Raw genomic sequence first — 57089 nt, forward strand, 5'->3', positions numbered from 1 at the left:
AGGGATGACCGCATCACCCGCGCCAGAATCGCCGCTTGCGGCAAGGCCAGCGCGATGGCGGGCAGGGTCAGGGAATGCAGGCCGGTCCAAAACCCGGTGTCCCACCCTGCGAACCCTCCGGCATTGAACCAGCGCAGGTTGATGGCGAAGATCAGCACCAGCATCATCGCAAACCAGAAATTGGGAACCGCGATGCCCAGTTGCGTGGCGCCCATCACGGTCAAATCCCCCGGTTTACCCCGTCGCGCGGCGGCATAGATACCAGCTGGAAAGGCGATCAGGGTCGACAGGGTCAGCGCGTATAACGCCAATGGCAGCGACACCCACAACCGGTCGGCGATCATCTGCGAAACTGGCGTTCGATATGTGTAGGAGGTTCCGAAATCCCCCATCAGCATCCCGCTAACCCAGTTAAAGTAACGCTGAATCTTCGAGCCATCCAATCCAAGCTCTGCACGCAGCGCGGCCAACGTGTCCTCTTGCGCGTTGACGCCCAGCATAAAGGATGCAGGGTCGCCGGGCGCAACCTCGATCACGGCAAAAATAACCGCCGAGGCCACGGCCAGGCTGATCATCAGAGATATCAGACGTTTAAGTGCATAACGGAGCATTGGTGCCACGTTAGGATCACATATCGTCCGGGTCCAGCACCTAAGGGATCAGAAGATAGGCAAAAACCGCGTAACCCACGATAGCGGCATAGCCCAAAGGATAGATCCACTTGATCGCATAGTTGTCCAGCTTGCGCGCAGCCTCTTCTCGGCCCGACACTTTGAGCTTGCGCAAGGCCACATTGAACACGATCAAAGCCCCGGTCATCAGGAACATGCACTGCAGAACAAAATCCAGAAACGTCAGGTAACCCAGCTTGGGCAGATCAGCCGAGATTGCCCAGTTGAAGGCCACAAACACCAAAAGGTTACCTCCGGCGATTTCAATCCGCCTGCGGTATTCGTCCAGAAAGAACAGCGCCCAGCCGACGGTGATCAACACCAGCATCGGCAGGAAAACACGGATCACATAGTAGGTCAGGTGACGACTGCCTTCAAAGACCAGCGCGATCTGATCACTGTCCTGCCCCGACAGGCCCGGAACCGTCGATGCTTCGACGCGGGCGTTTCCAAGAACCCACTCTTCCTCACCCAGCATGTCGCCCAGGCCAGAGTGGTCCTCGAGCGGATAGTAGGACACGTATTCCGATGGAAAGATTGAGACGACTTCAAAGAAGAAATCCTGCGTGTCGAACGGGTATTTGCGAAAATCGAAATGCGGGGCCTGCAACGTCAGATTGGATTTCTCGACATAGACCACACGACCATCATACCGCAGCGAGGCAGCAGACTCGTGTATCCACTTGTTGGATTGTTGGTTGTGAATGACGAAAGCGGGCAGCACGGCCCCGATACTTGCCGCGTGATCGGCCAGTGCAGGTGGATTGAAAACCCGAATATCCCGACCCAATGCCTGTTGGTCGAAGGCCAGCGCGGGATCGGTCCATTCCACCCGCAGTACAACAACCGCGCCGTAATTCTCGGCCTTTTGGTCAACGCTGGTGATCTGGTCAATTCTGATGCCGATACCAACCTGCAAGGGGTTTTCCGGCGTGCCTGCCAGCGCATCCAGCCGCCCGCCAAGCGCGTTCTGCGCCTGCGCCTGCGCACCCATGACCAACACGAGGCAGGTTAGGGAAACAAGCAAACAAAGGGCGCGATACACAATCATAGTCATCAGGATTCTTCTGAAAAACAGGGGCCACTCATGGAGGCCCCTGAATAGTTATTCAGACCAACTGATTTCCGTCAGGTCGATGGCGGCCGTCGGCGCGTTTGTCCACAGGCCCTGCACACCCGCCCGTGCAACACCCAACTTGGCAAGCTGGAACAGGTATCCATTGACATAGTCGTTCGAGATCAGCCTTTGGGCTTCTCCCAGCAGCTTTTTACGCTCGTCCGGGTCTGTGGTTTCGTTCAGCGTATCCATCAAAGTTTGAAAATCGACGCTGTCATACTGGAAATAGTAATCCGGACGGGCATAGATCCCGATATCCATGGGTTCCGTATGGCTAACAATCGTCAGGCCAAAATCCTTGCCCTTGAACACGGATTCCAACCACTGCGCCCATTCCACGTTGATGATTTCCGCCTGAATTCCAACCTCGGCCAATTGCGCTGCAACGATCTCGCCGCCGCGCCGGGCATATGATGGGGGCGGCAGGTGCAGCGTGGTTTCGAACCCTTTTTCATACCCCGCATCTGCCAGCAACTGGGCGGCTTTCTTGGGGTCATAGGCCGATTTCCCGGTCAGATCGACATAGGCCGGGTTGTGCGGGGCAAAGTGGGTTCCAATCGGTGTGCCATAGCCGAACATGGCCCCGTCGATTATGGCCTGACGGTCAATGGCATGCGCCACGGCCTGCCGCACCCGAATATCATCAAACGGTGGCTGCTTGTTGTTGGTGGACAGGATGGTTTCACCTTCGGTTGATCCGACAAGCACCTGAAACCGCGGATCAGCCTCGAACTGAGGCAGGTTTTCAGGCGCCGGGAAGTTGTCGAATACGTCCACATCCTCGGCCATCATCGCGGCAAAGGCGGCGGTGGGATCCGAGATGAACTTGAACGTGGCGGTCTCAAGCGCTGGTTGCTCACCCCAGTAATCCGGGTTTCGGTTCAGCGTGATGCTGTCGCCCTGAACCCATTCGCCAAAAGTAAATGCGCCGGTTCCGACAGGGTTGGTCTTTATGTTCTCGATACTCTCGGGGGCCACGATCACCGCGTCACCCCAAGCTAAATTGAACAGAAAATTCCCGTTCGGGGCCGAGAGTGTGACCTTGACGGTCAGGGGGTCCACGACCTCGACGCTTTCGATACCGGCGAACAGGGCTTTTTGCGCATTGGCACTGTCTTCGGCGGTGGCGCGATCAAGGCTGAACTTGACGTCTTCGGCATCCATCGTTGTGCCATCATGGAACGTAACCCCGTCGTGCAGCTTGAAGGTATAGACCGTGCCGTCCTCGGAAATCTCCCAGCTTTCCGCCAGGCCGGGCACGACCGACCCGTCACCCATGAACCGCGTCAGACCTTCGAAGATATTCGTGTACACAACCGAATCGATGGCCTGCGCCGCGGCGCTGGTCGGGTCCAGATGCGGTGGTTCCAGTTGCATTGCGATGGTTATGTCGGACTTGGCCAAAGCCTGCGTTGCAAACAGGCTGGCACCCACCGCAAGGGCCGAGGCAAAGGACCGAAACATCTGCTTTGTCATAGAAATAACTCCCCACTGAATATCCGCGACCCCTTGGTTTTCGGGCCTTTCAAAGACCACTGTCACTTTAAACCTTAGGTCAATCAAGGGATTGTTGGCGCAACCGGGGTTTCTTAGCCCGTGTCCGATCTGCTATGCCGCGCTGCAACATGAATCCCGGAGGAGCGATCATGAGCGCCACCGCCCGCAAAAAGGCCCCGAATGCCGAGGATATCCGCGCCCGTAAAGGGGGCGAACCTCTGGTCAGCCTGACCGCCTATACCACGCCCATGGCACGGCTGATGGATGACCATTGCGACTTTGTTCTGGTGGGCGACAGCGTCGGCATGGTGCTGCATGGTCTGGAATCGACCCTTGGGGTGACGATGGAGATGATGATCCTGCATGGTCAGGCCGTCGCGCGCGGTTTGAACAATGCGATGATGGTCATTGATATGCCTTTCGCCAGTTACGAGCATTCACCAAACGAGGCTTTCCGCAACGCCGCCCGCCTAATGGCTGAAACGGGCGCAGGCGCGGTCAAGCTGGAGGGCGGAGTCGAGATGGCCGACACCATCCGCTTTCTGGTCAAACGCGGCATCCCCGTAATGGCGCATATCGGCCTGACGCCGCAATCCATCAACACGCTGGGCGGCTACAAGGTGCAAGGCCGGGACGACCAGGCCGAGGCTGTTCTGGCCGATGCCCAGGCCGTTGCCGAAGCGGGCGCGTTTTCCGTTGTGCTTGAGAAGGTCCCGCAACGGCTGGCCGATCGGATTACGGCTGACATCGCAATCCCCACGATTGGCATCGGTGCCTCTGCCGGGTGCGACGGTCAGGTTCTGGTGGTGGATGACATGGTCGGCTTTTTCACCGCCTTCAAACCGAAATTCGTCAAACGCTATGCCGAGCTTGGCCCGCTGGCGGAATCGGCGATCGTCGAATACGCCGCCGAAGTCCGCGCACGGACTTTTCCTGCCGAGGAACACGTGTTCTCTGATCAGGCTCCGGCCAAAGGACCCGCTAAATGACTGCACCAATCCTGCGCCGCCTGACGGATCTGCGCGCGTTGACGACTCAGTGGCATAACAATGGTGAAAAGATCGGCGTCGTACCCACGATGGGCGCGCTTCATCAGGGGCATCTATCGCTGGTCGAAGCGGCCAAGGCGGGCTCGGACCGGGTGATCGTGACCATTTTTGTAAACCCCAAGCAATTCAACAACCCCGAGGATCTGGCCAAATATCCGCGCACCGAAAACGAGGACGCGCAGAAACTGGTCCCTTACGGCGTCGACGCGATCTATGTGCCCGACCCCGAAGAAATCTATCCGCAGGGGTTCGCCACCACCGTTTCCGTCGCGGGCCTGACCAATGTGATGGAAGGCGAATTCCGCCCCGGCCATTTTGATGGCGTGGCGACTGTGGTTGCCAAGCTGTTTCTGCAAACGCAGGCGGATCGCGCCTATTTCGGGGAAAAGGACTATCAACAACTGATGGTCGTGCGCCGCATGGCACTTGATCTGGACATTCCGGTCGAGGTGATCGGCTGCCCCACGGTTCGCGAACCCTCGGGGCTGGCGATGTCGTCGCGCAATTTGCGCCTATCGCCGGAAGGGTTGGACATTGCCGCCAACAAACACCGGATCATGCGCGACCTTGCCAAGGAATTGGCCGATGGGGCGCAGTTCGACACTTTGGCTGCGCGGGCTGAAACGGAATTGCTGGCCGCAGGGTTTACGCAGGTCGAGTATATTCAGCTACGCTGCGCCGATACGCTTGAGCCGTTGACCCATGCATCACGCCCTGCGCGCCTGTTTGCGGTGGCCTGGGCGGATGGCGTCCGGTTGATCGACAATATTCCGGTCTGAACGCACTGGCACCCGCGTCCTTGTTTGCGCTAAAGTCCCGCAAAACGAAACGGGAGGGGCGCAGGCGTGACCTTTATTCTTGCCATTGATCAGGGCACTACATCTTCGCGGGCCATTTTGTTTGACGCGGATATGCAACGCGTGGATACCGCACAGCATGAGTTCACCCAGCACTTTCCGCAGGAAGGCTGGGTCGAGCATGACCCTGAGGAAATCTGGGACAGCGTTCTTCGGGTTTGCCGCGAAGTGATGGACAGTGCCGGTGCGACGCCGGATCAGATCGCCGGGATCGGGATCACCAATCAGCGCGAAACAACCGTTGTCTGGGATCGCGCCACAGGCAAGCCGATCTACAATGCCATCGTCTGGCAGGACCGCCGCACCGCCGAAATCTGCGCCCGTTACAAACAAGCGGGCTGCGAAGACGACGTCACCGCCCAGACCGGGCTGCTGCTGGACCCGTATTTCTCGGGTACCAAGGTGAAATGGCTGCTGGATACCGTACCGGGCGCGCGGGACAAGGCCGAGGCCGGAGAATTGATGTTCGGCACCATCGACTGTTTCCTGATCTGGCGCTTGACCGAGGGACGCAGCCATGCCACCGACGCCACCAACGCCGCCCGCACCCTGCTGTTCGACATCCATAACGGAGAATGGAGCGCCGAGATCTGTGATCTTCTGGATGTTCCGATGAATATGCTGCCCAAGGTGCACGACTGTGCCTCGGACTTTGGAACGACAACCCTGTTGGGCGGCGAGATTCCGATTTTGGGCGTCGCAGGCGATCAACAGGCCGCGACGATCGGGCAGGCGTGTTTCAAACCGGGCATGATGAAATCCACCTATGGCACCGGGTGCTTTGCGCTTTTGAATACCGGCTCAAAGCCCGTGGAATCCAAGAATCGCCTGCTGACAACTATCGCCTACCAACTCAATGGTCAGCGCACCTACGCTTTGGAAGGGTCAATATTTGTCGCCGGGGCCGCTGTGCAGTGGTTGCGCGATGCGCTGCAGATCATCGAGTCTGCGGCCGAAAGCGGCGAGCTTGCGCAACAGGCCGACCCAAACCAGAACGTCGTTCTGGTTCCTGCCTTCACCGGTCTGGGCGCGCCTTATTGGAAACCGGATTGCCGGGGTGCTGTTTTTGGCCTGACCCGCAACTCAGGACGCGCCGAATTTGCCCGTGCGACGCTGGAAAGCATCGCCTACCAGACGCGCGACCTTTGGCATGCCATGCAGGGGGATTGGGGCCAAGACACCAAGGTGACCTTGCGTGTGGATGGCGGGGCCAGCGCATCGGACTGGGCCATGCAGGGTCTGGCGGATTACTTGGGGGCTGCCGTAGACCGCCCCGTCATGCAGGAAACGACGGCACTAGGCGCAGCTTGGCTGGCTGGAATGCGCGCGGGGCTTTACCCCAAGCAACATGAATTCTCGGAAACATGGGCGCTGGACCGCAGATTCGAACCCGAGTTGTCAGAAGAAGACCGAGATGCCGCCTACGCACGCTGGCAACGGGCAGTGTCAGCAGCGATGGCATTCTGAAAAGGCTGAAGGGTCAGCTATGATCCTTCATCAACCGCTGTTTCTGACGTGACCAATCCCGTTTGGCCTGGGTTTCGCGCTTGTCATGGGTCTTTTTACCCTTGGCGATCCCGATCTTCACCTTGGCCCGACCCTTGTGATTGAAATACAAAACCAGCGGCACCAGCGTCATGCCCTTGCGCTGGGTCGCATTCCACAGGTTCGACAATTCCTTGCGTGATACCAACAGCTTGCGGCGGCGACGTTCTTCATGCTTGAAGACCTTCGCCTGCTCGTAGGGGGCGATATAGCTGTTGACCAGCCACAACTCTCCATCATCGACCGAGGCATAACTGTCCGCAATGTTCGATCCCCCGGCCCGCAGGGACTTGACCTCGGACCCTTCCAACACGATGCCGCACTCGATATCGTCCTCGATCGCGTAATCGAAACGTGCCCGCCGGTTTTCGGCGATGACTTTGTAATTCGGGTCTGTCTTCTGCTTGGCCATGACGCGTTGATTTAGGCGGCTTAAGGCGGCCTTGCAAGCCCTCAGGTCTTAGCCGAGATGATCAGGTCGGGGCCAAAAATTGTGTCGGCATGGTTATGCAGGTAGATCTTGAGCCATGGCGTGAACCGCGCCGGGTGGCGCTGCACCTCGGCCAGAAGGTCGTGATAGTCGATCCAACGAATATCCATCACTTCGTCAGGGTTCGGCTCGATGGTCAGGGGGCCGCGCACATGGGCAAGAAAAACGTCAACCACCTCATGTTCGATCATCGAGTTGCCGACATCGGCGTGATACTCCAGCCGGTGGCGGTATTCGGGGTATAGGCCAGTGATCCCCAGTTCTTCGCGCAGGCGACGCACGGCGCATTCCGAGGGTGTCTCGCCCCAATCGGGATGGGTGCAGCACGTATTCGCCCAGAGGCCCGGCGTGTGGTACTTACCCATCGCCCGACGCTGCAGCAGAATTTCGGTGCCACGCACGACAAAGACCGACACCGCCTTGTGCCGGAGACCCTTTTCATGCGCCTCCAGTTTGTCCACGGGGGTCAACTCGCCATCAACCCAGGCCGGGATCATAATTCCCATTTGATGTCTCCTGCTACCGATCCTAATGAACGGCCGGATAAAATCTTCTGGCTGTCGCCGGACCGGCTTGGCTGTGCAGTTGCATCCCACCGGTGCATTTGAATCCACATAATTCCAAGGTGGCGCTGATCGACTTAGTTATCAACCGCACGAAAGGCCGCAGGTAGCTGCGGCCTTCGCTCAACTTCCCAAGCTTGTGGATGCAGACGTTATTCGCCCGAAACACTAACAATATAAGCGTACACATCCTCGGCACCCGACTTCAGCCGGAATGTCATTTTGGACTTGGCCGCCGTGTCATCCAGATAGGTTTTTAAGAAAGCCTTGGGGTCCTGAGCGTATTCAACAAATGTTGTCTCGTCCCAGACCAGACCGTTTTCACCTGCGGCGGCAAGGCTGTCACCATATTTGAACCCCTCAACCGTTCCGGCCGTGCGTCCGGCAATACCATAAAGGTTCGGGCCGGTCTTACCGCCCTTGACGATTACTTCTCCGGCGGGGTCGGCGATCAGGTGGCAGGACTTGCACTTGTTAAAAGCTTTCTTGCCAGCGTCTGCGTCGCCTTCAGCAAATGCAGGAACGGCCAAAAGGCCCATGAGTGCGGTTGCGAGGATGCGATTCATAGCTTTGCTCCGATACAAATTGGCTGACATGAATGGAAACCTGCAAGAGAGCAGAGTCAACGCGCAGATTGCCGCGTACGAAAGTCGGAAATCACACCGATCCCAAGTCGGCAGCAGCCGCACCATCCTGTTGGGACCAGCAAGGCAAAAGGTCGCCCTCTGCTGGCGTAGCAAGATAGACAGCGCGCGCAATTGCACGGGCGAGGCAGATCGAAGCCGCATGGCCAATCATGCCCAATTCGGGTCCGGTGCTACGGATCTCGCGCGCACCGGTGCTGACCCCGAACACCAAATCCCCGTCACCCGGCGTATGGGCCGGAACAATGGCCCGTGAGATCCCGTCGTGGGCGGCAACGGCCACGCGCTGACACTGTGACTTGGTCAATGCCGCGTCTGTTGCAACGATTGCAATCGTTGTGTTTGTCTTGTCTGGTTCGGCAGGATGCATGACCTGCTCTTTACGGCTGATCACCTGCCGCCCCAGACCAGTTGCAGGGTCGGTGCCCCGTCCGCCGAATTCCCGGTCGATTTCGAAAGGCGCGGCCCAAAAATGCCTGTCGCCCGGGGTGGTGACGCTGCCCAGTGGATTCGCGGCGACAAGAGCGCCGACCGTTACCCCGTTGTCCAGAACCAATGAGGCCGACCCCAGCCCTCCCTTGTGCATCGCCGTAAGTGCGCCGGTCCCCGCCCCGCTGCTTCCAAGGTCGAACTGATCCGACGCGGATTCAAAGGCGCGTCGTCCGAGGGCGCGATAGGGGTTATCGTCCCAATCTTTAGCTCCTCCGTTCAACAGATCGAACAGGATCGCGCCCGGTACGATGGGAACAATCGCGCGGCCCACCTGAAACCCTCGTCTGCGTGCGTATAAAGAGTCAGAAACACCGGCGCATGCATCCAACCCAAAGGCTGATCCACCCGAAAGGACAAGTGCATCCACCCTGTCTACGGACTTGTCCGCAGCCAGCAGATCAGTCTCGCGCGTGCCCGGTGCGCCCCCCATGACATGCACTGACGCCATAAAGGGACTGTCCGACGTCAGCACTGTTGCGCCAGACTTCAAAGCATCGTCCTGCGCATTTCCGACCAAAAGGCCGGGAACATCGGTGATCAGGTTCTTTGGTCCGGGGGTCATTTGTTTCTTTGAATTTCGGGCCGAAAAGCGCGCAGGCGCGCTGCCTCCGGCGGGGATATTTTTAGCCAGATGAAGAGCGGATCAGATGCAACGGCCACCGTCGACCTCCAAAGCTGTGCCGGTGATCATGCTGGCCTCGTCCGAACACAGGAAACACGCTGCGTTGGCCATGTCTTGAGGTGTTGAAAAACGGCCCAAAGGGATGGTGGACAGGAATTTGGCCCGGACCTCGGGCGTGTCCTCTCCCATGAACGATTTCAGCAGGGGGGTTTCGCCCGCGACCGGACAGATCGCATTGACACGCACGCCCGAGGGGGCCAGTTCCACCGCCATTGTTTTCGTTGCTGTGATCATCCAGCCCTTAGACGCGTTATACCAGTTTAGGTTCGGACGCGGTGACAGCCCGGCGGTCGAGGCCACGTTCAGAATTGCCCCTGCTCCACGCGTCTTCATCTGCGGAACAAAGGCGCGCGCCGTGAGGTAGACGGATTTCATGTTCACCGCGAAGACCCTGTCGAAATCTTTTTCGGTTACCGCCTCCAACGGGGTCGGCAAGTGGGTGACACCGGCATTGTTCACCAAAATGTCCAGTGGCCCGAGCCTGTCCGCAGCGACCGCTGCCATGTCCTGAACCGAAGGGCCGTCGGCGACATCTACCTGTTGCGCCAGGGCTTGCGCCCCAAGCGAGGTCGCCGTGTCATGAGCCGCGTCGCCGTTGATATCGGCGATCATCACACGCGCTCCTTCGGACAAGAACTTTCGGACGATACCCGCCCCAAACCCTGAGGCGCCACCTGTCACGATTGCGGTTTTTCCTTCCAGCCTCATATCCTTGCCTCCCGGTCGTCTTTGCAGGGCAGAGTAGCAAGGCACCGTAAACTTACCAGATTAATCTTCCGACACCCGACCCCGGAGCGCCTTGACGTCCGAGCGGGCCTTTTTCGCCGCCAAGCGTCGTTTTACCGAGCCGTAGGTGGGTTTTGTCGCGATACGCCGTTTGGGTTTAACCAATGCACGAGCAATCAGGTCTGCCAACCGGTCGCGCGCAATCTCGCGATTGCGGGCTTGGCTGCGGGTTTCTTCACACTGGATGACGATCGCGCCATCCTTGGTCCACCGACGCCCGGCCAGCCGTTTCAGCCGGCTTTTGACTGGATCGGGCAACGAGGGCGAGCGCGCGGCTTCGAACCGCAGCTCAACGGCGGTTGAAACCTTGTTCACGTTCTGCCCGCCCGGACCGGACGACCGCACGAAACTTTCGGTCAATTCCCAATCCTGCAGGACGATATCTTCGGTGATGCGCAACATGAGTTGGACCTTACTCGGCCAGCGCGAAAACAGAAAGGGCCGCCCCGATGGGACGGCCCTTCGAAAGTACAGGAGGTCGGGTCGGTTAGATCAATCGACCAGCCGGAGCGAGCGCTCCGCCAAGGGCTGCCTTAACAGGCGATCCCCCCGGTTGTTCCGACACCTCTCTCCAATCTCTTTCTCGACACTGGATCACCTCCTTTTCTATCTGTTGCGGTTGATAGGGATGGTGACACAAGATGCGCCATTCTCAAAGCACTTTTTTACGCAGGTTGGGCGGACAGCCGCGCAACGATCACCTTGAAGGGGATCAGCGCGATCAACGCCAACGAGAGTTTTACCAACCAGTCAGCAAAGGCGAGCGTGACCCACAGCGGCGCCATCGGGCCTGACAGCATGAAAGGCACAGGCTCCCACGCCCAGTTGATCGCGGCATCGGCATTGGCACCGAAGAATGTGACCGAAGCTGAGAAGGCCAGAGTGAAGAAAATCGCGGTATCCAGAGCCGATCCAACCAGCGTCGAGACCAGCGGCGCGCGCCACCAGCGGCCACCGCGCAGCGAGTTGAACACGGTGACGTCGGTCAGCTGTGCGATCAGGAAGGCCGTGCCTGAGGCCACGGCGATCCGTAACGGCACGGCGGCGTAGGTGAAGCCGTCACCTTGCAGCATGATCTGACTGCCGATCAGCGAACAGATGATGCCGGTGACAAACCCTGCGAATACGACCTTGCGGGCCGGGCCCACCCCGTAGACGCGGTTCATGATGTCAGTGACCAGAAAGGCCAGAGGATAGGTAAAAGCACCCCAAGTCAGCAATCCGTCAAGGATCAGGAACTGGACCAGGATGTTCGAGGCCACAACGATAGTGGCCATGGCAAGAATGCCGGGTATATAGCTGCGTTGCATTTTCAGATGCCCGTTTTGACAAGGTAGCGGCGACTTGGCCAAGGGACCGTCCCAAGGCAAGCCGCGCTTCTAGACGCTTGATCAGAGACTGTCAATCGGGCAGCAGATATTCCACCAGTTCGGTGCGCTGCAGCGCAAGGAAATTGTCATCGGACACCATTGTGGCGCGCATGCGACCGCGGTCATCACGCCAGATCGACACGCCTTCGAGGTTGTCGTGCCCCCCCATTCCGGTGGTGAACAGAACTTCTTCGCCGGTGGGCGTGTCATCCTGAAGCCGCCACCGTCGAAGGCGCGACCGGAAACCTGTCAGCGACACCGAGCGTTCCAGAACGTAAAGCCTGCCGTCAGGTCCGAAATCGGCTGCTACGGGTAAAAACCGCCCGCGCTGAGGCAAAACGAATGGTGTCGACCAGACCTGCCCGCTCCAGCGGTAAACTGGAATGTCGCCATTCTCGGTTCGGCCTTTCTCGGTAAGGGTATAGAGCCGCTGTTTGCCGTCGATCGCCAGCGCCTCGAACGAGCCGTTATTTGGTAACTGGTCAAACGCTTTGGGGCGCGGCAGGACGCGCGCCTTGGATCCCGGCGCTGAATAGTGGGCGACGCGATGAACACGTTCGAACGAAACAAAAAAGCTGCCATCCGGCGCCACGGCCAGCCCTTCGGAGTCACCGGAAGACCCGATTAATGGCTGGCCTGTGCTGGACAGAACCGGCCATTTCCCTGTGACCTCGACACCGGTAATTGCATCGCCTTCGCGTAGAATTCTGGCGCGTACCAGAGTGGCCCGGTCACTCAGAACCATCAAATTTTGGCCGTCCGCAGAAACATGCAGCGCGGAAAACCCTCCGAACCAGCCAGCCGGGTCGCTCCAGGCAAAGCTGCCTAACTCAACGGCAGTCTTTGTTTCGACGGCCCAGGCCGGTCCTGCCAGACAAAACGCGGACATCAGTTGGATTGCAGAACGGCGGCGCATTGCTGGGGCAGATCGGCCAAACGATATTCTCGGCGTTTTTTCGGTGGCGGCGCATTTGGGTCTGGCGGTGGCGGGTTCAGTATATTGTTCACCCATTGCTGCGCTTCGGCGCAGCCGTCACCCTTGGGCGGCGGGTCCTGATTAACGCAGCCTCTGGACCCGCGCGGGCAGGCAAGCCGCACGTGGAAATGATAGTGATGCCCCCACCAGGGCCGAATTTTGCGCAGGTAGGCGCGGTTACCTTTTTCCTCTTTGCACATCTGCACTTTCGCGCCGGGAAAGACGAATATTCGGGCGACGCGTTTGTCCTTGGCTGCCTCACGCAGTACGGCGTGATGCTGCTTGGTCCAGTTGCCGTTGACGAACGCCCCATTGGCACGACGCAGGGAAACAGACGAGATATTCTCGCGCGCCTTGCGGCTAAGCCGCATGTCGTTACCCGGAAGCATCCAGATATCAATATCCAGACCCAACTGGTGCGACCGGTGCCCTGATGTCATCGGCCCGCCCCGAGGCTGGCTGATATCCCCGATATAAAGACCATTCCAACCCGGTTGCCTGGCCGCGAATTGGCTGAGGTCCTGCACATAATCTATCGCCACCGGGTGTCCCCAGTTGCGGTTGCGCGACAGGCGCATGGCCTGCCATGTCGGGCCTGTTTCGGGCAGTTGCACCGACCCGGCGGCACATCCGCGCGAATAACTGCCGAAAGCGGCGGGTTTTTGTTGTGAACTTTGCTTTTGTGCTCCGAATAATTGCTTGGCCAGGGGTTGCGCCCCTGCGGAGCCTGCCAGTGTGATTAAGGCCAATATTGCCAAAAAACGCTGTATTATCATCTGCTCTGATCCCCTTCCGGTTTAACCCAGCGCATCAGGAATAGACCCAGAATAAACAACAGAATGATCGGTGACACCCCCAGACGCGCGCTGCCGGTTGCGGTTGTGGCAATCCCGATCAACAGAGGCGCGGCAAAGGCCGTGGCGCGACCCGACAAACCATACAGGCCAAAGCTTTCCACCGGGGCCTTGGGATCGGTGTGACGCACCATCATGGATCGGCTAGCCGATTGCAAAATGCCGCCCATACCACCAATCAGAATGCCGCAGGCAAAGAACACAAGATCCGGCAGGCCCGATCCATCGGGCAAAGCGATGCCGAAAACCTGCGTCCGGTCCATGGATACGATCGTGACGCAAACAAGGATCAGAACCCAGATGCTGACCAAAATGACCGGTTTAGGGCCGTTTTTCTTGTCCAGCTTGCCACCGACCCACGAAAAAGCAGCGGCGGCCAGAACGCTGACGATCCCGAAGACACCGATCTTGATGAGGTCCCATTCCAGCACCAGCCGGGCGTATACGCCGCCAAAGCTGTAAAGCCCGTTCAGCGCATCACGGTAAAACATCGAAGATCCCAGATAGCTGGCTAGGCTAAGCCGGTGCCGCAGGTTGGAAATCGAATGCGCCAGCAAGCCCAGCGCGTCGCGCACCGAGCCGCGTTTCTTGGACGATGAATCGGCCCGCACCCAAAGGAAATACGGCACCATGAACAGGATGAACCACCCTGCCGTGAACGGGCCGACGAACCGGGTGCCCTGCTGCTGCGCCGCGTCCAGCCCAAAGGCCGGGTCCAGTCCGACCAGCGTCTTGCCGTTGTCCTGCTCGACAAACAAAAGCAGCATGATCGCCAATGAAATCAGCCCGCCGAAATAGCCGAAGGCAAAGCCTGAGCCGGAAATCTCACCCACTTCCTTGTCGTCGCCCAGATCGGGCAACTGCGAGTTGATGAAGATCAACGCATATTCCGCGCCGACAAATCCAAGGCCAAAGGCCGACAGCATCAGCCACATATTTGACCCATCCGGCAGCGTGTACCACAGCGCCGCGGACCCCACGACATACATGACGGAAAACCCAAAGATCCAAGGGATGCGCCGCCCTGACACATCTGCCATCGCGCCCAAAAGCGGTGCGCCAAAGGCGATGATCAGCCCGGTAATGGTCAGGCAATTCGCCCAGACCGTCTGCGCCCGTGCAGCCGCCGCCTGAGAGTCCAGCCCGGTTCCTGCGAAATATCCCGCCGCAACCCCGGCGAAATAGGGTCCAAAGACGAACGTGACCAGAAGGCTGTGATATGGCTGCGTCGCCCAGTCGAAAAACCACCAGCCCCAGATGCGCTTACGCTTAGAAATCTCTGCCATGACTGCCCCTGTTCTTGTTGTTTTTAATAAGACGGGGCTTTGGACCGTTTCGCAAGCGTTCTATTGACCCAGACTTGCTCTTTCGGGCGCGGGCGCTTACGTCTCGTCTGACGCAAATACCGGAGGCCCCATGCTGTCACTGATCCAAATCCTGTTGCTGATCCTGGACATTGTCTGGTTCATCATTCTGGCCCATGTGATCATGAGCTGGCTGATCAACTTTCAGGTTCTCAACCTGCATCAGCAGTTGGTCGCGCAAATCTGGTACGGTCTGAACCGGATACTTGAACCCATCTACGGCCCGATCCGCCGGGTTCTGCCGAATATGGGCGGTCTGGACCTGACGCCTCTGGTCGTTCTCGTCGGCGTCTATGCGCTGCGGATCATCCTGATCAACAATATGGTCTATTTCGTCTGACCTCTTGTTCACCGAATCTTAGTATGTGATTGTCCTGTCATAAGAGCAGATAAACCTAAAAACAGGGCAATCCCCACATGTTCGACGCCGCGCCCCTGCTGCGAGATGTCTTTGGATTCGACGACTTCCGACCGGGTCAGGAAGAGATCGTCGATGCCGTGACGGCGGGCGAAAACGTGCTGGCCATCATGCCGACGGGTGGCGGGAAATCCCTGTGTTTCCAACTGCCTGCCCTACTTCGCGACGGGGTAACGGTGGTCATCTCGCCTCTGATCGCCCTGATGCGCGACCAAGTACGGGGCTTGCAAGAGGCCGGGGTTGAGGCCGGCGCGCTGACCTCGGGAAACACCCCCGAGGAAACCGATGCCGTGTGGGAGGCGTTGGAGGCTGGGCGGCTTAAACTACTTTACATGGCGCCCGAACGTCTGGCCGCCGGGTCGGCACTGGGGATGTTGCGGCGTATCAATGTCAGCCTGATCGCCGTGGATGAGGCGCATTGCGTCAGCCAATGGGGCCATGATTTCCGCCCGGATTATCTAAGGATCGGAGAGTTGCGGCGCGCGTTGAAGGTGCCCTTGGCGGCCTTTACCGCCACGGCGGATGCCGAAACACAGGACGAGATTGTCGAGAAGCTGTTCGACGGCACCGCGCCCCGCAAATTCCTGCGCGGATTTGACCGACCCAACATCCATCTTGCCTTTGCCGCCAAGGACGGGCCACGCAAACAGGTGCTGGATTTTGCTGCTGCGCGAAAAGGGCAATCCGGCATCGTCTATTGCGGCACCCGAAACAAGACCGAAGTGCTGGCCCAAGCCCTGCGCGCCGAGGGGCACTCCGCCTGCCACTATCACGGTGGCATGGACCCCGAGGATCGCCGCAATGTCGAAACCCGTTTCGCGCGCGAAGACGGTCTGATCGTCGTCGCCACCGTGGCCTTTGGCATGGGCATCGACAAACCCGATATCCGCTGGGTCGCCCATGCGGACCTGCCCAAATCCATCGAGGCCTTTTATCAGGAAATCGGACGCGCAGGCCGCGATGGTGGCCAGGCTGAAACGCTGACCCTGTTCGGCCCCGATGACATCCGCCTACGCCGCTCGCAAATCGACGAAGGGTTGGCCCCGGCTGAGCGCCGCATGGCCGACCATGCCCGGCTGAACGCTCTGCTTGGACTGGCCGAGGCGCTGGTTTGCCGCCGTCAGACCCTGCTGGGGTATTTCGGCGAACAGGCTGCGCCCTGCGGCAAATGCGATCTGTGCGACACCCCGCCCGAGGTGTTCGACGGTACCACTCCTGTGCGCATGGCCCTATCCGCCATCCTGCGCACCGAGGAATGGTTCGGTTCGGGTCATTTGATCGACATCCTTCTGGCCAATGAAACTGAAAAGGTCCGGGCGCGGCGACACGACGACCTGTCCACATGGGGCATCGGCAAGGACTGGTCCCGCCCGCAATGGCAGGCAATTTTCCGGCAGATGATGGGGCATGATCTGGTCCGTCCCGATCCTGACCGCCACGGCGCGTTGCGCATGACCGAGGCCGCCAAACCGATCCTGAAGGGCGAGGCGCAGATTAACTTGCGCAAGGACACAATCCGCAAAGCCACCCGCCGCCCGGCCGTCAAAGCGATGGTTGCCGATGAAGACGCACCGCTGCTGTCGGCGCTTAAGGCCAAACGCCGCGCGCTGGCGGAATCACAGCGGGTGCCCGCCTATGTGATCTTCCCTGACCGCACCCTGATCGAGATGGCCGAGACCCGACCCATGACGTTGGACGACTTGGCCCGGATCGGCGGCGTGGGCGCGAAGAAACTGGAACGCTACGGCGATACCTTCCTTGAGGTGATCGCGGGCGAAGCCGCCGCGCTGCACCCCGCCCGCCGCAAACTGGCCGGGCGCGATCAGGGTGAGATTTTCGATCAGCTTCTGGCGGTTCAGAACGATCTGGCGCGCGGTCCAGAAGGGATCGACAAACCGCTGACCTGCTCGGCCTCACAACTGGCCAAGGTGGCGCAACTGCGGCCCGGCGATCAGCGCGGGCTGGAACAAGTGCTGGGCGACCGTCGTCACGAAAGGTTTGGCGCGGCCTTTCTGGACGTGTTGGAACAGGCGGGCTAGATACGCCGTATCAGGCAAGAAAAGAGGGCGGATATGCTGGTAGTGATTTCCCCGGCCAAGCGGCTGGACTGGGCCGAGCGCGATGTGACAGTCACCCAACCCGATTTCCAGGACGACGCGATCCGGCTGTCGAAAACCGCCCGCAACCTGACGCTGGGCGATCTCAAAAAGCTGATGGACCTCAGCGATGATCTGGCGCGTTTGAACCGCGACCGGTATCGCGCCTTTTCCGATGCCCCCGAGGCCGACCTAACCCGCCCTGCCGCGCTGGCCTTTGCCGGGGACACCTATCAGGGGCTTGAGGCTGCATCGCTGGATGCCGATGAAATGGCCTGGGCGCAGGATCACCTGCGAATTCTGTCGGGGCTTTACGGCGTGCTGCGCCCTCTGGACGCCATTCAGGCCTACCGGCTTGAGATGGGCAGCAAGCTGAAGACCCGACGCGGCAAGAACCTGTATGAGTACTGGCGCGACCAGCTCAGCAAGGCGCTGAACGCACAAGGCGCGCAGATCGGGTCAGACATTCTGGTGAATTGCGCCAGTCAGGAATACTTTGGCGCTGTCGATCCCAAGGCGCTAAAGCTGCGTGTGATCACACCTGTGTTCATGGAGGACAAGGCGGGCACGCCCAAGATCGTCAGCTTCTTTGCCAAGAAAGCGCGCGGCGCGATGGCGCGATACATCGTGCAGCACCGCCTGACCGATCCTGCGGGGCTGTTGGACTTTGACACCGGCGGCTATGCACACCGGCCCGAGTTGTCGACCGAGGACAAACCCGTCTTCGTGCGTCCGTATCAGGCCTGAGCCAGCATTGACCGGTCGTAAGCGACCAGTTCAACCGTATTGCCCTCGGGGTCTTCGGTGAAAATCCCGCGCCAGCCAATCCAGTCGAATTGCTCAACCCGGTTGGGCTGACCAATTTGTTCATACCAACGCGTGACAGCGTCTTGTTCTTCGAAAGGCAGCGACAGGGCGATGTGATGCAAAGCCGACGCGCCGCCGGTCACCGGGTATTGATCACCTGTGGGATGCAAGCTGGGGCGCGGGGCGGCTGTTTGGTGGAACAGGGCCAAAACCTGAGTATGCCCGCCGAAACCCTGCGCGATCTCGAAGAAAACGATCGCGCTGTCATGGTCGCCGCTCAGACGCTGCAATCCGATCACTGTTTCATAAAATTCGACCATCGCCGACATATCGGCGCATCGAATGGCTATCTCGCCCAGCGCGCGAGGCTGAAAACCACGTTCATTTAACATGAGTTCAGCCTAATTTGGTTATGGCTGTCCGGCAACGACTGCCTGAGTGCCCTCCGGTTGATGCGTCAGGATCGCTTGTTGGATTTTCTGTTTTTGCAGAGGTTTGGTTAGGTAGTGGTCCAAACCTGCCGACAAGATCCCCTGATCATCTCCTGACATCGCATGCGCGGTCAGCGCGACAATCGGAACATGGCGGCCTGTCTCAATCTCGCGCCTCCGGATTTCACCGGTGGCCTGCTTTCCGTCCATTTTCGGCATGGAAATATCCATAAAGATCAGGTCCGGATCGAATTCACGATGGACATCCACGGCTTCAAGTCCATTTCCGGCGAACCGCAGTTCGATGTTCAGATCCTTGACCATTTTCTTCAGGATCAGTTGATTGGTCCGGTTATCTTCGGCCGCCAGAACACGCATCAAACGCCCGGCCGAAGGCACGTTCGCGTAATCGGGTTCGACGGTTTCTGGTACAGCTATTTCTGCGGGTTCGGCCCGTGTGTCCTGACCAAGAGCGGTCAGGTGCGTATACAGTTCAGCCCGGGGAATGGGTTTTTGCAGAACGCCTTCGATCAGATGTCGGGCCGGGTTTGCGTGGATGACGGCGGGATTGGCTGACATCACCACAACCGGCAATTCGCCCCACCCGCGATCTTTCAGGATGGTCGCCAATTCCAGCCCATCCATATCCGGCAAATCGTGATCACACAAAAGCAGGTCAACAGTATCGTCGACTGCGGCCAAAGCCTCTCCACCAGACGAACACACCGTGACGCGCGATCCCATCCGGCCGAGCTGCTTCGACAGGATGGCCCGGTTGACCGCCAAATCTTCAACAACCATCACGTGGTGCAGACCCCCACCCAGATCCGGAGGGGCAGGCTGAACGCCTTCGACGGTCGGCATCGACACGCGGAATCCAAAACACGACCCACGCCCCGGTTCACTTTCTACCCAGATCGTACCGCCCATCAGCGTGATCAGACGTTTTGTGATGGCCAGCCCCAGCCCGGTTCCTTCGAACTGGCGGTTGCGTTCATCTTCGACCTGATTGAACTCACCAAATATGTGGTCGATCTTTTCCGGTTCGATCCCGATCCCAGTGTCTTCGATCGCCACGTGTATGTCGCAGGTCTTGGTATCGGTATTGGGCACTCCAGTAACGCGGATCAGAACATGGCCGTTGGTGGTGAATTTCACCGCATTGCCCACCAGATTCGTCAGAACCTGACGAACACGACCCGGATCACCAACAAATAGCGTTGGAAGGAACAGGTCAGAGTCGACCAGCAGCGTCAGACCCTTGTCACGAACACTTGGCTGCAAAAGCATCGCAACCTCAAGAATACAGCGTTCAAAGTCAAACTGCTCGGGGTGCAGGATCAGCTTGTCCGCCTCGATCTTGGAATAGTCGAGAACGTCATTGATGATGACCAGCAACGCCTCACCCGAGTTGCGGATCGTGTTAAGATAGAGCCTTTGTTCCTCGTCCAGAGGGGTTTCAGTCAGCAGGTCAGTCATCCCGACAATGCCGTTCATCGGGGTGCGTATCTCATGGCTCATATTGGCCAGAAATGCGGACTTGGCGCGGTTTGCTGCTTCGGCCCGTTCGCGTGCAGCCGTCAATTCGGCCTCATGCCGGACCGAGGCCGAGATGTTTAGCGCCAGACTTACAACATCGCCACCATTGCCCCGCTGGTCGATCAGCTTGACATAATGACCATTCCACAGGCGGATAATTTCCGCGTTGGGATGTGGTTGTGACCAACGGGCCAGCATCCTTCGGATTCAGTCCGGTGCAGCCTCGGAACCCAGATCAATCAGCCCCTCAGCGACCAAAATCTCAAGTATCCGTGGATATGCGACGCCCGGCGCAACTTCGTCGATCCCGTCAAACAAACTAAGGTAGGCCGTATTCGCCCCGATCAGGCGGTTATCGCCGTCAAAAAACGCAAACCCGTCCTGAAACGTCTGAATCGAATGCCATAACCGTCGTTCGGCCACCTCGATTTTGGCATTGGCCAGCGTCAGGTCGGATTTGACCTTTTCGTTCTCACCCCGAACCGTTTCCACCTCGGCCTGGGTTTCGCCGATGCGCTTGGTCAGGGCCATTGCATGCAGGCCCAGCTTGCGGTTGGCGGCGGACAATTCGGCCTGCTTCATTTCCAAAAGACGCTCTGCCGCCAAACGTGCGCGTCGTTCCTGTGCCAGTTTTATTGCAAGACTCATCTTTGGTGATCCCGAACTAACCCGAGATCAACATCCAGCCAGAGCGTGAAGAAGTGTTTAAGCGCTTACCGCGCAGTTCGGATCACAGGCGCGGGCCGTCAACGACGCCCCTCGCGCAACCAACCGCCCAGCAGGAAGCCGCCCGCCAGAAGCAGCACCAACCACGGCGGCAGCAAACCGGCCTGCGTGACGTCCCGAGTTTCATAAGCGTCACGTGGCGTCAGGCCAATCCAACCGCGCCCGGATGCCGGTCGTCCCGCACGCACGTTGCGGATCGCGGGCAGGCCGTCCTCCAACTTGATCGCCCCACCGCGCAATTCAGCCAGCAGCGGATCCAGAAAGTCCGAGGTTGCGATGGTGCGCTCAAATTCTTTCGGCGCGGCCGGACCTAACCCGATAACGGCGGACAACTCGCCTTCCCGCAAACGGTAAAGTCCGATTTCCGGCCCGAAATACTGTGCCTCGAACCGGCCGGGGGAAATCATGTCGAGCGTGATGTCCAGCGTTTCCCCATTCGGGCGCGTGACCGTAACTGGACCGACCTCATCCTCAAGGGTCTGCCGAATGATCCGCATGATCTGGCCGTTGGCTTCGGCCCACAGCGCTTCTTCCTCAAGCTCGGGTTCTTTCATCATCCAATGCGCCAGCCGGCGCAGCAGTTCAAGCTGCGGCCCGCCCCCCTCGAACCCACGACTCCAAAGCCACGCATGATCCGAGGCCAGCATTGCCACGCGGCCTTCACCCACACGATCAAGAACCAAAAGCGGCCTGTCTTCAATCCCGGTCATCAGCAACTCGCCCGAGCGGTGCTTTACGTCGATCTGGCGCAACCACGCGCCCCATTGTTCGGAATCGCCAAGATCAGTCGTGACCGGATGGCGATGCCCCAGATCGGTCACCATCGGGACAAAGCGTTCCTCGATCACCCGTGCGGTTGGCTGCGCCGGTAGGATCGGTGCCAGGGGCGAGCGAAAGATACTGTCCGCGCTGGCAAAGTCAGGCCCGGCCGCGATCAGGACGGCACCGCCGTCGTTAATATAGTTGTTGACGTTGTCCAGATAGATCGCAGGTAAAATGCCGCGCCGCTTGTAACGGTCAAAGATGATCAGATCGAAATCGTTAATCTTTTCCAGAAACAGCTCTCGAGTTGGGAATGCAATTAGCGACAACTCATCCACCGGAACACCGTCCTGTTTCTCAGGTGGTCGCAGGATTGTGAAATGCACCAGATCGACCGAGCTGTCAGACTTCAGCAGGTTGCGCCATGTCCGCCCGCCCGGATGCGGCTCGCCCGATACCAACAGCACGCGCAAACGATCGCGAACACCGTTCATCTGGATCAGCGCCGTGTTGTTTCGGTCTGTCAATTCACCTTCGGCTTCGGGCACCGTGAATTGAATGACATTACGCCCGCCATGGGGCAGGCTGACGGGCAATTCCACGTCGACACCGATGGGAATCGAGAATTGTTGGGGCTCGGCACCGTCGACCGAGATTTCAAGCGGCGCGCTGGTCGCGCCAGCAGGGGCTGCACCGCTATCTTCTACGCGCAAGGTCAGGGTGACCGGCTCACCGATAATGGCAAAGGCGGGGGCATTTCGCACAATCAAGCGGCGGTCCCAGTCGGTGGCGCGCCCGGTTTGCAGCAAATGCATCGGCGCTGGCAGGTCGGGTGCCTGATCTGCATCGTGCACAATCCCGTCGGATACCACAAGAATTCCTGCGATCCGCGCGCGCGGTTCTTCGGCCAACGCCTCGTTCAGCGCAGCCATGACCTGCGTACCTTCGTCGCCGTCGCCATCACCGACTTTGATCCGGCGCAGCTCGGTATTGTCGCGCGACTCGATCTCGGCCGCCAGTTCTTCGGCTGCCAGCGCGGTCTGCTCGGCGCGGTCCGAAAGGGTCTGACTGGCGCTTTCATCCTCGATCATCAACACGATGTCCGTCAGGGGCGCGCGATCCTCGATCTGGTAGACCGGGCCAGCCAACGCACCGATCACGACAAGGGCCGCCAAACCGCGCAGGGCCCAACCGGACAGACCCTGCCAAAGGGCCAGAACCACCCCGGCAAGGGCTACCGCAGCAACGGTGGCCAAAACAGGCCACGGGATCAGGGGATCAAAGATAACGGTTCCTGTCATTGTCCCAACCTGTCCAGCAAGGCAGGCACATGCACCTGATCCGATTTGTAGTTCCCGGTCAGGACATGCATCACCAAATTGACACCAAAGCGATTAGCCAGCTCTCGCTGACGCTCACCTGCATAGCCGCGTCCAACGGGCAACAGGGCCTGTCCGTTGCGGTCAACGGCCCACGCTCCGGCCCAGTCGTTGCCGCCGATCACCACTGGCGTCACGTTATCGTTGAGGTTGCGGAACGGCATCCCCTCGATCTGTTCGGCATCCAGTGGCGCGGCCTCGACCCAGACCTCGGTTCCGGCGTAGCGCCCGGGAAAATCCTGCAGCAGATAGAACGCGCGCGTCAGCACGTGGTCACGCGGGACAGGCTCTAACGAAGGAATATTCAAGGGCGCGGCCAACTGCTGCAATTTGCGTCCATTAGGGCTGGAGGCGCCAAACCGCGCCACATCCGAGTCCCGCGTGTCAAACAAGATCATCCCGCCCGAGCGAAGGTAAGCGTTAAGCTTGGCGTAGGCTCCAGCGGACGGTTGCGGTTGCTGGGGGGTTATGGGCCAGTAGAGCAACGGGAAAAAGGCCAGTTCGTCCCGCTCCAGATCAACGCCGATCGGTTCGGCCGGTTCGACGGACGTGCGATAAAACAGGGTTTGTGCAAGACCCCGCATTCCGGCACCTGCAATGTCATCGACCTGCGCGTCACCCGTCAGGACATGCGCCAACACCAGTTCCTTGGTGGCGTTCAGCGCAAAATCGGTATCCGCGGGCGTCTGTGCGTCTGCTTGGGGCACAAACAGCAAAACTCCGATCGCAGTGGCCGCGGCCTTGGCCAGACCCAACCGTCCTGACAGCGCCAAAGACGCAATGACATCCACCGTCAGCAACAGCAGCGCAAGGCTGAGCAGGATACCTCCGATGGGCGTTTCCGTGCTAATTTCCTGCCCCTTGATAGGCACATCCGGCGGCCAGACCGCAGGGCTAAGCATCGTGTCGCTGGTCAGAACATTCAGCGCCAGCTTTTGCTTGCCGCTTTCGTAAAGCCCCGGACGCAGATCTGGGCCAATTGCACCCGCCACTAGATCGACGCCATCAACGCCCGACAGATTGCCGGCATCAGACAAGGTGCCAAACCCATCCATCACCTGAATTGGCTCCCACGTGGTGCCCTGCAACTGGGACTCCTGCCGAGACTTGGCGGCCGAGGCGACGGCCAGCCGATCCAGCATTTCGACAAATAGGCCCGACAGGGGAAGGCTGGACCATTCTGCATCAGCCGTCACGTGGAACAGCACGACCTGACCCAGCCCAAGCGCCTTGCGGGTCACCAATGGCGTGCCGTCCGACAAAGATGCAATCACGCGATCCGCCAGATTAGGGTCAGGTTGCGCCATGACCTGCGTGGTCACAGATACATCTCCGGGGACCTTAAGCCCATAAAACGGTGAGCTTTCGGGGAACGGTGCAAGCCCCTTGGCCTCACCCCAGCTCATCGCGCCGCCAACGGATCGTCCGCCGCTGCGCAGGCGGACAGGCAGCAGGATATCTTCCTCATCACGGCCCAGATCACTGGCGGCCATACGCGGTCCGGCAAAGCGCAACAGCAAGCCACCTTCTTCGACCCATTCAACCAGTGCCGATTGTTCGCCCCCGGACAGTTTGGCGACATCGGCCAGAACGATCACATCCGGGTTGGCCGGCAGTACGTCCAGCAATCCGCCATCAACAAAATCCGCTGTCGGGATCAAAACCTGCGTCAGGTAATGCAACGGTGACAGCAACTCCAAACCTTCGCGGTTCCGCGTCCCGGCGATCAGGGCAACTTCGCGCCGCCGCAGGCTGTCATCGGTCAGTGTCACAGCCCCCGCAGACCGTTCACCTTGAATTTCAAACCGCGTGATCCGCGCGCGCAGTTCTGACGGCAGGGCCAGTTCTATCTGGGCCTGCGTTTCGCCACCTGCAAATTCCACCTCGGCAGATTGAAGAACCCGCATCACCCCGGCCGGGTCGCGGCCCTGCGCCAGAACCGTGATGCGTTCAGCCGGGCCCGCCTCGGCCCGTTGCGCGGTCAATTGAATGACGCCATCCTGATAGCCAGCCGGCAATAGTCCAACAACCGAGGATGGCGACTGATACACAGTGACACCCCCGCGCGCCTGCAAAGCCGCAAGGATCGTTTCGCTGCGATCATATGCCAGACGGTCACTGAACCAATGCGTTTCAAATTCACCTTCAACCTCATCCAGCGCGGCCAAAGCCTGTTCAATCTGCGGCAGCGTAGGCTGCCATGGCATCGGAACCAGCCCAGGCAATCGACCGCTCCACGCCTCGGCGGCCTGAAAGACAGGGACTTCGGGAACCGTCAGGTTAAGGATCGCGACCGTGCGCCCGGCACGCCCGGCCTCGGTCAGTTGCGCGTCGATCTGGTCCAGCGTCGAAGACCAACGGGATGCGCCCGCCCAGCTTCCGTCCAGCACCAACATCAATGGCCCTGATCCGGCTTGCTCTCGGGACGGGTTCAGAACCGGGCCAGCCAACCCGATGATAATCGCCGCCGCTGCCAGCATGCGCAAAAGCAGCAACCACCACGGGGTGCGGTCCGAAACGCTTTCTTCATCCTTCAACCCAAGCAGTAGTGTGACCGCCGGAAACAGTCTGCGGATCGGCGCTGGTGGCACGGCGCGCAGGATCAGCCACAGGATCGGAAGGGTCAAAAGACCCAGCAACACCCACGGTGCGGTAAATCCAATGCCCGCCAGAACCGTCATGCCGTTCCCCCGTCCAGTGCACGATAGAGCCACAACAGAGCCGCTTGCGCGCTGTCACCCGTGTGGTGCAGACCAAGCTGCCATCCGGTCGCGCGACACAGTTGCGTCAGCGCGCCCTTGCGACTGGCGAGACGCTCTAGATAGCGGTCCCGCAACTCTCCGGCCTTGAGGGTTTCGTGTCGCGCTGTGCCGCCAACGCTTTCAAATATGGTCCGCCCGCGATAGGGAAAGCTTTCCTCGGTTGGGTCCAGAACCTGCAACAGGACACCGCGCACGCCCCGGTCGGCGGCTTTGGTCAGGGCCAGTTCGACCTCATCCATCGGCCCGAGGAAATCGGAAATGAAGACGGCACGCGCATGTGGGATCATGGCCCTATGTTCGGGCGGGGCGTAATCGGCTGCGGCATCTTCGGACCAAGCCTGCGCCAGCCGCACGATTTGCGCGTTGCCGCGCCGGGGCGGAAGGGTTGTTCCGGTCAGTCCGACACGTTCCCCGCCGCGCACCAGCAGGATCGCCGTTGACAGACCAAGCAGGCGCGCCCGGTCCGCTTTGGTGTGCAGGGATTTGTCGGACGCAAACCGCATCGACGCGCCCTGATCGACCCAGAGCATCACCGATTGCGCGATCTGCCACTCGCGTTCACGCACGAATTGCTGATCCCCCCGCGCAGACCGCCGGTGGTCGATCATCCGACGACTATCTCCGATCTGCGCCGGTCGGTACTGCCAGAAATCATCACCCAGACCGGACCGCCTCCGTCCGTGATCACCCAGCAGGACGGTTCCCGCCAGATGTTCGGCCCGCGCCAACAAGGGCGGCAGCCGGCACGCCTCGGCCTCGGATCTTTCACGAAGGGTCAGCGCGGCATTCACGCCGCAGCCTCGGTGCGGATCAAGCCGGCAGCTGTGCTTTCGATCAGCTCAGCTAGGCTGTCCCCGCGTGCACGCGCCGCAAAGTTCAACGCCATCCGGTGGCTGAGGACTGGGCGGGCCATGTCCAGCACGTCCTCGGCATTAGGGGCCAATCGCCCCTGCAGCATCGCCCGCGCCCGCACCGTCATCATCAGCGCCTGCGCCGCACGTGGACCCGGCCCCCATGCAACGGTTTCGGCAACACGCTCAGACACACCCGCCTCATCCGGGCGGAAGGCACGAACCAGATCGAGGATCAGTTCAACGACCGAGTCGCCCACCGGCATCCGGCGCAAAAGAACCTGCGCAGCCAGCAATTCCTCTTTGGTGAAAATCTCATGCGCGTCGTCTTCCTCGACACCCGTGGTGGCCAGCAGAATGTCACGCTCGGTTTGGCGATCAGGGTATTCCACGTCAATCTGGACAAGGAAGCGGTCCAACTGCGCCTCGGGCAGCGGATAGGTGCCCTCTTGCTCAATGGGGTTCTGCGTTGCGAGCACGTGAAACGGTGTTCCAAGAGAACGATCTTCGCCCGCCACCGTCACCGTGCGTTCCTGCATCGCCTGCAACAGCGCCGATTGGGTCCGAGGGCTGGCGCGGTTGATCTCATCTGCCATCAGCAACTGGCAAAAGATCGGGCCAGAAATGAACCGGAAATGGCGGCTGCCATCTTCGGCGGTATCCAGAACCTCGGACCCCAGAATATCGGCAGGCATCAGGTCCGGCGTGAATTGGATGCGGTTGCCGTGCAAGCCCATCACGGTCGACAGCGTTTCAACCAGTCGCGTCTTACCCAGACCGGGCAGACCGATCAGCAACGCATGCCCGCCGCACAGCAGCGCGGTCAGGGTCAGGTCCACGACCCGTTCCTGTCCGATAAAGCGGCGGGTGATCGAGGACTTGGCCTCTTGCAGTTTGGTTTCCAGCGCTTCGATCTCGGACACGAGGTCGGCAGGTTCGGTCATGACTTTCCCTTCCGTGGACTAATATGGTTGAAGTGTATCGCGCGAAAAGGAAATGGCAAAAGTAATGAGCGGACAAAAACCTGTGACACCCTCTCCTGATGGCATTGCGGCATCAGTCAAAGCCGCCAAAACCAAGGGCTTGCCCCCGGTTCACCTGTGGAATCCTCCGTTTTGTGGCGATCTGGACATCCATATCGCCAAAGATGGCTCTTGGTCTTATCTAGGGTCACCGATCAACCGGTTCGAGCTTGTGAAGTTATTTTCCTCAATTCTTAAGAAAGAAGAGGGGAAATATTATCTTGTCACCCCGGTCGAAAAGGTGGGAATCACCGTCGAGGACGCGCCCTTCGTCGCGGTCGATTTCGATGCGACGGGCACCGGCGCGGCGCAGGTGCTGACTTTCACGACACATGTCGGCGATACCGCCATCGCAGGGCCAGATCACCCGATCCGCATTGTTATCGACCCTGAAACAGATGAACCCGCGCCCTACATATTGGTGCGTGCCAACCTCGAAGCGCGGATCGACCGCAAAAGTTTCTACCGGCTGGTCGACATTGCCGAACACAATGATGATTGGTTCGGCGTCTGGTCAGATGGACAGTTTTTCCCCCTGATCCGGTCCGAGGACTTGCCGGACTAAGCCCGGCGCACCACCCGACGATCTTGCGCCAGCACCACGGCCACAGCCACGATCCCCGCGCCCAGCGCGCGAGTCCAGTTCCACTCGTCCCCCAGCACAAGCATGATCAACATCACGTAAAACGGCGCGATGTTGATGTGGAACGACGCCAGCGCCACGCCGATTTTCCCGACCGAGGCGATAAAGAACACCTGACTCAGCCCCATCGAGATCAGCGCATAGATCACCAGCATTCCCGCTTGCTGCATATCAACCGGAGCCGTGGGGATGACATCCATACCCAACTGCCCTGCCGTGAAGAACAGAAAGAAGGCCACGACCAACCCGCCCACGAATGTAATGGTACTGCGCCCGGTCTGGCTGAGTTCTGGAAAATCCCGCGCGGTTGCCATGCTGGCCCAGCAGAACAACCCCGTCGACACAATGGCACACCCTGCGCCAAGCCCTAGTTGAGCGGGGGCCACCGCGCTGGTTGCGATTAACCCACCGATGATCGACACTATGACTCCGATGGCAAAATTCCACCGCAAACGTCGCGTACCCGTCGCCAGCTCCAACAGAGTCGCAAACAAGGGCGCGCACGAGGCGATGATGGCCACGGTCACCGGGTCGGTCAGCTTTTGCGCCAGAATGATCAGGAACATCCCAGCGCCCAGCGTTCCACCGACCAGCATCGCATGCCCCCAACGGGCGCGCAGTACGCGGGTCGGCCCGTCAAACAACACCCAGATCGGCACCATCACCAACACCGCAATCGCCAGTCGCGCCACCAAGAGCGCTACGGGGGGCCAGCTTTGCAACAGCACCTCGGCCGCCGGAAACCCGGCTGCCCATGTCAGCATGCTTGCCACCGCCAAGCCATTGCCGGGCAAGGCAGAACTGCGCCCGGCAGACACAGAAAGAGTGTTCCCGCGCACGGGGTCAGGGCTCATTGCCATGGTGTCAGACCTTTTGTTGGAACGGCGACCGAAAATGATTCGCCGCATTGTCCCGAATGTCTCTGAATTGCCCCGGGCGATCTGGCCGATTTTCGACAATCTGTCGTTTTCAGTCCCTTTCCCTGAAATCACCCGACAGCTAAGGTCCGGTCACCAAAAACCCGGACCTGCCAATGCCCAAATTTGCCGCCAATATCTCGCTGCTCTTTGCAGAACTTCCCTATCTCGACCGGTTTCAGGCGGCAGCAGAAGCCGGGTTTCAAGCCGTTGAGATTTTGTTTCCCTATGATCTGGCCGCCAAGGAAACGCGGCGGGCCTTGCTGTCCAATGGGTTGGACCTTGTCCTGATCAACGCGCCGCCACCGAATTACACGGGCGGACAGCCGGGCTATGCAGCTATCCCCGGCGACGAAGCGCGGTTCCAATCGGATATTCGTCGCGTGATGCGTTACGCCGATGTTCTTAAACCGGGGCTGATCCACGTAATGTCGGGTTATGCCTCGGGGCCGGACGCGCTGGACTGTTTCGTAAAGAACCTGAAATGGGCTGCCGATTTCGCACCCCAGCAACAGTTCACGATTGAGCCGCTGAACCCGGTTTCGCAGCCAAACTATTTCCTGAACGACTACGATCTGGCTGCTGATGTTCTGAACCGCGTAGACCGCCCCAATGTCGGCCTGCAATTCGACAGCTTTCACGCCCATATGATCCATGGCAACGCGCTGGACGTGTGGACCCGGTTCAACGCCAATGTGGTTCACGCCCAAATTGGCGCGGCACCGGACCGATCCGAACCCGGGCGCGGGCCAACCGATTTTCCCGCCCTGTTCAGCGCGATGGATGATGCAGGATACGCAGGATGGGTCAGCGCCGAATACGTGCCCTCAACACCGCAAACGATCAACAGCTTGAAGTGGATGCGCGCCTAGCTCTGGCATTTTTTCAAAAAATCCCGCAGATGACATGGGCCGAGACCAATAGGATTTAGTCAATGATCCCTGCCCGCTTTACCCGCGCTCTGTTCAGCCTGATCATGTCGGGCCTGATGTCCTGCATCGTTACAGGTATCGCTACGGTAAAGGCGATCGGGATAGGCCCAACCACGCTGGGCGACTGGATGGCGTCCTGGGCCTTTTGCTGGCCGATCGCGTTCTCGGTCATCCTGATTCTCGGACCTGCCGTGCAACGGTTGGTCAATCGCCTAGTCAGGCCGCAGGACTGACCCGCAGCGAAGAGGGTCCGTCGGACCTAATGAGAAGCGCGCCGGTGCGCCTCAGTGTGCCTCGGCCCAGTTCGCCCCCTGCCCGGCATCGACACTCAGCTTGACGTCCAGTTTCACCGCCGGGTCCGATGCGCCTTCCATCACGTCGCGCGCGACGCCGATCACCTGATCCACCGCATCCTCGGCCACTTCGAACAGCAATTCGTCATGCACCTGTAACAGCATCTTGGCGGGTAGCCCGTTGATCGCATCCGGCATCCGCACCATCGCGCGCCGGATCACATCCGCCGCCGTGCCCTGAATCGGCGCATTGATCGCCGCCCGGCGCGAGAACCCGGCATGAGGCCCCTTGGCATTGATCTCGGGCGTATGGATCTTGCGGCCAAACAGTGTCTGGACATAGCCATGCTCTTTGGCAAAGGCGACAGTGTCGTCCATATAGGTTCTGATCCCCGGAAAACGTTCGAAATAGCGGTCGATAAAGCCCTGCGCCTCGGCCCGTGGAATGCGCAGGTTGCGCGCCAGACCAAAGCCTGAAATCCCGTAGATCACACCAAAATTGATTGCCTTGGCCTGACGACGAATATCCGGCGTCATCTCGTCCAGTGGCACATCGAACATCTCGGAGGCGGTCATGGCGTGAATGTCCAACCCATCCGAGAACGCCTGTTTCAACGCCGGGATATCGGCGATATGGGCCAGAATCCGCAGCTCTATCTGGCTATAGTCGAGGCTGACCATCACATTGCCCGGCTCGGCGATGAACGCCTCACGAATGCGGCGGCCTTCTTCGGTGCGCACCGGAATATTTTGCAGGTTCGGATCGGTCGAGGCCAAACGGCCCGTGTTGGCCCCCGTAATCGAATAAGACGTATGCACCCGGCCCGTATCGGGGTTGATATGGGTTTGCAGCGCATCCGTATAGGTCGATTTCAGCTTGGACAACTGCCGCCAATCCAGCACCCGGCGGGGCAGTTCATGCTCGGTGGCGAGGTCTTCGAGAATATCCGCCCCGGTCGAGTATTTCCCGGTTTTACCCTTTTTTCCGCCCTCAAGTCCCATCTTGTCGAACAGAATCTCGCCCAGTTGCGCGGGCGAGCCGACATTGAAAGTCTCACCGGCCAATTCGTGAATTTCAGCCTCTAACCCGGCCATTTTCTGCGCGAAGGTGTTGGACATGCGGGACAGCACATCGCGATCCACCTTGATACCGTGCATCTCCATTTCTTTGAGAACCGGCACCAGAGGACGCTCCAGCGTTTCATAAACCGTCGTCACCTGCACCTGATGAAGTTGCGGTTTGAACAGCTTCCACAAGCGCAGCGTGATATCCGCATCCTCGGCGGCATAGGCAGTGGCCTCATCAATCGGCACCTTGTCGAAGGTGATGGCCGACTTGCCGGACCCTAGCAGCGGTTTGATCGGAATCGGTGTGTGATTTAGATAGCGTTCTGACAGGGTATCCATGCCATGCCCATGCTCGCCCCCATGCATTGCATAGGACATCAGCATGGTGTCGTCGATCGGCGCCACTTCCACACCATAGCGCGCGAATATCTTGGCGTCATACTTCATGTTCTGTCCAATCTTCAGGATCGACGGATCCTGAAGCATAGGTTTCAGCAGTATTAGAGCCTCATTTAACGGCATCTGCCCCTCGGCCAGTGCGTCTGAGCCGAAAAGATCATCAGCGGCTCCGTCGCGGTGGGTTAGCGGGATGTAACAGGCCGAGCCCGCCTCAACGCACAGCGAAATGCCCACCAGATCGGCGATCATTTCGTTTAATCCGGTGGTCTCGGTATCGACGGCTACCCAACCGGTTTCATAGATGCGGTCGATCCACGCCTGTAGCGCTGCTGCATCCCGAACGCACTCGTGATTCGCGGCGTCAAAGGAGATATCCTCGGCCTCAGATACAACCTCGGGCGCGGGCGCATCGGCGATCACCGGGGCCTCGGCCCCCAGCTTGTCAGCAATGCGTTTAGTCAGGGTGCGGAACTCCATATCCGCCAAGAAACTCAGCAGCGTGTCCGGCTCGGGGTCCTTCACTTCAAGATCGTCCAGCGTGAAGTCCAGCGGGGTGTTTTCGTCCAACTGCACCAGCTTTTTCGACAGCTCGATCTGGTCGCGCTTTTCGATCAGGGTCTGGCGGCGTTTGGGCTGCTTGATCTCTTCTGCGCGGTCCAGCAGCGTTTCCAGATCGCCATATTCGTTGATCAGCAAGGCGGCGGTCTTGACTCCAATGCCCGGAGCGCCCGGCACGTTATCCACGCTGTCCCCGGCCAGCGCCTGCACATCGACCACCCGTTCGGGTCCGACGCCGAATTTCTCGAATACACCATCGCGGTCGATGCGCTTGTTCTTCATCGCGTCCAGCATTTCCACGCCGCCGCCGACCAACTGCATCAGGTCTTTGTCTGAACTGACAATCGTCACACGCCCCCCCGCGTCACGCGCCTGAACAGCCAGCGTGGCGATGATGTCGTCGGCCTCATACCCCTCCAACTCCTTGCAGGCGATGTTGAAGGCGCGAGTGGCTTCACGGGTCAGAGGCATCTGCGGTCGCAGGTCCTCAGGCATGGCCTCGCGGTTGGCTTTGTACAGGTCATAAAGATCATTGCGGAACGTGTGCGAGCCCTTGTCGAAAATCACCGCCACATGGGTCGGCGCGTCGGGTCCGGCGTTCCCCTCGACATATTTCTGCAGCATGTTGCAGAACCCCGAAACGGCGCCGATCGGCAGCCCATCGGATTTGCGCGTCAGCGGGGGCAGAGCGTGATAGGCCCTGAAAATAAAGGCCGATCCATCGATCAGATGCAGGTGACATCCTTTTCCGAAATTGCTCATGCGCGCTCTCCCTGTCGGTCAGGGATGGTTCTGCCACAGGGCCGCGCGCGTGACCAGTCAGGAACGCGGCTTATCCACCAAACAGACCGCTGAAAACGTCCGAGAAACTGTTCAGCAGCGCCATGATAACCAGCACACCGAGGAAGGCAAAAAATGCAAAGGCAACGAACTGAAACAGGATCGCGCCCACACCGATGACAACGCCTGCAATAGCCGGGCGTCTCTTTTCGTGACGCAGGATACCAACAACGGACAACACAATTGCCAGCCCGCCCAACATGGCGACCCCGATACGCAGGAAATCGTCCAGATCACGGGTCGGCGCAACCGGTTCGGGCTGCTCAAGCCCGGCCGCGGCGCGCAGCGTGGATTTACCGATCTCGGCCGCCAATTCCCCCAAGGAAACCCCGGTGGATTGCTGCGGCGCGAACGGTCCTGCCCAGAACACAAATAGCGCTGCAAACAGCGCAATCGACGCAAGGCTAAACCCTGTCCAACCAAAAACAGGATTTGCTGTGTCAGTAGCGTGAAGGTCAGTCATCACTCTCACCCGGGCTGGTTCCGGTCGAGCCTTAGCACAAAAAACGCGGCGAGATTTTGGCGTTCATTCTTTGTAAGGGCGGTCAGCCCTGATCTGTGCCCTTAAGGACATATTTGCAATCGCAATAGGGGCATTCGACCCAACCGGTATCCTCGGGGATTTGCAGCCACACGCGCGGATGGCCCAACGCGCCTTCGCCGCCGTCACAGGCAACTCGGGTGGTTTCCACGATCTTGGTTTCCGGCGCTTCGATGGTCACGGCTGGCGATCCTTCTTCGGTTGTCGGCCTCGCGGGGCATGTGTGACTGCGTTTATGAGCGATGCGCAAACCGGGGGCAAGTGCCGCGTGTGAGATGCGGCAATCAGGATCAACTGTGACCTGGCAAAGCCAAGCGACCCGCTTCCTGCGCAAAGGACTCGAAAAAGAACAAAACGTGAATATAATATGGAATCGCCATGTATGCCGAATTGTCGATCACGTCGAACTTCACCTTTCTCACCGGGGCATCCCACCCCGAGGAATACATGGAGCGCGCCGTGATGCTGGGCCTGCCTGCCATTGCGATTGCCGATGACAACTCGGTGGCCGGGATCGTACGCGCCCATACCCAAGCGCGCGAGATCGCCCGAAAGGTGCGCGAACGTGTGGAATGGGAAGGGCAGAACACGCCCATAGGCCCAACCTGCCCCGATCATATCCCCAAACCACCCTCATATCTGATCCGCGCGGTGCCGCGCCTAATCCCTGCGGCACGGCTGATCTTCACCGACGCGCCCACCGTCACCGCCCTGCCGCTGAACCGGCAGGGTTGGGGCAACCTGTGCCGTATCCTGTCTGCGGGCCGTCTGCGGGCCGAGAAAGGCGACTGTATCCTGCACCTGTCCGACCTGATGGAATTCTCTGACGGTCTCCACCTGCTGCTCTGGCCACAACCGACCCCGTCACAGGGCGGCGCGAGCCCTTGGCGGACACAGGCACAACGGTTGACGCGCCGCTTTGGCAGGCGGATGCATCTGTTGATGCATCCCCGGTATGACGGTGCAGACAGTGCGTATTTCTCTTTATTAGAGACTGAATCAAAGCAACTTGGCATCCCCACAATCGCCAGTGCCGCGCCGATGATGCACCACGGGGCCCGTCGCAAGCTGGCCGATGTGCTGACCGCCATCCGCCTGCGCCGCAAGGTCGATGATTTGGGTCGCGACGCGCTGGCCAATGGCGAACAGCGCCTGCGGTCCGAGGCCGAGATGTTACGTATCTTCAAGGGCCATGAAGGGGCCGTCACCCGCGCCCATATGCTCAGCGAACAGCTGCAATTCTCGCTGGATGAGCTGCGCTATGAATACCCCAGCGAGGGCAGCGATCAGGAAACCCCGACCCAGCGCCTGCACCGTCTAGCGCATGAAGGGTTGAAATGGCGTTATCCGGCTGGGGCCTCGGAAAAAGCCAAAAAGATGCTGGCGCACGAGCTGACCCTGATCGGCAAGCTGAAATATGAGCCCTACTTCCTGACCGTCCGCGACATCGTTCATTTCGCCCGCTGGCGCGATATCCTGTGTCAGGGACGCGGATCTGCGGCCAATTCGGTGGTCTGCTTCTGTCTCGGCATCACCGAGGTCAGCCCCGAGATGGGTACGATGGTGTTCGAGCGCTTCGTGTCCGAGGCGCGCGATGAACCGCCCGATATCGACGTCGATTTCGAACATGAACGCCGCGAAGAGGTGATCCAGCACATCTATGACCGCTATGGCCGCCACCGCGCGGGGCTATGCGCCACCGTGATCCATTATCGCGGCAAGCGTGCGATCCGCGAGGTCGGGCGCGCCATGGGCCTGACCGAAGACACGATCTCGGCCCTGTCCTCGCAGCTATGGGGGTTCTTCTCAGCCAAGGGGCTTGAGGCCGAACGGATGCGCGAGATCGGCCTTGATCCCGAGGATCGCCGCCTAAAACAGACTCTAATGCTGGTCTATGAGATCGACGGCTTCCCCCGGCATCTCTCGCAACATGTGGGTGGTTTCATCATCACCGAAGGACGCCTGGACGAGCTTGTCCCTATCGAAAACGCCACGATGGAGGACCGCACAGTCATCTGTTGGGACAAGGACGATATCGACAGTCTGGGTATTCTGAAGGTCGATGTCCTCAGCCTTGGGATGCTGACCTGTATCCGTAAGGCATTCGATCTGATCACACAGCACCACCAGACCGGCTATACCCTTGCCACCCTGCCGCCCGAGGATCCCGAGGTCTACGATATGCTGTGCAAAGCGGACTCGGTGGGGGTGTTTCAGGTGGAATCACGTGCTCAGATGAACTTCCTGCCCCGGATGCGGCCCCGCACTTTCTATGATCTGGTGATCGAGGTCGCCATCATCCGCCCCGGCCCGATTCAGGGCGACATGGTCCACCCCTATATCCGCCGCCGGAACGGAGAAGAAGAGGTCAGCTTCCCCTCGGACGCTTTGGGCGAGGTGCTGGGCAAAACGCTGGGCGTGCCGCTGTTTCAGGAACAGGCGATGCAGATCGCCATCGTCGGCGCGGGCTTTACCCCGGAACAGGCCGACCGGCTGCGCCGATCGCTGGCGACCTTCAAGAAGCACGGCAATGTCAGCGAATTCCGCGCGCTTTTCCTGCGCGGGATGAAGCGCAACGGTTACGAACAGGATTTCGCCGAGCGGTGTTTTTCACAGATCGAGGGCTTCGGCTCTTACGGCTTCCCAGAAAGCCACGCGGCCAGTTTTGCGCTGTTGGTCTATGCCTCAGCCTGGATCAAATGCCACCATCCGGGCATCTTCGCCTGCGCACTGCTGAACTCGCAGCCAATGGGCTTTTATGCCCCTGCCCAGATCGTGCGGGATGCCCGCGAACACGGGGTGCAGGTGCGGCCGGTCTGCATCAATGCCAGCTTCTGGGACAATGTGATGGAACCCGACGGCCATGGTGGGCTGGCCCTGCGGCTGGGGTTCCGCCAGATCAAGGGCCTGAGCGAGGAAGACGCCAGCTGGCTGACTGCCGCGCGGGGCAACGGCTACACTCAGGTTGATGACGTCTGGCGGCGTGCAGGCTTGGGGCCATCGGTGATCGAACGTCTGGCCGAGGCCGATGCCTTCGCCGCCTGCGATCTGACCCGGCGCGAGGCTCTGTGGCAGGCCAAGGCGATTGCGACCGCGAAACCCCTGCCGCTGTTCTCACAGGATCTGGAAGGCGAGACGCTGGATGAACCCGCAGCCTACCTGCCGCAGATGACATTGGGCGAACAGGTGGTCGAGGATTACGTCGCCACCCGTCTCAGCCTGAAGGCGCATCCGGTGGCCCTGATCCGACATCTGCTGACGCCCGAGCCGCGCGACAAAACCACACCTGTTGCCTGACCTCCGCCCCGGATATGCCCCGGGCTAGAGTCGAAACCTGAGACAACCATGACCAGACCCACCTTGCCCCCGCGCTTTCCCGCAACACCGGCCCAGATCAACGCGCAGGTCCACGCCTTCTATGCCCGCGTGCGCGAGGATGCCGTTCTGGGGCCGGTGTTCAACAAGCACGTCCATGACTGGCCCGCGCATGAGGACAAGATCGCCGCCTTCTGGCGCAACGCCATCCTGTTTGAGCGCAGCTATGACGGTAATCCGCAGCGGGTCCATATCGAGCGGCCTGACGTGCGCCCCGAGATGTTCACCCACTGGCTGGACCTGTTTGAAGAGGTCGCCAGCCAGACCCTGCCGCCTGAAACCGCCACCCCATGGGTCGCGCTGGCGCGCAGGATCGGCGTAGGGATGAAGGCAGGCGTTCAGTCCGCACGCCAGCCAAAAGACGCACCGCCGATCTTGCGATAGCGCCCCAACCAAAAACCGATGTTAGCGGTAAAATTGAGGCTACCAGACTCGGCTAAATAGGGGTAAGCAACAGGCAACCCACCTGACATATTACCGAGACCTTCGGGATGACCACGCAAAACAACACCCTCAAGGGCCTTGGCTATGCTTTTGCAGGCTTTGCGGTCTTTGCCAGCCATGACGCCCTGATCAAGGTTCTGGGTGGCACCTACTCGGTGATGCAGATCATCTTTTTCGCCACGCTATTCTCGTTTGTACCAATGGCAGTCACGATCCTGACCGACCGGGCCACCGGGAATTTCCTGCCGCACCACCCGTGGCTGGTCCTACTGCGCTCGGCCCTGATGGTCACCGGCATGTCCTGCGCGTTCTACGCCTTTTCAGTCCTGCCACTGGCCGAGGTCTACTCGTTGTTGTTTTCCTTCCCGCTGATCGTCACAGTCCTGTCGATCCCCATTTTGGGAGAGGTCGTGCGCGCCCAGCGCTGGGCCGCCGTTGGCGTCGGTCTGATCGGCGTGCTGATCGTTTTGCGCCCCGGGGCGACGGACATCACGATAGGCCATCTTGCCGCCCTGACAGCCGCGTTTTGCAGCGCCTTTGCATCCGTTCTGGTGCGCAAGATCGGGAATGAGGAACGCTCGGCGGTGCTGATCCTCTACCCGATGCTTCTGGCCATCTTGGTGATGAGTCTGGCCCAACCCGCGGTCTACCTGCCGCCCTCGCTGCTGCATCTGGCGATGATGGCGCTGGTTGGTGTGTTTTCAGTGATCGCCCAGCACCTGATCATTCTGGCCTATCGCGCCGCGCCAGCCGGGGTCGTCGCGCCCAGCCAATACAGCCAGATCATCTGGGCTACGCTGTTCGGCATGGTCTTTTTTGGCGAGCGGCCCGATGGCTGGGTCGCGGTCGGAGCCAGCATCATTATCGCGTCAGGTGTGTTCGTCGTCTGGCGCGAGAGCCGGGCGAATACCTCGTCGGTCAACACACCGGTTCTACGGGTGCGGTCACCTCGTTCGGATACGGGGGCGACGCGGCCGGGGGCGTAACGCGATCCAATTATTTTTCCAAATATCGCAACCTGAAGTTTCCATTAGCGTCGGCTTCATCAAAACGACCGAGACCGCGAACCAGATCGCTCAGCTTGGTATAGCCATAACTGCGCGGATCAAAGTCCGGATAAATCTTACCCAGTTGCCGTTCCACAAAGGGCAAAGTCGCCCACCCATCGGGATCGTTTGTGGTATTGACCACATTTCGTATCAACTGAAACGCGTGATTTAGGCTCTGTTTTCCTTTTGCTTCACCATCTTTGATTGCGGGTACGCAAGGCGCGGTATCCCGCTTGATATTCTCGATATAGATGAACCGATTGCAGGCTGCGACCAGCGATTCCGGTGCCTTGCGCTCGCCTATCCCAAAGACGTCCAGTCCTTGTTCGCGAATGCGGGTGGCGAGGCGGGTGAAATCACTGTCAGAGGACACAAGTACAAACCCGCTGAACCGCTCGGAATGCAGGATATCCATCGCGTCAATGACCAATGCGATATCGCTGGAGTTCTTGCCTATCGTATTAGCGAACTGCTGATGGGCAACGACGGCATATTTGGCAAGAGATTTGGCATCCCAGCCTTGTGGTGCTCCGTTCGAGAAATCACCGTAGATACGGCGCAAGCTGGCTTCACCCAATGTGGCAATTTCTTCAAAAATCTCTGCCGCATGTTTCGCAGGCACATTGTCTGCATCAATCAGAACCGCAAGGCGGTCAGTATTCCGTGTCGTCAATTCAAATCCTCAACCTGAGATAGTATTCTTGAGGATGAATGTAAGAACAAGAAAGGGCGGGCAAAAGCCCGCCCTGTGAATTTAATTTTCCTATTTCAGTAGATTACGACCGATCGGATGCTTTCACCCTTATGCATCAGGTCGAACCCTTGGTTGATGTCATCCAGACCCATCGTATGAGTGATCATCGGATCAATCTGGATCTTGCCTTCCATATACCAGTCGACGATCTTGGGTACGTCGGTCCGACCCCGCGCGCCGCCGAAGGCAGTGCCGCGCCATGACCGACCGGTGACCAGTTGGAATGGGCGGGTCGAAATCTCGGCCCCGGCAGGTGCCACGCCGATGATGATCGATTCACCCCAGCCCTTGTGCGCCGATTCCAGTGCGGCGCGCATCACGCCCACATTGCCGGTAGCATCAAAGGTGTAATCCGCGCCACCTTTGGTCAGATTGACCAGATAGGGCACCAAATCGCCTTCGACCTCGGCTGGGTTCACGAAATCGGTCATACCGAACTTGGTCGCCATCTCAACCTTGGCGGGGTTCAGATCGACGCCGACGATCTGATCGGCCCCGGCCAGACGAAGGCCCTGAATCACATTCAGACCGATACCGCCCAGACCGAACACGATGGCGCGGCTGCCGATTTCCACCTTGGCGGTGTTGATGACGGCTCCGATCCCGGTGGTCACGCCACAGCCTATATAGCAGATCTTGTCGAACGGCGCGTCCGGGCGCACCTTGGCCAGCGCGATTTCCGGCAGAACCGTGTGGTTCGAGAAGGTTGAGCAGCCCATGTAGTGCAGGATCGGATCACCATCCAATGTTGAAAAGCGCGAGGTCCCGTCGGGCATCAGGCCCTTACCTTGAGTTTCACGGATCGCCTGACACAGGTTGGTCTTGGGGTGCAGACAGTATTCACACTCACGACATTCAGGGGTGTAAAGCGGGATCACATGATCGCCCGGCTTCAGGCTGGTGACGCCCGGGCCGACCTCGACCACAACGCCCGCACCTTCATGGCCCAGAATCGCGGGGAACAACCCCTCGGGGTCGGCGCCTGACAGGGTGAATTCATCCGTGTGGCAGATACCGGTGGCCTTGATCTCGACCAGAACCTCGCCCGCTTTGGGGCCTTCAAGGTTTACATCCATCACTTCCAAAGGTTTGCCCGCCTGAACGGCGACGGCGGCACGGGTACGCATTGTGCTTGTCTCCCTGTCTTATATGCCTCGACCCTGCGTCAATTGCAGGGTGTTTTCAACTGTGCTTTCGTGACAGATTGGCTAATTGTTTGATATTGCAGTAACGACGTTGTCACGAGGAGAAACGCCAATGCATCGATTTTTACCCGCGCTGGTCCTGTTGGCAGCTTGTGCAGAGACCCCCGCGACCGAAACAGCGGCGACTCAGCCCGAAGCTTCTCCGGTTGATCTGGCCTTTTGTCAGGGCGAGACATTCGCCGCTTCCGTCGGCCAACCGGTCTCGACCATTCAGGCGCAATTGCCTGAACGGTCGCGCATCCTGGGGCCCGATGGGATTGCCACGCAGGATTACCGCATTGACCGGCTGAACGTGTATGTCGATGGCGCAGGGATCATTCAACGTCTGACCTGCGGGTAAGCGTGGACTCGGGGCGTGATTCTCGAATAAGAACAAAGTGTGAACATTTTGATGTCTGCCGATGCCCAAACGCCGAATACTTTCACTCTGGTTCCCCCGCCTGGGGGCTGAACGGCTGGTCCGCGCCGCGCGGGGGCTGCAGGATGGGCCTTTGGCTGTGGTGGCCGAACAGTCGAACATGCAGGTTGTCACCTCGCTGAATGATGAGGCGCAGGCCGCCGGGTTGCGTGTCGGTCAACCGGTACGTGATGCCCACGCCATGTGCGCCGCCCTGATCACCCGCCCCCGCAACGTCCCGGCCGAGGCTGCTTTTCTGACTGCGCTGCGCCGTTGGGTGGGCAAGTTCAGCCCGTGGGTGGCCGAAGAAGCACCGGATGGGTTGATCGTTGACCTGTCGGGCTGCGCGCATCTGTTCGGTGGGGAAGAGGCGCTGCTGAACGTGATTGAGACCGACTGCGCTGATATGGGTCTCAGCGTGCAGATGGGCATCGCCGATACGCTGGGCGCAGCTTGGGCGCTGGCGCGTTATGCCGGGCAAGAGGCTACATCGGACCGCAACGGCGACGCCATCAGCCAAGAGGCGCGCGCCACCCGCGCCCGCGCCACCAAGCGGCGGCACTGGACCAAGGGCGGGGCCGCGCCGCAGGTGATGGCATTGGGTGGAGGCGCGCGGATTGCAGCACCGGGGCAATCTTATGGCGCGCTCAGCCCCTTGCCCATCGCGGCGCTGCGGCTTGAGGATCAGGTGGTGACGCAGTTGAACCGTCTGGGCCTGCGCCGGATCGGCGACCTGCTGGGGCAACCGCGTGCCTCACTGGCCCGACGGTTCGGGCGCGGGCTGGTGCTACGGCTGGATCAGGCGATGGGCAGCGCGCCCGAGCCGGTCTCACCCGCCCGCCCGCCACATCACTTTGCGGTGCGGATGACCCTGCCCAACCCGATTGGCCTGACCGAGGATGTGATGGCCGCCATCGACCGGGTTCTGCCCATCCTTTGCTCCAAGCTGGAGGAGAAAGCCCGCGGGGTACGAACATTACGGCTTGAGGCACATCGTGCCGATCAGGCAGCCGAGGTTATCGAGATCGGCCTTGCCCGTCCGACCTATGACAAACATCGCATTCGCCCTTTATTAGAGATGAAAATTGATAAGATTGACGCGGGTTATGGCATCGACATGCTGCGGCTTGAAGCGGTGCAGACCGAACCGATCCACGCGCGCACCATGACCGGCCATGCCGAAGCACGCCGCGCCGTGCGCGAGCGGTTAGCGGGCAACACCGCCGTCGAGGACCTGATCGGTAAACTGGGCGCACGGGTCGGGTTGGAGGCGATCACACGACGGCACCCTGCGGCCTCGCACATCCCCGAGAAGACCGCGCAGGTGCTGGCTGCCGCATGGTCGGAACCTGCGCGCGACTGGCCCGCGCCGCCGCGCCCGCGCCCCTTGCAGATGTGGCAACCCGAACCGGTGATGGCCCCAGACACTCCGGACGTGCCCAGCACCTTTCGCTGGCGTGGGCGCGACTGGCAGTTGGCACAAGCGACCGGCCCGGAACGGATCGCGCCGGAATGGTGGCTGGACGACCCCAACTGGCGCAGCGGCGTGCGCGATTACTGGGTGGTGGTGACCGAACAAGGGGAACGGCTCTGGCTGTTCTACGGACATGGCGGCACCATGTCAGCGGGTTGGTTTTGCCACGGTCAGTTTTGTTAGAGTCTATTTTCCGCGATAGACAAGAATATCAGGCAGATAGTCGATCAATCGGATCACCCAGGAAAACGGAGCAGGGAAATCAGTACGGAACCGACGCCGCGACATCGCCTTGACCACGCGATTCGCGGCATCCTCGGGCGTCATCAGCATCGGCATCTTGAAACTGTTCTTCTCGGTCAGGCGGGTTTTGATGAAGCCCGGATTGACGATCCGCACGGTCACGCCAGTTCCAGCCAGATCGTGTCGCATGGTTTCCGCCAATGAAATCAACGCCGCCTTGCTTGCCCCATACCCGATAGCGGCTGGCAGACCATGATACCCCGCCAGGGACCCGATCAAGGTAATTTCACCGCGACCGGCTTGAACAAATCCCGGAACTGTTTCCCCCAACACGCGAATGGCACCCAGATAGTTGACATCGCTCATGGCCAGGGCCGCTTCGGTGTTCCAGTCAGCACTACGCATCGGATCATAAGCGCCCGCATTATAGACCAGCCCATCAACAGGCCCGGCCTTGGCTACTGCGTCACGAACTGAGTCTAAATCGGTCACATCCATTGGTATGGACCGAGCATTGGGAAGCGTTGCGCAGATTTCGTTCAGACGATCGGCATTGCGCGCGGACAGGATCAGGTGCGCCCCCTGATGGTTAAGCGCGTCGGCCAGAGCGCGCCCCAAGCCCTCGCTTGCGCCGATAATCCAATAGGTTTTTCCTTCAAAGCTGCTCATGCGACGACCGTTTCGTTTCGTGTGATGCTTTTACGGCCACGCCAAGGCAATGGATCACGCGCCGGGACCGGAAACAGGCCTCAATGCCTAAAGATTTGGCAATATTCATTGCTGAAATTCTCATAACCCGATTGATCCACCCCGGCCCTTTCTGCGTATCTTATTGTAAAATGTCACATAACGAGGCTTGAATGTTCGACGAATCCCGGGGCGTCCGGAAAAAAATCGCAGTAATTGGCGCAGGAATCTCAGGTCTCTCCGCAGCTTACTACCTTTCAGAAAATAACGACGTGACCGTCTTTGAGGCCGAACCCAGACTGGGCGGCCACGCCAGAACGGTAATGGCGGGCAAGAATGGCGATCAGCCGGTGGATACCGGTTTCATCGTCTTCAACTATGTGACCTACCCCTATCTGACAAAACTGTTCGATGAGCTGAATGTCCCCGTCATCAAATCGGAAATGAGTTTTGGCGCGACAATCGACAATGGCCGCATCGAATACGGCCTGAACAATCTGCGTACATTGACAGCCCAGAAACGCAATCTGGCGCGTCCGGCATATTACAAGATGATCGCGGACATCCTGCGGTTCGGCAAAGAGGCCCCTATTGCGGCGCAGGATGATGACACCACCATCGGTGAATTGGTCGACCAACTGCGTCTTGGTCACTGGTTCCGCCATAATTACCTGATGCCGATGTGTGGTGCGATCTGGTCAACCCCGGTCGAGTTCGTGGATCAATTCCCGGCTCGATCTCTGGTTCAGTTTTTCCGCAACCACGCGCTTTTGGCCAGCGGACGCGCCAAACAGCATCAGTGGTACACGGTCAAAGGCGGCAGTATCGAATATGTCCGCCGCATCGACGCCGCCCTGCGCGGGCGCGGCTGCGACATCCGTCTGGCCGCCCCTGTCGATCACGTGCAGCGCGACGAGGCCGGTGTCACTGTTCACAGCCAAGGACATATCGACCAGTTCGATGAAATCATTCTGGCCACCCACTCCGATCAATCTCTGGCCATCCTCGGCGATAGTGCGACACCTGACGAAAGGGACGCTCTGGGCGCGATCCGGTATCAGCCGAACACCGCGATCCTGCATGGCGACCCCCGCCAGATGCCCCGGAGACGCGCGTGCTGGTCCAGTTGGACCTATCGCTCGCAAGCTGGAAACGTGGGCGTGACCTATTGGATGAACCGTTTGCAGAACATCCCCGACAGCGATCCATTGTTTGTATCGCTGAACGCGGGTTCAGACATTCCTGCGGATAAAATTTATGACCAGGTAGAGTTCGCCCACCCGGTATTCGACAAGGCAGCCCTAAAGGCACAAGGGCAAATCCGCGAGATGCAGGGACAGAACCGAACCTGGTTTGCCGGTGCTTACAACCGGCACGGTTTTCACGAAGACGGGATCGCCAGCGCGATGCATGTCGTCGGGCTTTTGAACGGCGCCCCGCAAACCCTCGGAGCGGAAAATGGCATTCTTGCAAAAGATCCGGCCATCCCTGTCTCAGCGGATCTGTGATACCTGCTGCGCTGCACTGGTATCCCTTACGGTACTGATACCGGGGGGGCTGGCGGCCTCTCCGATCTCGCAAAACCTGTCCAACCCGCAGCAGGTCGGCAGCGCGACCTTTCGGTTTCTGGGCATACCGGTTTATGACGCGCAGCTTTTCACTCCGAACGGCGCGGCGTTCAGTTGGGACGCCGATTTTGGCCTCAAGCTGACCTACCGGAAGACCCTCAAGCAAAAGGCTCTGGTCGAGTCCACGTTGGAGGAGATGGCACGGCAGGGAAATCCTGCGCCGCCGCAAAGCGCGCTTGAGGATTGCTATAAGGCGGTCGGCAAGGGCGATAGCTATATCGCGATATCAGAAGGCCCCAACAAGGTCGGGTTTTGGCGCAACGGACAAAAGACCTGCACGCTGTCCTATCCCGGCGCAAAACGGGCCTTCGTGTCCATTTTCCTCGGCGCAGACACACGAAGCGCCAGCTTTACCCGTCAGTTGAAGGGGCAGTGATGCTGTACCCGCGCGTCAGTCTCTATGCGCTGATGCTCGCTGCGGCGGGTATCCCGCTCTATATTCACTTGCCACGTTTTGCTGCCGTCAATCTTGGTATTGGGCTGGGGGTCATCGGAACCGTGCTTTTGGTGATCCGTCTGGTGGACCTGATCCAAGATCCGTTGATCGGCTGGGCCATAGATCGCTGGCCAAGGGCGCAGGCACTGTTCGCGACACTGGCCGCACTTGGCCTCGCCGTTGGGTTTCCACTACTGTTTTCGTTGCCCGATGGGGCAAAACTGTCCGTGTTAGTGTCTGTTTTAATACTTCTCTTTTCCGCCTACAGCCTTGGGGCAATCCTGCTCTACGGCCGCAGCGCCACGCTGGCGAAACACCCCGAGGCCAAAGAGCTTATGACCCTTGCGGCTTTTCGCGAAGGCGGGCAATTGGCCGGAGTCGTTCTTGCCGCAAGCGCACCCGCCCTGTTTGTGGCCTTTGGCGCGGGCGCTCAGGGCTATCCTGCCTTTGGACTGTTTCTGGGCGTTCTGGCCATCGTCACGCTGATCTTGACCTTTCCTATCTGGCAGCGCACCCCGATCACCGGTCAGGGATTGTCTGTTGCTGGGTTAGGCCAGTCTGGGGCGCTGGGTCTGCTGGCGCTGGCGCTGATCAACAGTTTGCCTGTTGCGATAACATCGACCCTGTTTCTGTTTTTTGTGGAAGACCGTCTGCAACTGCGCGGAATGGCCGGTCCTCTGCTGATCCTGTTCTTCCTCAGCGCCGGGGCGAGCGTTCCCTTGTGGGCACGCCTTAGCAATCGAATTGGGTCGAAACAGACTCTGATGATCGCGATGCCGCTGGCGATTGCGGGGTTTATCGGCGCAGCTACATTATCCGCCGGAAACCTGACCGGGTTCGCCCTGATCTGTCTGGCTTCAGGTGCGGCGTTGGGTGCGGACATGGTCGTGCTGCCCGCAATGTTTTCGGTCGCCCTGACCCGTGCCGGTCTGAACGCGTCGGCTGCGTTTGGTATCTGGTCCTTCGCAGGCAAGCTGGGCCTTGCTCTCGCGGCCTTCTTCACTCTGCCGTTGCTGGAACGCAGCGGCTTTACACCGGGACAAACCAATTCGGCGGCGGCGTTGCAGACGCTTAACCTCGCCTATGCCGTTTTGCCCTGCATCCTGAAACTCGGCGCGTTCGGAATGGTCCTGACGCTGCCAACTGAGGTATCAGCCAAATGAACCTTGTCGTAACCCTTCTACTCGCCATCCTCGCCATTCTTGTCGCCAGAGGCCGCCTTCTGAGTTTTCGCGCGCAATCGCCTGCGGACTATGCCGGGACAGGACCCGCATTCAAAATGAAAGAGGCGCTGAACGGTGAAATCCTGTCCGAGGGGCTGATCTATGGACCCAACGGCAAGATGTCGAACAGCTTTGTCGCCCGCATGGTTGGGGAATGGGACGGGAAAACCGGAACGCTGGCCGAGTACTTTACCTATTCCAACGGCAAGGAAATGACCCGCAAATGGTATCTGACACTGGGCACGGGGAACACCTTCATTGCGACTGCGGATGACATCGTGGGCGAAGGGAAGGGTACGATTTCGGGTGCGACCGTCAAACTGACCTATCGCATCATCCTGCCCGAGGACGCCGGAGGGCATACGCTGGATGTTACCGACTGGATGTACCTGACCGAAAACGGGGTGATCATGAACAGGTCCGAGATGCGCAAATTCGGCATCAAAGTCGCTGAACTGGTTGCAACGATGCGCCCTGCACCGGAAACAAAGGCCGCCCATCTGAACGGCGCGAATGGCTATGACAGCACAACAGAAACGAGGACGGTTCAATGAACTGGCGGCGTTTTCTGATCTGGGCGATCGCGATTGTCGGTGTGACCGTTCTGACATCCTGCTCGGCCAAACCGCGCGTGCCCAAAACCTTCTTGTCTGATCGCCAGTTGAACCTTGAAGAGTTCTTTGAAGGCAAGACCGTCGCCTATGGTCAGTTTCAGGACATTCTGGGCAACGTCCCGCGTCGGTTCGCCGTCGAAATCGAAGGCACATGGGACGGCGAAACCCTGACGCTGGTTGAGGATTTCGTCTATGATGATGGTGCCAAGGAACAGCGGATCTGGACGCTGACCAAAACGGGTGAGGACACCTGGACCGGTACCGCGCCCGGCGTTCTTGGAACCGCCAGCGGAGTAGAGCGCGGAGACACGTTCAACTGGAAATACAAGATCGACCTGCCCGTCAAGGACGGCACGATGCGGGTCAATTTCGATGACTGGATGTGGCTGCTGTCAGACGATCGCCTGCTGAACCGCGCCTATGTCTCGCGGTACGGTGTCCGGTTGGGCGAAGTCATTCTATTTTTCGAAAAGAAGTAGAAAGCTGAAACAAGAAAGGGCGGGTCAGACGACCCGCCCTTGAACCTTGATGGTTCAGGTCAACTTAGAAGTTGAACTGAGCACCGAAGTCAGCACGGATGCGACCATCGTCGTCACCGTCCTTGATCTCGCCGACTGCGCCGCGCAGCGATGCACCGCCGCCCAGGTCGTAGATGGCGCCAACACCGATGTTGCGGGTGTCGTCGTCAGCCGAACCGTCGCCGTAAACCAGCTGCAGGGTAGTTGCTGCGCCCAGGTCGTAAGAAACCGAGAAACCGTAGGCGGTGCCGTTTTCCGCGTCGTCGATGACGTCATCGTCTGCAACGAACAGGGTGCCGTAGAAGTCGCCCAGTTCAGCGCCCAGCGTGAAGACGGTCAGGCTTTGGTCTTCGCCGTCAACCAGATCCGTTTGACCATAGGCCAGCGATGCGGTGATGTTGTTGAAGACGTAGCTTGCGAAGATGTCCCAACGGTCCGCGTCTTGGGGTTGACCCGCCAAAGCCAGGGTACGCTGGTCATACGAAGCACCGAACGACAGGTCGCCAACTGCGTACTGGAAGAACACGCCGTTTGCGCCCGAACCGGTCGAGCTGTACTCGAGGAACGAGTAGTTGACGCCCGAGTACTGACCCAGGAACTGTTCCAGGCCCGGCTCGGTACCGAAGTAGTCACCCAGGTTGTCGAACGAACCCGAAACGTTGCCGGCGTCAACGCGCAGACCGCTGTAGATGACCGAGAAACGTGCGCCGTTCAGACCGGCTTCGTTTTGCTCGCCATTGCCCGAGTCGTCGTCAGCTTGCAGACGAACGCGGCCCTGGAATTCAACGCCGCTGTCGGTTTCGACGTTTGCGTCGATGTTCAGACGGAAGCGCGAGACCAGGATGGTGTTGTCGGTGTCGACGGTAGCGCTGGCGGTGGTGCCGGTTCCACGAACGATGTCGCCGCTAGCGGTGGTGGTGAAGTTCGCAACCGTGCCGGTGCGGTCTTCTTGGTAGCCAACACCAAAACGGCCGTAACCGCTGAACCGAATTTCAGCCGCAGCAACGCTTGCGGTCGCAAGCAGTGCGGTCGATGCAAAGAGTACTTTTTTCATGGTTTATCCATAAGTTTTGAGAGGAGTGTAGCCGCAAAATTGCGGCTGGCCGCGTCTTCAAAGAAAATCCCTACGTGCACAATGGGTCCGCAGCATTTCAAATTGAGAGCGCGGAATTCTGTTGCATGTTTGCACGACATTTTTTTCGAAACACAAAACCATTTTGCGTGTGTTTACAGGCGGTTCAGGGTCGTCACCGGAATCGTTACAAAAATTTGAACACAAAAATACAAAACCACCCCTTTAAATTTGGGCAAGTGTACCGTGCGCTGAAATTGTAAGTTCTTCAAGCATTTGAAATTTTTACCTAATTCGAGCAGTCCAGCAAGAGAATCCTGCTCGAACAGGCATTGGTGAAGGGCCTGAATCGGCGCAAGTCGCACGCCCGGCTGTGCAATCAGCCCACCTGTGGGATCCTTCAATTGCTTGTATAGAAGAACGAGAGTTTTCGGCTTACCCCACCCGGCGGCGGCGGGAAGGGCGAGGCCGCCCGCACCTGCGCTCTGGCTGCGCGGTCCACTTCGGGCGATCCGGAGCTGTCCACGACATCAACCCACGCCAGCGATCCATCCGGGTTGATCTGGAAAAACACCTGCGCAAAGCCGCGCGCAGACACAAACACCACCGGCGCGCGGTTTAGATGTACCAGCACCCGGCCCGCGTAATTGGTCGTGTTCGAGTTCCCCGGTTCGCGCCCGCCAGAGCGACTGCCGGTATTGCCCGAGGTGAATGCGTCTATCCCCCTGCGCCGGTAAGTGGTCAGTGGCGACTCTACCTCCTGCGACGGAAATCTAAGCGCGCTGAAATCCCGCGCACCGCCTTGAACCCCCTGTCTTTGCGGAGCGGGCGTGCGCTCTGGTCGCTGCGGGCGTATCGAAGACGTCACCGCAAGGTCTGAGGTTTCGTCGGTGTCGTCCGGGGATTCAGCAGGCGTCGGCAGATCGGGCTCAACGGCTTCGTTTTCCAGCGGCACCACTGGGACAGGCGACACTTCGAGGACAGGCGCGACTTCGGGTGATGGAAGTGCGGCAAGCTGTTGCGGCTCTGGCTCCACGGGTTCAACCTGTGTTGCAACCGCGTCAGGCGCACCTTCGGGCGTTTCAACAACCTCGGACGGCTCAACCGGTGGCGTCTCGTCCACCTCCTGACTGGCGGCGTCGTCACCTTCTGACGTATTCTCGGTCTCAGCTACATCCGGTTCAACGGGCTCGGTCGCAATCGGTTGTACGACCTCTGCATCCCCTAAATCCGGCGAGGGTGTCACCTGCGGGTTGTCAGACGCAACAAGCGCCTCGCTGACGGGCACCTCGGGCGGTTCTTCCGGCGCTTCGACCGGCGGTTCAGGCGCTTCGGGCGGTTCTGGCTCAACTGGTTCGGCAATCACTTCGGCAAGGTCTTCGAACGTGTTGCCCAGCGCCACGGAGTCCGCCGGGCTTTCATTAGTTGGTTGTTCCGACAGTCTTGGGGCCGTGAACGTCAGGCCCATCACATGAATAAACAGCGATAGAAGAATGGCCACAGCCGCTATGACGACCGACCCCCGGATCATTCCAGCGCCTTCTCGGTGACAACATAAACCGATGTCGCGCCCAGCCTGCGCAATTCGCCCGTAACCTCGATCAGTCGGGGGGCGGGCGCTGCGCGATCGGGAACGATCCGGACCGCGCCGGGTTCGCGACCCTCCATATAGGCTTGAGCGTCGGTCGTCTGGCCTCGAAAACTGATGCGGCCATCCTCATGCAGGATCAGGGCATCGGGCGGTTCGCGACCTTCAAGATCCGATGTGTCGACAAGATCCAGATCAGGATCCAACGGAGGCGCCACGGTTCCCGTGATCAGGAAAAAGATCAGCATCAGGAAAACGACGTTGATCAGCGCGATGGTGGAATCGCGTTTGCGGTGGGGACGCATCGACCGGATCATTCCAACACCAATACACTGAGCTCGTCACGCCCACGCAGCCGGACCAACAGGTCAACCAGACGCTGCGACGTCGTATCGGGATCGAGGCTGACAAGAAGTTGCCCGGTTTCAAGCTGATTACCCAGCTCATCCAGCGTGATCGGCGCACCGTTCAGATCAAGCCGCTCGGTTCCAAGCTGCACAAAATGCCGCTCTGCCGGGGTTTCTGAGGCCGCGCCTCCACCTGTCGCATTGCTCAGCTCGATCTCGCCGTACTTGGCGAATGTTGATGACAGCATGAAAAACAGAAGCAACAGAAAGATAACGTCGATGAGCGGGGTCATCGACAATCTTCGCCTGACGAACGGTGCAGGGTTACGCATGCTCGGGCGCGACGGCTGTCGCAGAGGTATCGACCGGGCCGGGAATACCCTGACCCGGCACCAGCACCGTGCGCAGCGCCTTGTCCGCGAAAACCCGTTCACGCGCCGTACGGCTTTCGAACCAGGACAGAACCATCGAGGTCGGCATAGCAACAGCCAGACCAACGGCCGTCGTGATCAGCGCAACCCAGATACCACCAGCCAGTAAGGACGGATCAACCGTTGAGCCTGCGGACTGAAGGCTGCGGAAGGCTTCGATCATGCCAAGCACAGTGCCGAACAGACCCAGCAAAGGCGCAAGCTGGGCCACGGTGTCCAACAGCCGGAACCCTCGCTCCAAACCTGCCAGCGCCAGCCCCGCCTCTGCGTCCAGCCGTTGATCCAGCCCCGGCGTGTCCGGCGCGTCCATAGCAACCCCGACAAGCGGAGCAAGATAGCTGCGGCTCTCGGCCAATCGCGCACGCGCGCGCCGGACATCACCGTCATCCCATGCCGCAAGCGCCTGAGACAGAACACGGTGCCGCCCAACGCCCGACACAGCAAACTGCCAGAGTTTGTAGAGCGTCACTGCAAGTGTCACCACGGACATTGCGATGAGAATTCCGACAACCGGCCCGCCAAGGGCCAGAATTTCGCGCAATGCATCCAGCGGGCTCATCCAAGTAACTCCACTTCTGTCCGGCTGTTCAGTTTCAGCGTGTCATCGCATAATTGACTGTCCGCGCCTTCAACAATGCAAGTGTTTGCACCGTTAATCAACGCCCGACCCACCCCCGCGCATGTCATGCCCGGCAAATCGAACTGACGCACGCGCGGCCGACCAGCGGGCAGATCGCGAAAGTTGAACAGCGACAGGCTGACCACGCTGCCCGAAGCATCGAAAATCACCGTTTCGAAACTTGCGGCGTCAATTTCGGAACCGGTCTTGTTGTCAATCAGGAACGTCAATCGGCAGGCCCCTTCGACATCCTGAAGGGTGTTCAGTTCCAGCAACAGCCCGGTCTGGTCCGCGCCCTCGGACTGCGCTGCTGCTGCAAGTGGTAGTGAAATGAATATCGCGGCAAGCACCACACGGCGAAACTTCATTTGCGCGCTCCCAATTGTTCGACGCAGTCATCAGCAACCGGCATGTCTGACGGGCGCTGTAACCGTCATATCCAAGACAGTTAGGGCACGAAAGGGTCACCGACACCATTGTGACCCCACGAGATTACGCGTGCTCGGATTTCCGCCGTTGATAGACAGCCATAGAAGCCGCACCAATGAGAGGCCCAGAATTGGGCCGATGTCTACCCGTCATGCTCGGGAGGCGCCTCTGGTGCTTGGTAATTGACCATGGCGCAGGCGATCAGCCATTCCATCGCGTTGGCCTTGATATCGTGCTCGGACGAGATCGCGATTGTTCGGCTTTCGAAAATCTGGGCATATTTCGGCCAGGCCAGTTGATCGGCCGGGTAAATTGATCCGTCAGTCTTTTGCTGTTCCCATTTGTGCATGACACCGCCAGCGACACCAAAGCTGATCTGGCCAGGAATGGGCGGTTTGCCCCTCCCGTCAATCAACAACGGATCAGCGTAATCCCGACGACCCAGGCCCTGCACAAAGCTTACATTTGCGGGATTGCACCCCAATCCGAACCACATCCCTTCGACCACCGCCGCCTGCATTTCAGGCGGAAGCTCACCATTGGCCGCAAAGTACAGGGCGAAATGCGCCGCCCGCCAATTCGACCCCGGCCCAAACCGAAGCCAACCCGGACCCCACGGATAGGTCGCGGTGCTGTGCAATCCAAAATCACGCCCCATCCGCTCGGCCCGTTTGACGCGGTACCTAATCCAGCCTTTGATCGACTTGACGATCTCGGGGTTTGTTGGCCTGCCTTCCTGTCCCGCCTGAAGATAATCATAATACGAGAACTGGAAGATTTCCCGTTTAATGCCTTCGGCGGGATCATCAGATAAGGGCTCGAACGGGTTGTTATCCTCGAAAACCTTCAAGGCCGTCGCTTCGCCGCTGGCGCGGTAGATACTTGCGGCAGCCGCGACACGGGATCGCGACACGACGCTCACCCATTTTTCCGGTTTTGGCTCGGTCCCGTCTTCGTTCAGTGGGGCGGGTGCATAAGGATTTTTTGACAGAAACTCCTGCTCGGCCCAATACCAGGCGCGGACCGCCTCATCTATGAGACTATCGCCCAGGGTGATGTCACCGCACACGTGCTTGATAACGTGGCCCAGTTTCGCCGCACTAAAGGCAAACCAGTACGAGGCCCAGTCTTCCGGCCCATAGCTGTACGCAATCTGAACAGGGTTCCATGAAACCGAGCCGAATATCCCCGAATTCGAGTATTCAACGCCTCCGCCTATGCCGCCATCCTCGCGCTGGGTTCTGCGCCACAGGGAAATGCCCCACAATGCCTCGTGTATAAGATCGGGCAGAACTGTCTGTCCGTCCCCGCGATCGTCGCTGTTCTTACGGGCGCGCACAGATTCATCGGAAAATGATTTGCCGCTTTCGGGAATATTCAGGTCCAGCGTCCGGGCATAGTCGAACGCCTCGACGATATGCGCCATGTGATAGACGACATCGGTGTGCTGAATACGGCGATCCCAATCCCCTGCGTCGTGCCATCCGCCCCAGGCATTTGGGTTGAGGTCCTCGGACCATGCAGCGGTGGATCCAGAAAGACCCGCGTTTCCGATTGGTTGCTCGCGCAGGATCTTGAAAACGCTCGACCCGTCATAGCCCTCGGATGTTCGCCCAAGCTGTACGTCGGTTTGCCACACCACCAGCCCGTCTTCGGGGTGGCCATTGCGAGGTCGGGTTCTGCCTTCGCCATATGGCTCGGCAATTTCGCACCCCGATCTTTGATGATAATACCAGCGCGCGGCCAACCTTAGCGCATCGGCATAAGGGGTATCGGAAACCTTGAATGGAAAGGATTCCCCCAATCCATCGACGTGCAGGTGATAGTCGCCATTCCTGTCCAAATCCGAAAAATCAGCCTGATAGATATCACAGCCATTGAAGTTCTCTTCATTCCAGTGCGGTTCGGTCGCGGGTTTGACAAGCTCCAGCGTGCCGGTGCGCACAACCGTACGGTCCACCTCATCAATCAAGCGCCAGCCGGTTTGTTCGGTCAGAATGACATCGGTGTTGCCGGGCATTCCGTTCTGATCATGCCCCCACCACTCGCCGACATAGGCTTTTTTTGGGCCCTTCACCGGATAGCCTGCCTGACAGACGTGCACGGCTTCGCTGAAGGCTGTGACGGGCTTGTGCCCTTGGATGGTCGCGACAGTGGGTCCTTTGAAGGAAAGCTCTGCCCCTTGCGGAATTGGTTGGTCCAACACGAAAGTCAGAATGTGACGCTTGGTGCTGTCCCATCGGCGGACGTCCAGTGCCTCGGTCCGGATCGGGGTAGACTTGCGATACAACGCGACAACGGTGACGGGTTGTCCATTGACGGTAACGCTCCAACCTTCCGGCTGGTCTGCAAGCGCGTGCTTCTGATGCGGCTCTGATCCGGTGCGGAAACCAGACAGCCTGCTATCGCGCACCACTTTGGGCCACGCCGTGAAAAGCTGCGGCTGGGTCACGTTTGCATCGCCCGAGAAATACCCGTCCAGCCCGTTGAGCCGACCGACCGAACCAAATGAGACATAGGGGTCAGGAACCCATTCGCGATTGTCTTCGGGTTTGACCGCCACTGGATCGGATCTTTCGAACAGCGTGTCGATGACCGTGATCTGAACGGTGTCATCACCCACGAAACTCAATTGGGTTTCGGTCTGATTGTCCGCGCGCAATGAAGAAACCAGCGCGATCGCAATCGGGGCGGACACTGCCAGAGCAGTACCCTGGAGCAATATGGCACGTCGCGAGAACATCATGAGCCGCATTCTCTCCCGGGATCAAACAAAGCGAGCGTACCTCATTTCGCCGTCCGATCCAAACTCTGCAGGAAACGCCAGATCAGGCGGGGGCGCAGCAGGCTGTCGGGGTACAAAACAGCACCGCAGGCGCCTTCGAACAGAGCCGCCGATTTGCGCCCGTACTGGTACTGATTTCGCACGCCCGACCAGAAGATATCAATTTGCCGCGCACGCAGAAGCGACCGCAACCGCGACCCGAACCGTTCTTTCATCAAAGGATTCACCGCAATTTTTTCGATACACGGTACACGCCGCGCAAAGGCCGGGCCGCGCGCCCCGAAATTGGCGCCACTGGCGACTTGGCGATAATTCAGCAATGCAGGCCCCTGCACGACGGCGAATTCACCCAAAAGGGCCAGGCGGCACCAGAATTCCCAGTCTTCGCCATTGACCAAAGACTCGTCGTACCCACCGCAGCGTTGGGCGCTTTCGGTTCGGACGGCTAGTGCCCCCCCATTGACCACAAAGTTCTTTCGCAACAACGCGGCCAACTGATCCTGATCAGGCACAAGGTGGCGGTTGTCGGCCCCGCGCATAGGGTGCCCGTCCACGTCGATCCTCTGCACCCCTGCTACGGCGGCAATGGCGTCGGAGTTTTTCAAAGCTTCGTAAAACGTGCCCAACGCCTGCGCATGCAGCAGGTCATCAGCGTCCAGAAACAGAACAAACTTTCCTTTGGCCCGGCTCAAGCCAAGGTTTCGGGCCGCGCTGACACCTTTGGCCGGGCCGTCCACGGCGTGAAACCTGTCGTCCGATTGGGCAAAACGATCCGCAATCTGTCGGGTGTTGTCCGTTGAGCCATCGTCGACGCAGATCGCCTCAAAATCAGCAAGGGTCTGGTCCTGCACACTCTGAAGCGTTTCTTCCAGAAACCGCTCCATATTGCGGGCCGGAATGACAATCGAAAAGACCGGTTCGTCAGAGGTATGCGCCACAATCACCCCTCCTTCACGCGGTCGACTTTGACGGCCGCGCTGCTGTATTCGGCAAAGTCAAAGCGCAGCAGCCCCGCAACCATGCCCGCCCCCCTGAGGATTTCGAGCCACCCCCTGTAAAACCTGGCCCGAGAGCCGAAGCCGAGGCACAAACAGGTCAGCGCACCCCAGCCCATGGCCGCAACGCTTTTCAGGGCGCGCGTCGCGATACCCCGCCGCCGGATCAGGGCGATGCGACTTAAAGTGTTGCCCATTCGGAACCACCGTCGGCCAAGCCAGCGCATTGTCATGCGGTTTTCAGGCACATCATCCCATACCAACGCATCTGCTGCGGCCCGGATCGTTCCACCGCCGTCCCGCAGCCGAGAAAAGAACTCTTCGTCTTCGCCCCCGGTGATATTGAATCGCGGATCGAACCGCAGGCCACGTTCCCGAATGATTGCCGCATCCGCCATCGCGTTATTCGTCGCCGCAGCCGGCAGCGCGGCCCCCTGCACATAAGGTCCCATTCGAAAAAGATTAAGCGCCTCGATCCAGTCCGGTGGTGGTTGCCGGTACCGGGGCTCTACGGTCCCTTGCACAGCTACGGTGTCCGGCAGAACCATCGTTTGCAGCATCTGCGCCAGCCAGTCCTCGGACGCTTCTTCATCATCGTCCAGAAAGGCGATGTAATCTGCGTCAGCCGGGGCTTCGCTCAGTGTTCTGTTGCGTGCCGACACGATTCCGCGTTCGTATTCAATGGTGTAGATGACCGACCAATGGCTGAGCTTCCCGATATCGCCCAGTGCCTCGGTCGCTGGCGCGTCAGGCGCGTTATCGGCGATCACCAAGGTCACACGAATTCCGGGGGCTTCTAGTACTTGCCGGTTCAGGCTTTCGACCAAATTCCGCA

General features: G+C 59.4%; 53 protein-coding genes and 1 pseudogene (2 of these 54 only partly in view). 19 read left to right on the forward strand and 35 right to left on the reverse strand.

Annotated elements, in window-relative coordinates; all coding sequences use genetic code 11:
- The 3 genes in view from GOX75_RS11180 to GOX75_RS11190 are tightly spaced (at most 48 nt apart) and all read right to left on the reverse strand, a layout consistent with a single transcriptional unit that may run on beyond the window.
- Window positions 1–611 carry the 5' portion of an ABC transporter permease gene (locus tag GOX75_RS11180; protein WP_171123055.1) on the reverse strand. It extends 337 nt beyond the left edge of the window, so the window shows 611 of its 948 coding nt (coding positions 1–611); the start codon lies at window positions 609–611; its stop codon lies beyond the left edge, outside the window.
- Window positions 612–651: 40 nt separating this feature from the next.
- Window positions 652–1728, reverse strand: coding sequence for a hypothetical protein (locus GOX75_RS11185; RefSeq protein ID WP_254428740.1), 1077 nt, complete (start codon window positions 1726–1728; stop codon window positions 652–654).
- 48 nt (window positions 1729–1776) lie between these two features.
- Entirely contained in the window at window positions 1777–3264 is a 1488-nt protein-coding gene (locus GOX75_RS11190) for an ABC transporter substrate-binding protein (RefSeq protein WP_171123056.1), read from the reverse strand.
- 170 nt (window positions 3265–3434) lie between these two features.
- Here GOX75_RS11190 and panB point away from each other — a divergent pair, with 170 nt between their 5' ends.
- The 3 genes from panB (at window position 3435) to glpK (ending at window position 6658) form a co-directional block, all read left to right on the forward strand.
- The gene (panB, locus tag GOX75_RS11195; RefSeq protein ID WP_171123058.1) at window positions 3435–4274 is read left to right on the forward strand and encodes a 3-methyl-2-oxobutanoate hydroxymethyltransferase; all 840 of its coding nucleotides are present in this window, start codon (window positions 3435–3437) and stop codon (window positions 4272–4274) included.
- Window positions 4271–5113, forward strand: coding sequence for a pantoate--beta-alanine ligase (panC, locus tag GOX75_RS11200; protein WP_171123060.1), 843 nt, complete (start codon window positions 4271–4273; stop codon window positions 5111–5113). Before panB ends, panC begins: the two co-directional genes overlap by 4 nt.
- Before the next feature lie 66 nt (window positions 5114–5179).
- Window positions 5180–6658 (forward strand): glycerol kinase GlpK, encoded by a 1479-nt coding sequence (gene glpK, locus GOX75_RS11205; protein ID WP_171123062.1) that lies wholly within the window; start codon window positions 5180–5182, stop codon window positions 6656–6658.
- A gap of 13 nt (window positions 6659–6671) precedes the next feature.
- Here glpK and smpB read toward each other — a convergent pair whose 3' ends face one another.
- The 10 genes from smpB to GOX75_RS11255 all read right to left on the reverse strand — a co-directional run bounded on the left by smpB (window position 6672) and on the right by GOX75_RS11255 (window position 14879).
- The gene (gene smpB, locus GOX75_RS11210; RefSeq protein WP_171123065.1) at window positions 6672–7148 is read right to left on the reverse strand and encodes an SsrA-binding protein SmpB; all 477 of its coding nucleotides are present in this window, start codon (window positions 7146–7148) and stop codon (window positions 6672–6674) included.
- A gap of 41 nt (window positions 7149–7189) precedes the next feature.
- The gene (gene idi / locus GOX75_RS11215) at window positions 7190–7732 is read right to left on the reverse strand and encodes an isopentenyl-diphosphate Delta-isomerase (RefSeq protein ID WP_171123067.1); all 543 of its coding nucleotides are present in this window, start codon (window positions 7730–7732) and stop codon (window positions 7190–7192) included.
- Between the two features lie 209 nt (window positions 7733–7941).
- Complete coding sequence (locus GOX75_RS11220; RefSeq protein WP_171123069.1) at window positions 7942–8355, reverse strand: cytochrome c family protein; 414 nt, start codon at window positions 8353–8355, stop codon at window positions 7942–7944.
- 91 nt (window positions 8356–8446) lie between these two features.
- Complete coding sequence (locus GOX75_RS11225; RefSeq protein WP_171123071.1) at window positions 8447–9487, reverse strand: P1 family peptidase; 1041 nt, start codon at window positions 9485–9487, stop codon at window positions 8447–8449.
- An 81-nt stretch (window positions 9488–9568) separates the two neighbouring features.
- Entirely contained in the window at window positions 9569–10315 is a 747-nt protein-coding gene (locus GOX75_RS11230) for an SDR family oxidoreductase (RefSeq protein WP_171123073.1), read from the reverse strand.
- A gap of 60 nt (window positions 10316–10375) precedes the next feature.
- A complete protein-coding gene (arfB, locus tag GOX75_RS11235) occupies window positions 10376–10795 on the reverse strand; it encodes an alternative ribosome rescue aminoacyl-tRNA hydrolase ArfB (protein WP_171123075.1) in 420 nt (139 codons plus the stop codon).
- A 263-nt stretch (window positions 10796–11058) separates the two neighbouring features.
- On the reverse strand, window positions 11059–11703 hold the full coding sequence (locus tag GOX75_RS11240) for a queuosine precursor transporter (RefSeq protein ID WP_171123077.1): 645 nt from the start codon (window positions 11701–11703) through the stop codon (window positions 11059–11061).
- Window positions 11704–11794: 91 nt separating this feature from the next.
- Window positions 11795–12679 carry an esterase-like activity of phytase family protein gene (locus tag GOX75_RS11245; protein WP_171123079.1) on the reverse strand — a complete coding sequence of 295 codons (885 nt, stop codon included), beginning with the start codon at window positions 12677–12679 and terminating at the stop codon, window positions 11795–11797.
- A complete protein-coding gene (mepA, locus tag GOX75_RS11250; protein WP_171123081.1) occupies window positions 12652–13515 on the reverse strand; it encodes a penicillin-insensitive murein endopeptidase in 864 nt (287 codons plus the stop codon). The genes GOX75_RS11245 and mepA overlap by 28 nt, the downstream gene beginning before the upstream one ends.
- On the reverse strand, window positions 13512–14879 hold the full coding sequence (locus tag GOX75_RS11255) for an MFS transporter (RefSeq protein ID WP_171123083.1): 1368 nt from the start codon (window positions 14877–14879) through the stop codon (window positions 13512–13514). The genes mepA and GOX75_RS11255 overlap by 4 nt, the downstream gene beginning before the upstream one ends.
- Before the next feature lie 130 nt (window positions 14880–15009).
- On the opposite strand from GOX75_RS11255, the gene GOX75_RS11260 reads away from it, so the two are divergent.
- The 3 genes from GOX75_RS11260 to yaaA all read left to right on the forward strand — a co-directional run bounded on the left by GOX75_RS11260 (window position 15010) and on the right by yaaA (window position 18218).
- Window positions 15010–15297 (forward strand): YggT family protein, encoded by a 288-nt coding sequence (locus tag GOX75_RS11260; protein ID WP_171123085.1) that lies wholly within the window; start codon window positions 15010–15012, stop codon window positions 15295–15297.
- 77 nt (window positions 15298–15374) lie between these two features.
- Window positions 15375–17414 (forward strand): DNA helicase RecQ, encoded by a 2040-nt coding sequence (gene recQ / locus GOX75_RS11265; protein ID WP_171123087.1) that lies wholly within the window; start codon window positions 15375–15377, stop codon window positions 17412–17414.
- A gap of 33 nt (window positions 17415–17447) precedes the next feature.
- A complete protein-coding gene (gene yaaA, locus GOX75_RS11270) occupies window positions 17448–18218 on the forward strand; it encodes a peroxide stress protein YaaA (RefSeq protein ID WP_171123089.1) in 771 nt (256 codons plus the stop codon).
- On the opposite strand, the gene GOX75_RS11275 is transcribed toward yaaA, so the two are convergent.
- The 6 genes and pseudogenes from GOX75_RS11275 to GOX75_RS11300 all read right to left on the reverse strand — a co-directional run bounded on the left by GOX75_RS11275 (window position 18209) and on the right by GOX75_RS11300 (window position 27672).
- A complete protein-coding gene (locus GOX75_RS11275; protein WP_171123091.1) occupies window positions 18209–18670 on the reverse strand; it encodes a VOC family protein in 462 nt (153 codons plus the stop codon). The two genes, yaaA and GOX75_RS11275, sit on opposite strands and share 10 nt — an antisense overlap.
- A gap of 18 nt (window positions 18671–18688) precedes the next feature.
- Window positions 18689–20896 (reverse strand): annotated as a pseudogene (locus tag GOX75_RS11280) (response regulator).
- 98 nt (window positions 20897–20994) lie between these two features.
- Window positions 20995–23037, reverse strand: coding sequence for a hypothetical protein (locus GOX75_RS11285; RefSeq protein WP_171123093.1), 2043 nt, complete (start codon window positions 23035–23037; stop codon window positions 20995–20997).
- Window positions 23034–25796, reverse strand: coding sequence for a DUF4159 domain-containing protein (locus GOX75_RS11290; protein WP_171123095.1), 2763 nt, complete (start codon window positions 25794–25796; stop codon window positions 23034–23036). Before GOX75_RS11290 ends, GOX75_RS11285 begins: the two co-directional genes overlap by 4 nt.
- Complete coding sequence (locus GOX75_RS11295; protein ID WP_171123097.1) at window positions 25793–26668, reverse strand: DUF58 domain-containing protein; 876 nt, start codon at window positions 26666–26668, stop codon at window positions 25793–25795. The genes GOX75_RS11290 and GOX75_RS11295 overlap by 4 nt, the downstream gene beginning before the upstream one ends.
- Complete coding sequence (locus GOX75_RS11300) at window positions 26665–27672, reverse strand: MoxR family ATPase (RefSeq protein WP_171123099.1); 1008 nt, start codon at window positions 27670–27672, stop codon at window positions 26665–26667. The genes GOX75_RS11295 and GOX75_RS11300 overlap by 4 nt, the downstream gene beginning before the upstream one ends.
- A 64-nt stretch (window positions 27673–27736) precedes the next feature.
- Between GOX75_RS11300 and GOX75_RS11305 the strand changes: the two genes are divergently transcribed.
- Window positions 27737–28315 (forward strand): DUF1285 domain-containing protein, encoded by a 579-nt coding sequence (locus GOX75_RS11305; RefSeq protein WP_171123101.1) that lies wholly within the window; start codon window positions 27737–27739, stop codon window positions 28313–28315.
- On the opposite strand, the gene GOX75_RS11310 is transcribed toward GOX75_RS11305, so the two are convergent.
- Window positions 28312–29247, reverse strand: a complete 936-nt coding sequence (locus GOX75_RS11310; RefSeq protein WP_254428741.1) for a DMT family transporter — start codon at window positions 29245–29247, stop codon at window positions 28312–28314. The two genes, GOX75_RS11305 and GOX75_RS11310, sit on opposite strands and share 4 nt — an antisense overlap.
- Before the next feature lie 179 nt (window positions 29248–29426).
- Here GOX75_RS11310 and GOX75_RS11315 point away from each other — a divergent pair, with 179 nt between their 5' ends.
- Both GOX75_RS11315 and GOX75_RS11320 read left to right on the forward strand, forming a co-directional pair.
- Window positions 29427–30182 (forward strand): hydroxypyruvate isomerase family protein, encoded by a 756-nt coding sequence (locus tag GOX75_RS11315; protein ID WP_171123105.1) that lies wholly within the window; start codon window positions 29427–29429, stop codon window positions 30180–30182.
- A 62-nt stretch (window positions 30183–30244) separates the two neighbouring features.
- Entirely contained in the window at window positions 30245–30475 is a 231-nt protein-coding gene (locus GOX75_RS11320) for a DUF2798 domain-containing protein (protein WP_171123107.1), read from the forward strand.
- A 51-nt stretch (window positions 30476–30526) separates the two neighbouring features.
- Here the strand turns inward: GOX75_RS11320 and polA are convergent, their stop codons facing one another.
- The 3 genes from polA to GOX75_RS11335 all read right to left on the reverse strand — a co-directional run bounded on the left by polA (window position 30527) and on the right by GOX75_RS11335 (window position 34122).
- A complete protein-coding gene (gene polA / locus GOX75_RS11325) occupies window positions 30527–33322 on the reverse strand; it encodes a DNA polymerase I (protein WP_171123109.1) in 2796 nt (931 codons plus the stop codon).
- Window positions 33323–33392: 70 nt separating this feature from the next.
- Window positions 33393–33863, reverse strand: coding sequence for a hypothetical protein (locus GOX75_RS11330; protein ID WP_171123111.1), 471 nt, complete (start codon window positions 33861–33863; stop codon window positions 33393–33395).
- 82 nt (window positions 33864–33945) lie between these two features.
- On the reverse strand, window positions 33946–34122 hold the full coding sequence (locus GOX75_RS11335) for a zinc-finger domain-containing protein (protein WP_171123113.1): 177 nt from the start codon (window positions 34120–34122) through the stop codon (window positions 33946–33948).
- Window positions 34123–34319: 197 nt separating this feature from the next.
- Here GOX75_RS11335 and GOX75_RS11340 point away from each other — a divergent pair, with 197 nt between their 5' ends.
- The 3 genes from GOX75_RS11340 (at window position 34320) to GOX75_RS11350 (ending at window position 38746) form a co-directional block, all read left to right on the forward strand.
- Window positions 34320–37238 (forward strand): error-prone DNA polymerase, encoded by a 2919-nt coding sequence (locus tag GOX75_RS11340; protein WP_171123115.1) that lies wholly within the window; start codon window positions 34320–34322, stop codon window positions 37236–37238.
- A 48-nt stretch (window positions 37239–37286) separates the two neighbouring features.
- Window positions 37287–37700 (forward strand): group III truncated hemoglobin, encoded by a 414-nt coding sequence (locus GOX75_RS11345; protein WP_171123117.1) that lies wholly within the window; start codon window positions 37287–37289, stop codon window positions 37698–37700.
- A gap of 107 nt (window positions 37701–37807) precedes the next feature.
- Window positions 37808–38746, forward strand: a complete 939-nt coding sequence (locus GOX75_RS11350; RefSeq protein WP_171123119.1) for a DMT family transporter — start codon at window positions 37808–37810, stop codon at window positions 38744–38746.
- 10 nt (window positions 38747–38756) lie between these two features.
- Here the strand turns inward: GOX75_RS11350 and GOX75_RS11355 are convergent, their stop codons facing one another.
- Window positions 38757–39482 carry an NYN domain-containing protein gene (locus GOX75_RS11355; RefSeq protein WP_171123121.1) on the reverse strand — a complete coding sequence of 242 codons (726 nt, stop codon included), beginning with the start codon at window positions 39480–39482 and terminating at the stop codon, window positions 38757–38759.
- Between the two features lie 95 nt (window positions 39483–39577).
- The gene (locus GOX75_RS11360) at window positions 39578–40690 is read right to left on the reverse strand and encodes an S-(hydroxymethyl)glutathione dehydrogenase/class III alcohol dehydrogenase (protein ID WP_171123123.1); all 1113 of its coding nucleotides are present in this window, start codon (window positions 40688–40690) and stop codon (window positions 39578–39580) included.
- A 130-nt stretch (window positions 40691–40820) separates the two neighbouring features.
- On the opposite strand from GOX75_RS11360, the gene GOX75_RS11365 reads away from it, so the two are divergent.
- Window positions 40821–41108, forward strand: coding sequence for an I78 family peptidase inhibitor (locus tag GOX75_RS11365; protein ID WP_171123125.1), 288 nt, complete (start codon window positions 40821–40823; stop codon window positions 41106–41108).
- 61 nt (window positions 41109–41169) lie between these two features.
- Window positions 41170–42822 carry a DUF6504 family protein gene (locus GOX75_RS11370; RefSeq protein WP_171123127.1) on the forward strand — a complete coding sequence of 551 codons (1653 nt, stop codon included), beginning with the start codon at window positions 41170–41172 and terminating at the stop codon, window positions 42820–42822.
- Window positions 42823–42825: 3 nt separating this feature from the next.
- Here GOX75_RS11370 and GOX75_RS11375 read toward each other — a convergent pair whose 3' ends face one another.
- Window positions 42826–43551, reverse strand: a complete 726-nt coding sequence (locus GOX75_RS11375) for an SDR family oxidoreductase (protein ID WP_171123129.1) — start codon at window positions 43549–43551, stop codon at window positions 42826–42828.
- Window positions 43552–43742: 191 nt separating this feature from the next.
- On the opposite strand from GOX75_RS11375, the gene GOX75_RS11380 reads away from it, so the two are divergent.
- The 5 genes from GOX75_RS11380 to GOX75_RS11400 are packed head-to-tail and all read left to right on the forward strand — an operon-like array spanning window position 43743 to window position 47949.
- Complete coding sequence (locus tag GOX75_RS11380; protein ID WP_171123131.1) at window positions 43743–45077, forward strand: NAD(P)/FAD-dependent oxidoreductase; 1335 nt, start codon at window positions 43743–43745, stop codon at window positions 45075–45077.
- Window positions 45028–45573: a hypothetical protein gene (locus GOX75_RS11385; RefSeq protein WP_171123133.1), complete on the forward strand. Its 546-nt coding sequence runs from the start codon at window positions 45028–45030 to the stop codon at window positions 45571–45573. The genes GOX75_RS11380 and GOX75_RS11385 overlap by 50 nt, the downstream gene beginning before the upstream one ends.
- Window positions 45573–46796, forward strand: coding sequence for an MFS transporter (locus GOX75_RS11390; protein WP_171123135.1), 1224 nt, complete (start codon window positions 45573–45575; stop codon window positions 46794–46796). Before GOX75_RS11385 ends, GOX75_RS11390 begins: the two co-directional genes overlap by 1 nt.
- Window positions 46793–47410, forward strand: coding sequence for a DUF3833 domain-containing protein (locus GOX75_RS11395; RefSeq protein ID WP_171123137.1), 618 nt, complete (start codon window positions 46793–46795; stop codon window positions 47408–47410). The genes GOX75_RS11390 and GOX75_RS11395 overlap by 4 nt, the downstream gene beginning before the upstream one ends.
- Window positions 47407–47949 (forward strand): DUF3833 domain-containing protein, encoded by a 543-nt coding sequence (locus GOX75_RS11400; RefSeq protein ID WP_171123139.1) that lies wholly within the window; start codon window positions 47407–47409, stop codon window positions 47947–47949. Before GOX75_RS11395 ends, GOX75_RS11400 begins: the two co-directional genes overlap by 4 nt.
- Window positions 47950–48013: 64 nt before the next feature.
- Here the strand turns inward: GOX75_RS11400 and GOX75_RS11405 are convergent, their stop codons facing one another.
- The 9 genes from GOX75_RS11405 to GOX75_RS11445 form a co-directional block, all read right to left on the reverse strand.
- Entirely contained in the window at window positions 48014–49042 is a 1029-nt protein-coding gene (locus GOX75_RS11405; protein ID WP_171123141.1) for a porin, read from the reverse strand.
- 418 nt (window positions 49043–49460) lie between these two features.
- On the reverse strand, window positions 49461–50591 hold the full coding sequence (locus tag GOX75_RS11410; RefSeq protein ID WP_171123143.1) for an energy transducer TonB: 1131 nt from the start codon (window positions 50589–50591) through the stop codon (window positions 49461–49463).
- Window positions 50588–50953 carry an ExbD/TolR family protein gene (locus GOX75_RS11415; RefSeq protein ID WP_371808150.1) on the reverse strand — a complete coding sequence of 122 codons (366 nt, stop codon included), beginning with the start codon at window positions 50951–50953 and terminating at the stop codon, window positions 50588–50590. The genes GOX75_RS11410 and GOX75_RS11415 overlap by 4 nt, the downstream gene beginning before the upstream one ends.
- A gap of 8 nt (window positions 50954–50961) precedes the next feature.
- Window positions 50962–51288: a biopolymer transporter ExbD gene (locus GOX75_RS11420; RefSeq protein ID WP_171123147.1), complete on the reverse strand. Its 327-nt coding sequence runs from the start codon at window positions 51286–51288 to the stop codon at window positions 50962–50964.
- A gap of 31 nt (window positions 51289–51319) precedes the next feature.
- Window positions 51320–51985, reverse strand: coding sequence for a MotA/TolQ/ExbB proton channel family protein (locus GOX75_RS11425; protein ID WP_171123149.1), 666 nt, complete (start codon window positions 51983–51985; stop codon window positions 51320–51322).
- Window positions 51982–52413: a hypothetical protein gene (locus tag GOX75_RS11430; RefSeq protein WP_171123151.1), complete on the reverse strand. Its 432-nt coding sequence runs from the start codon at window positions 52411–52413 to the stop codon at window positions 51982–51984. Before GOX75_RS11430 ends, GOX75_RS11425 begins: the two co-directional genes overlap by 4 nt.
- Before the next feature lie 203 nt (window positions 52414–52616).
- Window positions 52617–55220, reverse strand: coding sequence for a glycoside hydrolase family 9 protein (locus GOX75_RS11435; protein ID WP_171123153.1), 2604 nt, complete (start codon window positions 55218–55220; stop codon window positions 52617–52619).
- 41 nt (window positions 55221–55261) lie between these two features.
- Complete coding sequence (locus GOX75_RS11440; RefSeq protein WP_171123154.1) at window positions 55262–56197, reverse strand: glycosyltransferase; 936 nt, start codon at window positions 56195–56197, stop codon at window positions 55262–55264.
- Between the two features lie 2 nt (window positions 56198–56199).
- Window positions 56200–57089 carry the 3' portion of a glycosyltransferase family 2 protein gene (locus GOX75_RS11445; RefSeq protein WP_171123156.1) on the reverse strand. It continues 181 nt past the right edge of the window, so only the last 890 of its 1071 coding nucleotides appear in the window; its start codon lies beyond the right edge, outside the window — the gene reads right to left on this strand; it ends in the stop codon at window positions 56200–56202.

The organism is Ruegeria sp. HKCCD7251, from assembly GCF_013031165.1.
GTDB lineage: Bacteria > Pseudomonadota > Alphaproteobacteria > Rhodobacterales > Rhodobacteraceae > Ruegeria.

Excerpts from the sequence above, each read along its gene's own strand:
- GOX75_RS11360 (WP_171123123.1), bottom strand. The coding sequence starts at position 40,690 with ATGCGTACCCGTGCCGCCGTCGCCGTTCAGGCGGGCAAACCTTTGGAA.
- GOX75_RS11380 (WP_171123131.1), top strand. The coding sequence starts at position 43,743 with ATGTTCGACGAATCCCGGGGCGTCCGGAAAAAAATCGCAGTAATTGGC.
- GOX75_RS11340 (WP_171123115.1), top strand. The coding sequence starts at position 34,320 with ATGTATGCCGAATTGTCGATCACGTCGAACTTCACCTTTCTCACCGGG.
- GOX75_RS11245 (WP_171123079.1), bottom strand. The coding sequence starts at position 12,679 with ATGCGCCGCCGTTCTGCAATCCAACTGATGTCCGCGTTTTGTCTGGCA.
- GOX75_RS11255 (WP_171123083.1), bottom strand. The coding sequence starts at position 14,879 with ATGGCAGAGATTTCTAAGCGTAAGCGCATCTGGGGCTGGTGGTTTTTC.
- GOX75_RS11220 (WP_171123069.1), bottom strand. The coding sequence starts at position 8,355 with ATGAATCGCATCCTCGCAACCGCACTCATGGGCCTTTTGGCCGTTCCT.
- GOX75_RS11190 (WP_171123056.1), bottom strand. The coding sequence starts at position 3,264 with ATGACAAAGCAGATGTTTCGGTCCTTTGCCTCGGCCCTTGCGGTGGGT.
- GOX75_RS11185 (WP_254428740.1), bottom strand. The coding sequence starts at position 1,728 with ATGACTATGATTGTGTATCGCGCCCTTTGTTTGCTTGTTTCCCTAACC.
- GOX75_RS11230 (WP_171123073.1), bottom strand. The coding sequence starts at position 10,315 with ATGAGGCTGGAAGGAAAAACCGCAATCGTGACAGGTGGCGCCTCAGGG.
- GOX75_RS11415 (WP_371808150.1), bottom strand. The coding sequence starts at position 50,953 with ATGCGTCCCCACCGCAAACGCGATTCCACCATCGCGCTGATCAACGTC.
- GOX75_RS11315 (WP_171123105.1), top strand. The coding sequence starts at position 29,427 with ATGCCCAAATTTGCCGCCAATATCTCGCTGCTCTTTGCAGAACTTCCC.
- GOX75_RS11370 (WP_171123127.1), top strand. The coding sequence starts at position 41,170 with ATGCCCAAACGCCGAATACTTTCACTCTGGTTCCCCCGCCTGGGGGCT.
- GOX75_RS11320 (WP_171123107.1), top strand. The coding sequence starts at position 30,245 with ATGATCCCTGCCCGCTTTACCCGCGCTCTGTTCAGCCTGATCATGTCG.
- panC (WP_171123060.1), top strand. The coding sequence starts at position 4,271 with ATGACTGCACCAATCCTGCGCCGCCTGACGGATCTGCGCGCGTTGACG.
- GOX75_RS11310 (WP_254428741.1), bottom strand. The coding sequence starts at position 29,247 with ATGAGCCCTGACCCCGTGCGCGGGAACACTCTTTCTGTGTCTGCCGGG.
- GOX75_RS11430 (WP_171123151.1), bottom strand. The coding sequence starts at position 52,413 with ATGAAGTTTCGCCGTGTGGTGCTTGCCGCGATATTCATTTCACTACCA.
- GOX75_RS11400 (WP_171123139.1), top strand. The coding sequence starts at position 47,407 with ATGAACTGGCGGCGTTTTCTGATCTGGGCGATCGCGATTGTCGGTGTG.
- polA (WP_171123109.1), bottom strand. The coding sequence starts at position 33,322 with ATGAGCAATTTCGGAAAAGGATGTCACCTGCATCTGATCGATGGATCG.
- panB (WP_171123058.1), top strand. The coding sequence starts at position 3,435 with ATGAGCGCCACCGCCCGCAAAAAGGCCCCGAATGCCGAGGATATCCGC.
- arfB (WP_171123075.1), bottom strand. The coding sequence starts at position 10,795 with ATGTTGCGCATCACCGAAGATATCGTCCTGCAGGATTGGGAATTGACC.
- idi (WP_171123067.1), bottom strand. The coding sequence starts at position 7,732 with ATGGGAATTATGATCCCGGCCTGGGTTGATGGCGAGTTGACCCCCGTG.
- yaaA (WP_171123089.1), top strand. The coding sequence starts at position 17,448 with ATGCTGGTAGTGATTTCCCCGGCCAAGCGGCTGGACTGGGCCGAGCGC.
- GOX75_RS11345 (WP_171123117.1), top strand. The coding sequence starts at position 37,287 with ATGACCAGACCCACCTTGCCCCCGCGCTTTCCCGCAACACCGGCCCAG.
- recQ (WP_171123087.1), top strand. The coding sequence starts at position 15,375 with ATGTTCGACGCCGCGCCCCTGCTGCGAGATGTCTTTGGATTCGACGAC.
- GOX75_RS11375 (WP_171123129.1), bottom strand. The coding sequence starts at position 43,551 with ATGAGCAGCTTTGAAGGAAAAACCTATTGGATTATCGGCGCAAGCGAG.
- smpB (WP_171123065.1), bottom strand. The coding sequence starts at position 7,148 with ATGGCCAAGCAGAAGACAGACCCGAATTACAAAGTCATCGCCGAAAAC.
- GOX75_RS11330 (WP_171123111.1), bottom strand. The coding sequence starts at position 33,863 with ATGACTGACCTTCACGCTACTGACACAGCAAATCCTGTTTTTGGTTGG.
- GOX75_RS11350 (WP_171123119.1), top strand. The coding sequence starts at position 37,808 with ATGACCACGCAAAACAACACCCTCAAGGGCCTTGGCTATGCTTTTGCA.
- GOX75_RS11305 (WP_171123101.1), top strand. The coding sequence starts at position 27,737 with ATGAGCGGACAAAAACCTGTGACACCCTCTCCTGATGGCATTGCGGCA.
- GOX75_RS11290 (WP_171123095.1), bottom strand. The coding sequence starts at position 25,796 with ATGACGGTTCTGGCGGGCATTGGATTTACCGCACCGTGGGTGTTGCTG.
- mepA (WP_171123081.1), bottom strand. The coding sequence starts at position 13,515 with ATGATAATACAGCGTTTTTTGGCAATATTGGCCTTAATCACACTGGCA.
- GOX75_RS11395 (WP_171123137.1), top strand. The coding sequence starts at position 46,793 with ATGAACCTTGTCGTAACCCTTCTACTCGCCATCCTCGCCATTCTTGTC.
- GOX75_RS11240 (WP_171123077.1), bottom strand. The coding sequence starts at position 11,703 with ATGCAACGCAGCTATATACCCGGCATTCTTGCCATGGCCACTATCGTT.
- GOX75_RS11365 (WP_171123125.1), top strand. The coding sequence starts at position 40,821 with ATGCATCGATTTTTACCCGCGCTGGTCCTGTTGGCAGCTTGTGCAGAG.
- GOX75_RS11225 (WP_171123071.1), bottom strand. The coding sequence starts at position 9,487 with ATGACCCCCGGACCAAAGAACCTGATCACCGATGTTCCCGGCCTTTTG.
- GOX75_RS11425 (WP_171123149.1), bottom strand. The coding sequence starts at position 51,985 with ATGAGCCCGCTGGATGCATTGCGCGAAATTCTGGCCCTTGGCGGGCCG.
- GOX75_RS11300 (WP_171123099.1), bottom strand. The coding sequence starts at position 27,672 with ATGACCGAACCTGCCGACCTCGTGTCCGAGATCGAAGCGCTGGAAACC.
- GOX75_RS11405 (WP_171123141.1), bottom strand. The coding sequence starts at position 49,042 with ATGAAAAAAGTACTCTTTGCATCGACCGCACTGCTTGCGACCGCAAGC.
- GOX75_RS11390 (WP_171123135.1), top strand. The coding sequence starts at position 45,573 with ATGCTGTACCCGCGCGTCAGTCTCTATGCGCTGATGCTCGCTGCGGCG.
- GOX75_RS11260 (WP_171123085.1), top strand. The coding sequence starts at position 15,010 with ATGCTGTCACTGATCCAAATCCTGTTGCTGATCCTGGACATTGTCTGG.
- GOX75_RS11435 (WP_171123153.1), bottom strand. The coding sequence starts at position 55,220 with ATGATGTTCTCGCGACGTGCCATATTGCTCCAGGGTACTGCTCTGGCA.
- GOX75_RS11385 (WP_171123133.1), top strand. The coding sequence starts at position 45,028 with ATGGCATTCTTGCAAAAGATCCGGCCATCCCTGTCTCAGCGGATCTGT.
- GOX75_RS11275 (WP_171123091.1), bottom strand. The coding sequence starts at position 18,670 with ATGTTAAATGAACGTGGTTTTCAGCCTCGCGCGCTGGGCGAGATAGCC.
- GOX75_RS11285 (WP_171123093.1), bottom strand. The coding sequence starts at position 23,037 with ATGACAGGAACCGTTATCTTTGATCCCCTGATCCCGTGGCCTGTTTTG.
- GOX75_RS11420 (WP_171123147.1), bottom strand. The coding sequence starts at position 51,288 with ATGACCCCGCTCATCGACGTTATCTTTCTGTTGCTTCTGTTTTTCATG.
- GOX75_RS11410 (WP_171123143.1), bottom strand. The coding sequence starts at position 50,591 with ATGATCCGGGGGTCGGTCGTCATAGCGGCTGTGGCCATTCTTCTATCG.